The sequence below is a fragment of the Streptomyces anulatus genome, from assembly GCF_000721175.1.
GTDB classification, from domain to species: Bacteria; Actinomycetota; Actinomycetes; order Streptomycetales; family Streptomycetaceae; genus Streptomyces; species Streptomyces anulatus_C.
Genome location: NZ_JOEZ01000005.1, coordinates 57,391 through 112,915 on the forward strand (window position 1 = coordinate 57,391; position 55,525 = coordinate 112,915).

Sequence of the window (55,525 nt, forward strand, 5' to 3'; positions counted from 1 at the left end):
CACCACGGACACCACGGGTCTGGGCGTCGGCTACCGCTGGAGCTCCCTGGCCGCCGCGCGGGCCGGCCCCCCCACCGCCGCCCCGCACGCCGGGGATGGTGCGCCCGACACGCCCGTCGCCGGGGATCGCGCCCCGGACGCTCCCTGTGTCGAGGCCGCCACCGGAGCCCGTACCCGACTGCACCGGATCTTCGCCGGACCCCGCACCACGGTCCTCGGCTTCGGCCCCGGGAGCGCGGCGGTCCTGCGCGAGGCGGCGGCCGTGTACGGCGACGCCGGGGTGCGGACCTGCCGGGTGTACGGGACGCACGAGGACCGGACCGGGGCGGAGCCCGGGGCGGTGGTCGACGACGCGGGCCACGCGGCCGCCGCATACGGAACGGAGGCCTCCGGGGGTACGGGGCCGGGGGCCGTCGTGGTCGTCCGCCCCGACCACCACGTGGGCGTTCTCGCCTCGGCGGACGACGCCCGCTCCGTACGGGAGTATCTGCGCCGGCTCCACGGAGTGGGCCGGTCGACGGAACGGTCTCCCGGCATGGTGGACGCCGTGCGGTAAAGGCTGATTGAGTGCCCGGATGGGGACTGTGCTGGGGGCCATGAGGAACGTGCGGTGGCACGAGCTGCAGCACGCGTACGGCTCCGCTTCCCAGGTTCCGGGTGTGCTGTCGCGGATCGCCTGGGGCGACGCACCGACCGCGGGCGAGGCCCTGAGCGATCTGGAGCGGTGGATCGGCACCCCGCCCGTCTTCGACTCCACGGCGGCGACGGTGCCCTTCCTCTGGGAGCTGGCGGCAACGGACACGGTCCGGGACCGGGCGGGCGTCCTGGACCTGCTCGTCACGATCCTGGCCGCCGGAAGCGTCGAGCACCCGGAGTGGACCCGCGCCGCGCACGACGCGGTGGCGGCGGGCCGCGCCACGGCCGTCCGGCTGGCCGCCGTGCACGACGTGCCCGATGCCGATGCCGGGGGCCCTTCCCCGGCGCGGGCCGTACGCACGGCGGCCACGCGCCTGCTGGCCGCGATCGACGGGCACACCTGTCCCGTCTGCGCCGCCCTGCCCCCGCGCGAGGCGCGGGAGCGCTGAACCGGCGTCGTCGACGCCGGAGATGGAGCCGCCCCTCGAACCGGCCGGACGGGGGTGCATAGGATTGGCCCCATGTCGAAGCCTGACGAACTGCTTGTTGATGTCGCTGCCCTGGTGGAGTCCGGGCACAGCAATCAGATGACTCTGACCGTGGTCGCCGGTGGTGCTGTCATCACGGGGCGGCTGGCTCCCGAAGCGGTCTGGAGGCAGCGGGTGTCGGAGGTCCTGGCCGACTCGGCCCTCCTGAGCGAGTTCTCCGCCGCCTTCACCGCCCCGACGCCTGTGGACGAAGCGCCCACGCATCTGCATTTCCATGTGGCGCGGATTCTGCAGGGCACGGTGGGGATCCCGGAGACGGGTGGGATGTACCGGGTCGCGATCGAGGACGTCAGCGCATGGACGATGGGCGACTTCAGCTACTCCGACAACTGAGAACACACCGCTGCGCGCTGACGGATTCCCGGCGCGCGGTGATGCCCGACCGGCGCCTGCCGATCAGGGCCGGGCGGGGGCGCCACCTCAGCCTTCGGTCGCCGGGTTGTCCGACGCGGCGGCGTTGCGGTATTCGGCGTTGATGCGCTGGGCTTCTTCGAGCTGGTCCTCGAGGATGACGATGCGGCAGGCGGCCTCGATGGGGGTGCCCTGGTCGACGAGCTCCCGGGCGCGCGCCGCCATGCGCAGTTGATAGCGGGAGTAGCGGCGGTGCCCGCCCTCGGAACGCAGCGGGGTGATGAGGCGGGCTTCTCCGATGGCCCGGAGAAAGCCTTGCGTGGTGCCGAGCATCTCAGCGGCCCGGCCCATGGTGTAGGCGGGATAGTCGTCGTCGTCGAGACGGCCGAACGAGTCGTCTGCTGTCATTTGCACCTCTCTGTGGAATGCGCGGAGGGGCCCGAGTGCCGTACGGCACTCGGGCCCCGAAGGAACTGCTACACCATCTGCCGGCCCTGGTTACTGCGCCGGCCTTCTGTTTCCGCCGACCCGGCCTGGAAGCTGCCGGGGTTGCGGGGATCGCGGTTGCTTGACCGGAGACCACCTCACTATCGATGTCCTGCGGTACCCGGGCCCACGTCTTGCACCCGGGCGATCCTGATGGCGCCCTGCTCCTCCGTTCCTCCCTCTGGGACCGATCACTTGCCTACTGCTGGTACTGCGCTCCTGCGTACTGCTCCGTGGCCTGTGAAAGCACCACCCTTCGACAGCCAGCCCCGTCGCCCGTCCTGCGTCTGCTCCGGCTTGGAACCCCGCTGCCGAACCTCCCGGTGCGCGCGCCCGCAGCCGACGCCTTCACCGAGGTGCTGCTCACTTGACTTCACTGCTGGGTACCGCACTTGCGGGTACTGCTGAACCGCGGTACTACGACGGCGGCCCCTGATCACTGCGGGCCACCCGGTGCGGTCGCCAGTCCCGTCGCCGTCCTGCAAAACCCTGGCTTCGAAACTCCACCACCGCACCGTCCTGCGAACGGCAACTGCGTGTACTGCTGCCTGGCAGTTCATCTCTGCCGGGCCCTGCTGTCTCTCTGGGCTACGAGAGAAACCATAGCCACAGGACCATCCAATGTCTACTCCGGCGGGCACAGATTTTCGTGCCCCATGCACAGAGACAGTCGGCGCCCACTGGACGGGCGGGGAGCCCCCTTCAGTCGCCGTCGGCGGCGAGCCGGGCGCGGTGGGCCCGGACCTTGTGGCGGTTGCCGCAGCGTTCCATGGAGCACCAGCGGCGCCTGCCGGGGCGCGACGTGTCGACGAACAGCAGGCGGCAGTCGTGCGCGCCGCAGGTGCGGATCCGGTGGGCGTACGCCCCGGTGAACAGGTCGACCGCATCGCGGGCGACGGTGGCCAGCAGCCCGGTCCCGGTACCCCCCGGAGCCCACGCCCGGTCGCCGCCCGCCGTCAGCCGGGCCGCCAGGGGCGGGCGGGCCGCCGCGTCGTTGAGGACGGCGAGGTCGTCCGGGCCGGGCGGCGTCCCGTGCACCTGCCCCTCGGCCAGCCGCCAGAGCGCATCGCGCAGAGCACGCGCGTCCGCCACCTCCGCCGCGCTCACGACAAGCGCGGGGCCCTGACCCGAATCGGGCCCGTCGCCCGGACCGAGCCCGTCGGGCAACCGGCTCTCCTCCGCCCAGCGCACCAGGTCGGCCGGCTCGCGCAGCACCTCGAAGTACGACAACCGGCCGGGGCCCCCGGTGGGCAGCAGCTCCAGGCACAGGGCGCCCGGATCGAACCGGAACGAACTGCCGTCCGGATGCCGCAGCAACAGCCCGGAGGACTCCCGCCGACCGGGGTCCCACCCCGGCACCTCAGACCGTTCCGGCGTGTCCGTTGCCTTGTCGCTCATGTAACCACTATAAACGGTTTCCATGACACAGACACTGTCCTGGAAGCTCGTGATCGACAGCGCCGACCCGCACGCGCAGGCCGGGTTCTGGGCGGCGGCCCTGGGCTACCTCGTCGAGGACAACAGCCCGCTGGTCGGGCGGTTGCTCGCGGCCGGAGCCGTGCCCGAGGCCATCACCACCCACGCCCACGGCCGCCGAGCCTGGCTCGACCTCGCGGCGGCCCGGCATCCTGACGACCCGTACGACGAGGTCAGCGGAACGGGGCAGGGGCGGCGGCTGCTGTTCCAGCGGGTGCCCGAGCCGAAGACGGTGAAGAACCGCCTGCACATCGATGTGCACTCCGCGCCGGGGCAGCGCGACGCGGAGGCACAGCGGCTGGCGGGGCTGGGCGCGCGGGTGCTGCGTACGGTCGACGAGCAGGGCGGGAGCTGGATCGTCATGGCGGATCCCGAGGACAACGAGTTCTGCCTGAGCTGACCCGACCCCGGTGATCCGCAGCTTCCGCACGCGTCGCGCACGGCCTCGCGGCGTGGGCGCCGCCCTCGACCACGTGAGCCGGCGCACCGGCGTCGGCACGCTCACCGGGAGCCCCCGGAACACGGTCGGCCGCAAGCGGCGCTAAGCGGGGCACCCGCCGTCCCGGTCACGCCGTACGTCCTCCCGGATCCGCTCCGCCATCAGATCGGCGAGCGGATCCGTCACGTCCCAGGAGTGCGCGGCCGGGTGCCGGTCGTACAGCACGCAGGCGTCCCCTTCCCTGACGGACAGCCGGTGGATGACGGCCGGGCACGGCAGCAGTTCCTCGAAGCGGAACTTCCGGCGTCCGTCGGCCTCGGTCCAGAACAGCCACAGGTCCCGCCCGGCAGCAGCCGAGGCCGACCAGAGCTGGGCCGCGTGCTCGGTCCCGTCGTCGTGCTCGCCGAGTTCACAGAGCAGGAATTCGTCCAGCTCGGGCGCCTCCGACGCCCGGCCGGGCCCGTCCGCCGGACTCATGAGCGCGACGCGCGCACCCATCTCGGGGAGTTCGGTGAAGGCGGTGCACTGCAACATGACGCTCATCCTCGCCGGTGAGAAGTGGAAGGGACACGGGCAGCGGCCAGGGGGCGCACGACGAGCCCGTACCAGGACGCGGCGTCCCGGGCGACGAACTCGTACGGCAGCCCGTCCGCGAGTCGTCCCAGCGCATAGTCGTGCTCGCGGAAACTGGCCGCCCAGGAACGGAGTTCGGCCGGTGCGTCGCGTCGGCCGCCCCCGGCGACCGGGTACAGCGCACGGACCGGAACCCAGGGGGCGTACGGGTCCGGGTCGAGCGCGTCCGCGAAGCGCTGGGCCTGCCGGCGCAGCCAGCGGAGGGCCAGCCGTCGCGTCGGGGTGACGATCCCGCCGAGCCGGACGGACCGCGCCGCGTCACCGCCGTGGCTCTCGGCGACGTACCAACGCGCCTGCGCCTGCGCCGCTTTCACAGCACTTCACCCCGGCTGCGGGCGTTGAGCCGTGCGGTCCTGGCCCGGAGCTGCTCCATGAGGAGCGCGGGCCGGACCCGGTGCGGCTCGGCCTCCCACTCGGCCCCGCCACCCACGGGTCGCAACGACCAGTAGGGGCCGGAGACTCCGCGGAACTCGCCCACGCGGTCGCCCCGGCCGGTGTCCACCATGAGCGTGCCGGGGGCCGGGGGGTCGGGAGGCTGTTGCACGTTCGGGCAAACGTTCTCGCCGTACACCTATCGCTCCTCTCTGTAGCCGTTTGACTACCGGGGCGATTCAGCGTGGCCTACGGTCGAGATGTCTTCAACTTACGCAAACTGCCAGGCAAGTTAGGTTTCCCATGGTGAACCGCAAGGAACTGGATCCCGAGCGGTCGGCGAGTGCCGCTTTCGGAGCGCTTCTCCGCAGCTTGCGGGACGAGCGCGGCTGGACGCAGGACGAACTAGCCACACGCATGGGATGCTCCGGGGCGCATATTTCGGCCGTGGAAACTGGTCGGCGATCTCCAACTGGCCCCTTCGCGGCAAAGGCTGACAGGGCGCTCGGCTCCGGCGAACGGTTACATCGCCAGAGTCTGGCCATCAGGCACACAGCCCTCCTGGAGGGGTTTCCGGAGTACATCACCCACGAGGAACGCGCAGCGGAGATCCGGCTGTACGAAGTGGGTGTCATCCCAGGCATCCTCCAGACGCCCGAGTACGCATCCGCCCTCACCGCCCGTGCTGTCGAGCGAGGCGCCATCACTCCCGAGCAGGGCGAAGAGCGGATCTCGCTCGTCTCGGAGCGACAGGCCGCGCTGATCCGCACGCCCCCACCGCTGGTCTTCGTGGTCCTCGACGAGAGCTGTCTTCGACGCCCGGTAGGCGACCCAGCCACCATGGACGTGCAGTTGAAGCGGTTGGTCGAGTTCGCCTCGCTGCCGAACACCGTGCTTCAGGTCGCCCCCTTCGACATGGGTGACCGTCGCCCCCTCAGTCTCCCGCTGTACATCCTGACCATGCAGAACCGCTCGCTCGTCTCCTACGCGGAGTCGGCCCAACGGGGCCGACTCGAACGGGACAGCACCTCTGTCGTGCCCCTGTTGACGGCCTACCATCAGTTGCAGGCCGAAGCCCTCTCCCAGGCGGCATCCGTGGTCATGATCGAGCAGTTACGAAAGGGCACCCCGTGACGACCGAATCTCTCCGTTGGTTCAAGTCCTCCTACAGCGAGAACGGCGGCGCGTGCGTCGAGGTCGCCACCAACCTCGCCACCCCGCACGGCATCGTCCCCGTCCGCGACTCCAAGAACGTGAGCGGCCCGGCCCTCACCGTCCCCGCCGCCGCGTTCAGCGCCTTCGTGGCCGGCGTCCGGGCCGGAGACTTCGGCACCGTCTGAGCCACCTGGGCAACAGCTGCACCCTGCTTGCATGGTGGGGCTTTGCCGTGCGGCTCCGTCGCGGCCGTTCGGGCCCTTCTAGGCTGGGGCCCATGCCCACGCCACCCGCATATTCCCTCGTCGCCACAGACCTGGACGGCACCCTGCTGCGTCCGGACGACACCGTGAGCGCCCGGTCCCGCGCCGCGCTCGCCCTCGCCGCCTCCGCGGGCGCCCGGCACCTGATCGTCACCGGGCGGCCCGTCCCCGGGATACGGGCGCTGCTCGCGGACCTGGCGTACACCGGGCTCGTCGTCTGCGGCCAGGGCACGCAGCTCTACGAGGCCGGGAACGGGCGTCTGCTGCGGTCCGTCACCCTGGACCGCGAGGCCGCCGACACCGCGCTCGGCAAGATCGAGGCCGAGGTCGGGGCCGTGTTCGCCGCGGTGGACCAGGACGGCGTGGACGGGGTGACCCTGATCGAGGCCGGGTACCGGATGCCGAACCCGACGCTTCCCGCCCAACGCGTCGGCTCCCGCGCCGCGTTGTGGGAGCGGCCCGTGATCAAGGTGCTGGTGCGCCATCCGGAGCTGGGCGACGACGCGCTGGCCGCCGCGGCGCGCGGGGCCGTGGGCGATCTGGCGACGGTGACCATGGCGGGGCCCGGCACGGTGGAGCTGGCCCCGCGCGGGGTGGACAAGGGCACGGGGCTCGCCCTGGCCGCCGAGTCGCTGGGGGTCGGGGCCGAGCGGACGGTGGCGTTCGGGGACATGCCCAACGACCTGCCGATGTTCGCCGGTTCGGGCCACCGGGTGGCCATGGGCAACGCGCACCCGGAACTGCGCGCGGCAGCCGACGAGGTGACCCTGTCGAACGCGGAGGACGGGGTGGCGGTGGTCCTGGAGCGGCTGTTCGGTGACACAGCGGTCGCCGCCGGGCACGGCACGGAGGCCACTCCCGGGCGCGGCACAGCGGTCACCCCCGGGCGCGGCACAGGGGTCGCGTCGGGGCACTAGCTTGGTCTAGACCAAGCGCGGTACGCTTCCGTCGCGACCCGTGACAGCCCCACCGCCACGGCGTCACTGCTTGACATGCTCATGCCTATCCCGTCGTCGCGCGGGCAGGCACGGACCCCCACAGAGGAGTTGTCATGAAAAGCAAGAAGCTGTTAGCCGTCGCCATCGGCGCGGGAATCGCCCCGCTCCTGGCCGTCAGCCTGCCGGCCGGCAGCGCGAGCGCGCACGGCTACATATCCTCGCCCCCCAGCCGCCAGGCCCAGTGCGCCTCCGGCGTGGTCTCCTGCGGTGCCATCAAGTACGAGCCGCAGAGCGTCGAGGGCCCCAAGGGACTGACGAGCTGCAGCGGAGGGAACGCCGCCTTCGCCGAGCTCGACAACGACGGCAAGGGCTGGAAGGTCACCCCGGTCGGCCGGACGACCAGCTTCAACTGGCGGCTGACGGCACGTCATGCCACCAGCACCTGGCAGTACTACGCAGGCGGCCGGAAGATCGCGGAGTTCAACGACGGGGGCGCGCGGCCCGGTGAGACCGTCACCCACCAGGTCAACTTCGGTGGCCTGTCCGGCAAGCAGAAGGTGCTGGCCGTGTGGAACATCGCCGACACCGCCAACGCCTTCTACGCCTGCGTGGACGTCAATGTGAGCTGACGCGACGCCGCACCGCCCGGCCACGCCGGGACGAACCGGAGCTGTCCGGGGCGCCGGAGCGCGCCGACCGCGGCCGCGAGGAGGCGAGGACGCCACCCCCACGGCCGCCCGTCCGGCCCCCGGACAGCCATCCCGTCGGCAGGCCGGCCCACCGGCTGCCACCCCATCGAGACGAGGTCCCATGAACCGCCACCAAGTCACCGCCGGCGCAGCCGTCGTGGCCCTGATCGCCGCCGGCCTCACGGCTTCCCCGGCCGTCGCGGCCCCCGCCGCCACTGGGGCGAAGGCCCGCGTCGGCGCCGACTGGGCGAAGCAGTCGATCACCTTCACGGCCGCCCCGGGACAGGCCAACGACCTCCATGTGGTCCCGATGGATCAGGCCGACGGCGTCCGGCGCGTCGGCTTCCGCGACACGGTCCCGCTCCGGCCCGGCGACCACTGCACGTACCTCACTCCCGGGGACGAGACCTACGTCGTCTGCGAACTGCCCACCGACAGCGCCCGGCCGGACCGGATCGACGTCTTCCTCGGCGACGGCGACGACGAGATCGCCACCAGCGACCTCGGGGTGGCCACCGTCAGCGGCGGCCCCGGTGACGACACCCTGCACGCCCACACCGCGCACACGGTACGGGGCGACGCGGGCAACGACATGGTCATGGGGCGCGTCGTCCTGGACGGCGGCGACGGCATGGACCACCTGATGGGCGACGACGGCGACCAGCGGCTGTGGGGTGGCCGGGGCGACGACATGATCGACGCGTACGGCGGTGCGGACATCGTGTTCGCGGGCCAGGGCGACGACCACGTCATGGGCGGGGACGGTGACGACGTCCTGCTCGGCGGCAGCGGCGACGACGTGCTGCACGGCGAGGAGGGCGACGACCTGATCATCGGCGGCTCCGGAAAGGACACGGTCGAGGGCGGCCCGGGCCGGAACATCACGGTCCGCTGAACGTCCCTCAACTCCGGGGCGGGTTGAGCTTGCGGAAGTAGGTCCAGCTGGTCTCGTTGGGCTCGCTCCACTTCTGCGGGGCGTGGGCGAACTCCGGATGGTGGGCGGCGATGTGGGCACGGGTGCGCTCGGGGACCTCGGTGTACGCGCCGAGCTTGCGGCCCCGGCAGTGGAAGGTGAGGCCGCCGGGCCGCTGCCCCCGGGCCATCCAGGGGAGCCACGGGGACATCCGGCTCCACGACAGGGTGGCCGGGACGCCGGGCGCCGGCCCCGCCAGGTCGGCGCGGTCGGCGAAGAACTGGAAGAGCTCCAGGGCCTTGTACGTGTCCCCCGCCGAGTGGACCGGGTACTGGGCCACCGGCAGCGGCGACGGGTAGGCGAGCGGGATCTCCAGGCTGAAGCAGACCTGATCCCCGAGGTCGGTCGTCGGGATCGGGAAGGGTCGCCACTTCTGGTTCGCCGGGTCGTTCCAGACGTGCACCACCGGCAGGTCCTGCCAGGTCTCCAGGATCTCGCGGCTGACGGGATCCAGGTAGAACGCGGCCTCACGGGTGAGTAGTTGGTACGCGTCCGGCCCGGCGTCCGCGTCCTGGACCAGACGGGAGACGTTGAGGCCCTCGAAGCCGAAGACCCGCTGGTAGGGCTCGTCGGGGGCCCAGGAGTACACGTCTCCGTACCACCAGTACGTGACCTCCTCGCCGTCGAGGGAGGCGCGGGTGCGGGCGAAGGAGCGGAGCAGCTCCGCGGGTGTCGTCATACGGAGCACTCTGCGCGATCGGCGCGATCGGCAGGACCGTACCGGTCGGAATCACTCCGGCGGGGGCGGGAACGGCCCGGAAGCGTCGCCCGGCAGTTCCTGCTCGGTCCACAGCACCTTGCCGTCCGGCCCGTGGCGGGCTCCCCAGTGGGAGGCGAGGCGGGAGACGATGAACAGGCCCCGGCCGCCCTCGTCGACGGTCCGGGCGTGCCGCAGGTGCGGGGAGGACGTGGAACCGTCGTGTACCTCGCAGGTCAGCGCGGAGTCCAGCAGGAGCCGCAGCCGCAGCGGCGGCGCGCCGTAGCGGACGGCGTTGGTGACGAGCTCGCTGACGATCAGTTCGGTCGCCTCGACGGTGTCCTCGTCAAGGCCCCAGCCCTGGAGCCGGTCCCGTACGAGCACCCGGGCGGTGGCGGGCGTCGTGCGGTCCTGGGCCAGGTCCCAGGTGGCGAACCGGTGATCGGAGATCGTCCCCGTACGGGCCAGGAGCAGGGCCGCGCCGGCGGAGCGGGTGTCGTCCGGCAGCGCGTAGACGATGTCGTCGCCCAGTTGCTCAAGGCTCCGGCCCGGTCGGGCGAGGGTCTGCGTGATGTGTTCGGCGGAGCCGTCGCCGGAGAGCAGTTCGGCGGTGCAGAACGCGAGGAGGCTGCCCTCCTCCAGGGTGACGGTGGCCGGGGCGAAGAGGGCGCTGTCGGCGGAGAAGAGACCGGGCCCCTCCGGTACGTCGAGGGCGACCGCCCGTCCGTCGGGGCCGACGATCAGCGGTGCGGGGTGCCCGGCGCGGGCGACGGTGCAGGTGCGGTTGAACGGGTCGTAGACCCCGTACACGCAGCCCGCGCTCAGGGATTCGCCCTGGAGGGAGTCGTCGGGGGGCAGGGAGGCCCGCTCGCCGGCGAGGCGGTCGGCGGTGTCCTTGAGCCTGGCGAGGACTTCCTCCGGCTCCAGGTCGAGTCCCGCCAGCGCCTGGATGACCGTACGCAGCTGGCCCATGGCGATGGCCGACTGGAGGCCCTCGCCCGCGACGCCGCCCACGACGAGCGCGGTACGGGCACCGGACAGGGCGATGGTGTCGAACCAGCAGCCGCTGTCCCGGCCGGAAAGCAGAACGTGCGCGGTTTCGACGGCGGCCTGCCGCCGCTCGGCCTGCGGGAGCAGCCGCCGCTGGACGGTCGAGGCGATGACGTGCTCGCGCTCGTAACGGCGGGCGTTGTCGATGCCGAGGGCCGCCCGGGTGCACGCCGAGACGGCGAGGGAGACGTCGTGATCGTCGAAGGGCTCGGCCGCCCCGCAGCGGTAGAGACTGACCAGCCCGAGGACCGCGCCCCGCAGGGTGAGGGGCACGACGATCAGGGAGTGCGCGCCGCTCTCCGCGACGGCGTGCGCCTCGTCCGGGTCGGTGTCCGGCCACGGGCTGTCGGGGCCGAGCGCGACGCGTCGGGCCCGCAGATCGGCGACGGCGAGCGCGTACGGCGTACGGGCGGGGAGGCGGCGGGTCGCCCCGCCCGTGCTCCACCGGACCCCGGCCCCGCTCCCGGCCTCCGCGCCGTCCCGAACCGCGTCGCACCGGCCGCTTGCCGCGCTGCGCAGCGGGGTCTCGGGCGGCAGCGGGCCCACCGGCGGGTCGGCGCCGCGCAGGACCTCGTCCACCACCTCGATGACGGCGAGGTCGGCGAAACCGGGCACCAGGGCGTCGATGAAGGCGCGGCAGGTGGCGGCGACGTCGAGGGAGCCGCCGACCGCGTCCCGCACGGCGGCGAGCGCGGCCTCCCGGGCGCGGCCCCGTTCCCGCTCGGTGACATCGACGACCGCGGCCAACACGCCGAGGGCGGATGCGTCGGGACCGCTGCCGGGGCCGTCGATCCGGTATGCGGAGACCAGGAACTGCCGGTCGCCGGGGATCCGGCGCAGCCTGCCCCGGACCAGGTGGTCGCGCAACGGGCCCTCCCCGGCGAGCACCCGCTTCAAGAGCTGCTCGGAGCCGTCCGGGTCGTCGAGCCGGAAGGCGTCGGTGAACCGGCGGCCGATGTACTCACCGGTCTCCACGCCCTCGACGACGGTATTGGCGCGCACCAGCCGGAGCTGGGGGTCGAGCACGAACAGGCCGACGGCGGACTGGGCGAACAGCGTCGCCAGTACGGCCTCGGCCGGCCTTCCGGGACCGGCCGGGATCTCGGCGTCCGACACGGCTCCACCGCCCTCCGGCTTCGGCGCGCCGGAGCACCGGAGCACCGGAGCCGGCACGCGCAGGACCAGCATCGCCCGGCTCACCGGGCCCGGCCACCGGTGGACGGCGGAGGCGTGACGGCGGACGTCAACGGCCGATACGTGACGGCGGAGGCGTGAACGGCCAAGGCCGGACGGCGAGCGCTGCACGGCGGCCGGTCCGGCGGGACCCCTGCGGCATACTGACCGCCTGAGCACAGGGGGGCGTGCAGCGTATGGAGTACGGGGCGGACGGCAGCCGGGGCCTGCCGGAACAGGTCGGCGCGGGCCTGCCGGAGCGTATCGGCGGGTACGCCGTGGAGCGGGAGCTGGGCGCCGGCGGGATGGGCACCGTCTATCTGGCGCGTTCGCGCGGCGGGCGGGCGGTGGCGGTGAAGGTGGCCCGCCCGGAGCTCGCGGGCGACCCGCATTTCCGGGAGCGGTTCCGGGCCGAGGTCGCGGCCGCGCGCAGCGTGGGCGGCTTCCACACGGCACCCGTGGTGGACGCGGACCCGGAGGCGACGGCGCCCTGGCTGGCCACGGCGTACGTTCCCGGGCCCACGCTCTCCGCGCTGCTGGAGACCGAGGGGCCGATGGGAGAGGTACGGCTGCGGCAGCTCGGCGCGGCGCTGGCCGAGGCGCTGGCGGCGATCCACGGCTGCGGGCTGGTGCACCGCGACCTGAAGCCCGGCAACATCATCATGGCGCCGGACGGCCCCCGGGTTCTGGACTTCGGCATCGCGCGGGCCCTGGAGTCGACCCGCCTGACCGCCACCGGCATGGCGTTCGGGACGCCGGGGTTCCTGGCGCCCGAGCAGGCCCAGGGGCAGGAGGTCGGTGGCGCCGCCGACGTGTTCGCGCTGGGCGCGGTGCTCGTCGCGGCGGCGGGCGGCAGCGCGTTCGGGGCGGGCACCCCGATGGGCATGATGTACCGGTCGGTGCACGAGCCGCCGGATCTGGCCGCCGTGCCGGAGGGCCTGCGGCCGGTCCTGGCGGCGTGCCTGGCCAAGGAACCGGACCGGCGGCCCACACCGGCGGGCCTGTTGGACCTGTTCGTACCGGACGCCCCGGCTCATGCGCCTGCCGTGGCGTACGCCCCCACCGTGGCGGTGCTACCGCCGCCGCCCTCGTACGCCCCGTCCCCTGCCTTGCTGCCGCACCAGGCCCCGACCGAACTCGCCCCGGCGGGCGGCGCACCGGCCGAGGCCGGCCTCGCCGACCTCACGTTCGTGGCGGTCGGCCCGGGGAGTTCCCTCCTGGTCGACGAGACGGGCGTCACGCTGGGCCCGGAGAACGCGGAGGTGCAGTACACCTGGGCCGAGATCAGCACCGTGACGTACGCGGCGGCGGGCCCCAAGCACCTCCAGGTCGTCGTCCACCTGCACCACGGCACGGCCCACCCCTGCCTCCTCGCCGCCCGCAGGCGGGCCCGCCTCCAGGAGTGGCTGGAGGACCTGCCGCTGATCCTGGAGTGCTTCAGGTAGGGGTCGGTCGGTCAGTCTCCACCGGTTCCGGTGACCGGCAGGGGGCGTCGTGGTGGATGTTCAGTTCACCCCTCATGACGGTGTAGGACGTGCCGTGGTCCCGGACGGTGGTCTTCTGGGTGGCTCCGGCGTCGGCATCGGCATCGGCATGCACACGGGGGGTGGCATCGGCTTCGGCCTCGCCGGTTCGGCTGGCATCGGTCCGGTTGCCGTGACCCGCCACGACGGTCCCCGAGACGTCACCCCCGATACGGATCGTGTACTGGTCGCCTGTGGAGGACGGCATGGGAGTTCTCCTTCGGTTTCACTGAGGACTGCTCGGTTCTCATGGCATCAGGACGGACGGGTCCAGGTCCGGGATCCGCAGGTGTAGCACTCCCACTCCACGCCGGCCGGCTCGGTCACGTCGACGTCGGCGGTGGTGCCGTCGGAGGAGACGTCGATCGACAGGACCACTTCCCCGAGGCGCTTACCGCAGGACGACTCGTCCCACACCGGCATCCTGCCCCGGTAGCTTCCCGAGCCTCCGGTGACCTCGTGCGTGCTGGTCTCGCCGCAGGGGCCGATCGATTTGAGGCTGTAGGCCCCGCCCCCGGTCCTGGTGATGTTGAAGAGGGATCCCCCTTCCTCCTGCCACACTCCGGCCAGCTCGTCTGAGGGGCCGTCGGTGGACCCGCCCGAGGAACCGCCCGAGGAACCGCCGGAGGAACCGCCCGAGGAACCGCCGGAGGACTCCGTGACAGAGCCCGAAACCGGTACTATCCGCTTCTCCTCGGCCAGTTCCTGGTAGACGGCCACCCCGATCACGAGCGCGGCGGCGACGCCCAGGACGACTGCGACCACACTCGCCCAGAGGGCCGCTGTCGTGGTGGCCGCCGCCCCGCCCCCCGCTGCCACTCCCCCCGCGCCCGCCGCGCCGGAGGAGTGGGCGGCGATGTGCGTCGTGGGGTCCGCCGCCGGGTTCGGCGCGGTCCAGGGATTCGCTCCCTGCCCCGCCCCGAGGTCCGCCCCTGGCTGCGCGCCGGCGTTGGAGGCCGTTGCCGTCACGGAGTCGGCGGCGGGTGCGGTGCCGGGGTCGGACCACCCCCAGCCGCCGGGGTCGGACCCCGATGGGCCCACCGGGTCGTAGCCGGGGGAGGCGCTCGGGTCGTAGCCGGGATCGGTGCCGGTGCCGGGTCCTGTGGTGCCCGGTTCGGGCCCCGTCATCGTCCCCGGTTCGGTTCCCGGGCCCGCGCCGGGGTCGCTGCCGGGCGGCGCCCCCGGGCCCTCGCCCAGCGGCCCGGTGTCCGGCGCCGGATGGGTCGGCGGGGTCGGCGGGGTCGGCGGGGCGTACTGCTGGGCGTTGAGCGCGGCGTCGACGCCCTCGTGGTCGCCCAGCTGCCGCCACAGCACCACCGCCTCGGCCAGGAGCACTGCTGCCAGCGTCCGCTGGCCGATCATCAGGCACCTGACGGCCTTCTCGTGGGTGAAGTAGGCGGTTGCCGTCGCGTCGCCGGCCTGCCGGGCGGCGTTCTGGCCCTGGTCGAGCAGCCGCCCCCACACACCGAACCGCAGGGACTCCGCGAGGAAGGGCGAGACGGCCCGTGCGACCCGCACGGCGAGGTCGGGCCGGCCCTGCCGCTCGGCCATCCCGGCCACCACTTCCAACGCGCGCGCGTGGTCGGCGACCTGGGCCGGCGTGGTGGTCGCGAGCTCGGCCCAGCGGACGAAGTGGTCGCACAGCCGGTCCACGGCGACGGGCCCCGGGAACCGTCGCCGCACCTCCGGCATCACGTCGGCGGCGCTCCGGTACCCGCGTTCCGTGACCGTCGCCAGACCGAGGCCGGCCAGCCGGGCGCACACCGGCGCCGGATCGGGCACCGCGCACAGGGCGCCGACGTGCTCCGGGGCCACCTCCGCGTCACCCAGCGTCACGAGCAGGTGCAGGGCGTTCACGGCCTCCGTGTCGAGAAGGTCGAGACGGTCGAGCAGCAGCGGCAGGACACCGTCGATCTCGGCCGCCCGGGGCAGCCTGATCTCACCCGACGAGTCGAGCCTGGCCAGTCCGGCCGCGCGCAGCAGGAGCAGGGGCCGGCCCAGCGACACGGTGCACAGCTCCTCGGCCGCTCCCCGTTCGGCGTCGGGGAGGGGATGCCGCAACTCCCTTTCCAGCAGGTCCATCCCGGCCGCGCGGGCCAGCCCCTGAAGCTCCAGCTCCCCGCTCTCCCCGGGCATGGACCGCTCCCGGCTCGCCAGGACGAACTTCGCGTCAGGGGCGGAGTCCGCGAGCACCCGCAGCCGCTCGGGCGCCAGCTCGGCGTCGTCCACGTAAACCGTGACGTGAACGTCGTGCATGAGCCGGCGCAGCTCCCCCTCGGTCGGCGCGTAGCCCGGGGCCTCGTAACAGGCTTCGAAGATTTCCTGGGCGATGTCCTCGGCCTCGCGATGCGCCCCGTTGAGGAACACCACACCGTCCCGGCCGGGGGCGAGGGAGCGGGCCGCATGCCGCAACAGGGCGCTCTTGCCGACACCGGGCGGTCCCCACAGCTGCACCATGCCGTGCCTGCGCAGGGCGTCCTTCAGCTCGTCCAGGTCCGCCTCGCGCCCCACCGGCTCGCGCTGCGTCCGGGGGACGAGCGCGACCCGTTCCCGCCGCTCCGGCCTGGGGCGTTCCCGGGGCGGGAGCACGTTCACGATCGAGCCGTTGGCGTCGATCACCACGTTGTGGTTGCCCGCGATCACCGTTCCCGACGCGTCCCCGGCGATGTCGATGCGGTGGTCGGCGCGCATCGGCTCGCCGTCCGCCTCGGGGACGGGCCCGTGCGGTTCCCCCGCGAAGCCGTCCGTCTCTGCCATGGCCCACCACTCCTCCCGCTCACGGAGTGCGGCCACGCGCCGGGTCGACGCCTCGCCAACAGCGTCGCAGTCACTCCAAGTGCCTTAAAGCGCAGATAAGTTGGGTGCACAGCAGCGCCGCTTTCCTGGCTTCAGGTGGTGAGGCTAGCGAGGGTCGGGGCACACGAACCCGTCGTACGACTGTTTCTTCCAACTTGCTCCACACTCGGCCGGGCGGGTTCCGGCGTCGCCGATCAGCTGCAGGAGTGGATCCGGCACGGAGAGGGGCAGACGCCGGGGAGAGAGCAGGTGCCAGGGAGGGAACAGGTGCCAGGGAGGGAACAGGTGCCAGGGAGGGAACAGGTGCCCGTCGGGCTCAGAGCTGTTCGCGGAAGGCCAGGTCGCTCAGCCGGTCGAGATCCTCGACCCGTACGGTGCGGTAGCCGGTGGAGATCACTCCCGCCTGGCGCAACCGGCGCAGCACCTTCTGCACGGTGGGTTCCGCCGTACCGGACAGGGTCGCGAGCTCGGGCTGGGTGATCGGCCAGCGGATCACCGCCCCCGCACCGGACCGCTCGCCGTGGGTCATCACGATCTGGTGCAGCACCCGGGCGAGCCGGGTGGCGGCGTCGCAGCCGGTGAAGTCGACGCGATGGGTGTTGGCGGCCCGGAGCTTCGCGACCACGGCGGCGTTCACCGCGTGGGCGATACCGGGATCATCGCGGGTGCAGGCGAGAAAGTCCTCCCGGCTGACGGCCCGCGCGACCACGTCCCCGCAGGTCGTGACGGTCGCGGACCGGGGGCCTCCGTCCGCGGCGGCGAACTCGCCGACCAGGTCCCCGCCCATGCGGACGGCGAGGAGCGCGTCCCGGCCGTCGGGGGCCCGCCCGGTCGCCTTGACGACGCCGTGCAGGAGGACGAGGACGAACGCCGTCCGCTCCCCCTCGCGCATCAGCACGTGATCGGCTTCGTAGCGCCGGACCGCGCCCAGCGCGAGGAGGCGTCCCCGGGCCGGTGCGGCGAGTGAGCCCAGCACGCTCGATCGGGGCCAGGTCTCCTCGACTGCGGGTCTCCGGCCAGGCGTCCCCCGGCGCGGTGATGTGCCGTCCATGCGTCCTCGCCTCCTGGCCCCGGCCTTTCGGTCGCCGGCCTTTCGGTCGCCGTCGACGGCTGCTCACGCGCTGTCGAGCCGATCCAGTATTACGACGGGGTCCGCCGGGTTCAATCGGGGCACAGTGGAACCACGGGCAGGACACGGCGCGACAACACGACAGACACGACAACGACTCGGCACGACAGGGCACATCAGCACGGGGCACGGCCAGGAGGGCTGCATGGAAGAAGCGCGTGAATACCGGGCCTTGTTCGCGGTGGACATCGCGGGCTCGTCGGGACGCGGTGACGTGGCGCTCGATCAGATCCGGCAAACACTGTCGACCGCCCTGTGCGCGTCGTTCACACGGAGCGGCGTCGACTGGGAGGCGTGCCTGCGCCACGATCTCGGCGACGGCATGCGGGTCGTGGCCCCGGCCGGAACGCCCGAGACGAGCCTGATCCATCCGCTGGTCCATGAGCTGACGGAGCATCTGCGGGCGCACAACCTGCTGGCCGGGGCTCCCACGCAGATCCGTCTCCGGATGGCCCTGCACGCCGGGTCGGTGCAGGTCGACCGGGACGGCACGGTCACCGGCCGGCCGTTGGAGGTCCTCGCCCGGCTGCTGGACGCCGAGCCGGTCCGCGCCGCCCTGGCAGAGGCCCAGGAGGCGACGACCGCGCTCCTCGTGTCGGAGCACTTCCACGAGACGGCGGTGTGCGAGGGGCGGCCCGGCATCGATCCGGCCTCGTTCCGTCAGGTCGGGGTGCGGGAGAAGGAGTTCACCGGGTCCGCCTGGCTGCATGTGCCCGCGTACGGCGCGCCGCGGGCCACCGGGCCCGCGCCGGTCCGGACGGCCACCGACAGGCCGGCCGGTAACACGAAGATGATCAGCAAGGCCTCGGGGCACGGCGTCATCTACGCGCTGGGGAACGGCACGATCAACATCGACGGGAAGAAGTGAGGGAGCCCACGTGACCGACGAACTGACGTTGCTGGCCGAGGCCGGCGCCGCGGCCGTGGTGGCGGCGATGGCCACGGACCTGTGGCAGGGCGCCAGGGAAGCGGTCCTCGACCTCTTCCGCCGGGACGCCCCGGCCGGCACCGCTCAGGTCGCCGCGCAACTGGACGAGGCGGCGGCCCTGGTGCGGACGACGACGGCCCCCGACGACGTACGGCGGGCCCTGTCCGGAATCTGGGCCCGGGAACTGCGCGAGCTGCTGTGCCGGGAACCGGCCTGCCGTGCGCCGCTGGCGCGGCTGACGGCCGAGGTCGACGGAGCGCTCGGGTACGGCCGCGCCACCGTGGTCCTGGAGCAGAACAACACCGCCCGCGACTCGGCCACGGTCTTCGCCGTCCAGCGCGGGGACATCCGCACGACGCACCAGGCGAGCGACGCCACACGGCGGAACAACCGGCGGACGGGAAGGTGACGCACTGCGTGACTACGACGAACCGCGATCAGGGCGGGTCCTGGTACCCCGGCGCCCGCAGCGAGCGCAGCACGTGGTCCACGAGGGCGGCGATCGTCTCCTCGTCCTGGACGGGCTTGCGCAGCACATGGCGGTAGTAGACGGGGCCGTACAGCATCTCCACGGCCAGCGGGAGGTCCGCGCCGGGCGGGATCTGGCCCTTCTCCTGGGCGCTGCGCAGCCGGCCGATCGCCTCCTCGACGCGCGGGTCGACCAGCTGCTCCCGCAGCTGCTGGGCCAGGAGGTCGTCGTGGTGCAGCTCGGAGAGGATGCCCGCGTAGGCCGGGCCGAGCGGCGGGACCGAGAGCACCTTCACCGCGCCGGCGACATGGGCGCGCAGGTCGGCGCCGATGTCGCCGGTGTCCACGAACGGGGTGGCGTCGACCAGGGCGTCGGTGAACGCCTCCAGGAGAACCGCGCCCTTCGACGGCCACCAGCGGTAGATCGTCTTCTTGCTGACCCCGGCGCCGGCCGCGATGGCCTCTATCGTGACGTGCCCGTACCCCCGCTCGGTACAGAGGTCGAGGGCGGACCGCAGGATCGCGCGCCGTGACCGTTCGCTGCGGCGCACACTGCTCGACGATGTGATCATTCGGTGAGCATAGAGGGGTTCCAGCCAATCTCTTGTTGACATCTCGTCGCCAAAGACCGAACAATATCCAGGCAGAAACGGAACGTACCGTGTCGTGTCGTTCCCGTCTTCCGCACCGTTCGTGCCGTTCGTGCCGCGACGAGCCGATCGGGGGACGGCTCGCCCGGCCGACGGCGCGGACAATCTCCCGCCGATCCGATCCGGCCAGGAGCCACACGTTTTCGCTGGTCGTCCTCTCAGGCCGTGATGTCCTTGGCCGTGAAGCGGGCCCAGGCCGCCGAGCCGAACACCGCGACGTACAGCCCCTGCAGCTGGAAGTTCTTGGTCAGGTCGTCCCAGTGGACGGGTTCGCGCAGGACGTCCGCGAAGGACATCCAGTAGTGCGAGAACAGGTACGGGTGCACGGCGCCCAGCTGCGGAATGCTGTCCAGGATCTGCACCGTGATCAGCAGCCCGACCGTGGCCGCCATCGCCCCGATCCCGCTGCCGGTCAGCGTCGAGACGAACAGCCCGAGCGCGGCGAACCCGGTCAGGGAGACCGCGACGACCAGCGCCGTGAGTGCCGCCCGTACCAGCCCCTCGCCGAAGCCGATCCGGGTCCCGGAGATCGTGGTGACCTCCCCCACCGGGAACAGCAGCGCGCCCACCGCCAGCGCCGACGCCGCCACGACCAGGGTCGCGACCAGACAGAAGGCGAGGACGGAGGCGTACTTCACGAGCAGCAGCCGGGTCCGGCCCGCCGGGGCGACCAGCAGATAGCGCAGGGTGCCGCTGCTCGCCTCGCCCGCGACGGCGTCGCCCGCCACCACCCCGACGGCCATCGGCAGGAAGACCGGCAGCGTCGCGGCGAGGGCGGCGAAGACGAGGAAGAGGCCGTTGGCGGTGACCTGGGCGAGGAACGCCGGGCCCGCCGCGCCGTCCGGGCCGCCCGCCCCGCCACCGCCGCCGCCCGTCTCGATCCGGACCGCGATCCCGATGAGGACGGGTACGGCGGCGAGGACGCCGAGGAGGGCGAAGGTCCGGTGGCGGCGGAGCAGCGTGGTGATCTCGGAGCGCAGGAGTCCCAGCGTCCACAGCGGACTGCGGGGACGCTGCGGCGTGCGGGGGCCCACCGGATGCCGGGGACGCATCGGATATCGGGAACGCACCGGATTGCGCGAACGCGCCGGTTCGGCTTCAGCCTGCGACATCGAATCCCTCTCCCGTGAGTGCGACGAAGGCGTCCTCCAGCGAACCCCGCTCCGCGCCGAAGAACCGCACCCGCACCCCGCCTGCCACCAGCGCCGCGTTGAGGTCGGCGAGGTCCACGGCGGCGGGTGGGGCGTCGGCGGTCAGCCGGTCGCCTTCGGCGCTCAGGCCGGTGAGCCCGTGTTCCCGGAGGATGCGCGCGGCGTCCCCGGGGTCGGGGGTGGTGACGGCGAGCCGGCCCCGGGCGCTCGCGGCGAGATCGGCGACCGGGCCCTGGACGATCAGCCGGCCCCGGGCCATCACCGCGGCGTGCGTGCAGACCTGCTCGATCTCGTCCAGCAGGTGGGAGGAGAGGAACACCGTGGTGCCCTCGGCCGCCAGCTCCCGGACCAGGGAACGGATCTCGCGCATGCCCTGCGGGTCGAGGCCGTTGACCGGCTCGTCCAGGACCAGCAGCCGGCGCGGCCGGAGCAGGGCTGCGGCCAGGCCCAGGCGCTGTTTCATGCCGAGCGAGTACGCCTTGGCCTTCTTGCCGGAGGCGGCGGCGAGCCCGACCCGTTCCAGGGCTTCGCCGACGCGGGCCCGGCGGGTACGCGGGTCGGCGGTGGGGTCGGCCCGGTCGTACCGCAGGAGGTTGTCCCGGCCGTTCAGGAACCCGTACAGCGCGGGCCCCTCGATCAGCGCGCCGACCTCCGGCAGCACCGTACGGGCGGCCGCCGGCATCGGGTGGCCGAGCACCTCGGCGGTACCGGACGTCGGGTCGATGAGGCCCACCAGCATCCGGATCGTGGTGGTCTTCCCGGAGCCGTTCGGGCCGAGGAAGCCGAAGACGCTGCCGGCGGGCACGGTCAGGTCGAGGCCGTCCACGGCGAGCTGGCCGCCCCGGTAGCGCTTGGTCAGGCCACGGGTGCGGATGACCGGCGCGGTGTCCGCCACTCCCGCCGCGCCCGCCGTATCCGCGGCTACTGTGCCCGTCGTCGTCATCCCGGTCGCACCTCTCCCGTCCGCGCGGCTGCCAGGTCCCTGCGGCGTTGCCGCCCCGCCGCACAGTGTGCGACGGGGCGGGTGTCCGGCGCCGGACGCCCGGCACGGCGGGCGCCGGGCGTGTCCTACCTGGCGGCGTCGGCGGCGCGCACCAGCGCGTCCTTCGTCACCGCTCCGACGTACACCGAGCCGTCGTCCGTCAGCAGGGCATTGACCAGGCGCGTCTTGAAGACCGTGCCCGAGCCGAACTTCCCGGTGACCTTGTCGCCCAGCGCGTCGAGGAAGCCCTGCGCCTCGGCGGGGACGTCGCCCGAGCCGGCCGCGGGGAGGCCCTTGCCGCCGGGGGTCCTGATCTCGGCGATCGAGGTCCAGCCCTTGCCGATGACGTTGACGCCCTCGAAGCCGTCCAGCTCGGCCAGCTGCCCGGGGAGCGCCTTCTGCGCCGCACCGTGCTCGTCCCTGCCGGTCTCCAGCTCGTCGGCCTCGGTCACCTTGGCGCCCTTGGGCGGGCTGAAGGCGAACGTGGACGCGGCGGGCTCGGAGAAGTCGACCTTGGTGAACCCGGCGTCGACCACGGCCTTGCCGCCGCTCGCCGCGGACAGGGTGAACTTCAGCGGTACGCCGTTCTCGGCGTCCACGGCGATGCGGACCGAGCCGATCGTCGAACCGGACTGCTTCGGCTTGATCAGCAGCTGGTACGCGTCCCGCCCGGCGACCTGCGCCGTGCCGTCCACGGTGACCGAGGTGGTGTCCCCGGCCGCCGCGAGCGCCTGCTCGGCGAAGTCCTTCGGGGTCGCCGGAGCGCCCTTGGGCGGCTTCGGAGCCTTCTTGGCATCGCCGCCCTCCCGGCCCTTGGGAGCCTCGGCGTGGTAGACCTCGCCGGACTTGCTGTCGTACGCCCAGACCTCGCCCTGGTTGTGGATGAGGCTGTACTCGGACGCGTCCCCGAGGATGGAGAGCTTCTGCCGCTCCGGGCCGTCGGCGGCCACCCGCAGCGTGTGCGTACCGGACGTCAGCTCCATGAGCTTGTCCTGCGGGGCCGCCGCGCCGCCGTCCTTGTCGCCCGTGCCCGCGCCGCCCGGTACGAGCGAACCCGCGAGGCCGTCGAGGGGCAGGCCCAGGTCGGTGCTGATCTTGAACGTGCCGGAGAGCTGCTCCTCGTCGGAAGCGGCGATCTTCTCGATGAGCTCCTGTGCGCTGATCTTCGGCAGGTCCGGGTCGCCGGAGTTCGCGAGCGCCGGGACCAGTCCGATGGTCGCGGCCGCCACCCCCGCGACCGCGACGGGGACGATGTAGCGCGCCGCCTTGCGGCGGCCCGCTCCCGTGCCCGTGGCCTCGCCGGCGGTCTCTGCGCTGTCGTTCGGGTCCATGGTGTGCCCTACCTCCGTGGTCGGCGGCTTCCGTTGGTATCCATCTGACCAAAACGGACGGCCCGAGGCGTCAGCCCGGGGGATCAACTCCGCCTACTGCTCCGGTATGACAACCGGAAGGGGCACCTACGTCATCCAGTAGGGGTAGACCACCACCGGGTGACGCCGCGTCAACGCGCGCCGATGCGGCCTCGGCCCACGCCGTGCACCACGGCATCGGCACGTCCTCAGCCCGCGCGGTGCACCACGGCGTCGCACAGCTCCTCCAGCGCGGACTTCGCGTACCCCTCGGGCAGCGGCGCGAGCGTGGCGCGCGCCTCCTGGGCGTACCGCACGGTGTCCTGGCGGGCCCGCTCCAGCGCCGGGTGGGCGCGCAGCCGGCGCAGCACCTCGGCCAGGGCCTCGTCGCCGCTGAGGTCGCCGTCGAGCAGCTCGACGAGCTCCAGGTCGTCGGGCTTGCCGTCCTGCGCCGCCTGGGCGCGCAGCCGCAGGACCGGGAGCGTCGGGATGCCCTCGCGCAGGTCGGTGCCGGGGGTCTTGCCGGACTCGTGGGAGTCGGACGCGATGTCGAGGACGTCGTCGGCGAGCTGGAAGGCGATGCCGAGCCGCTCCCCGTACTGGGTGAGGACGTCGACGGTCCGCTCGTCGGCCCCGGCCATCATCGCGCCGAACCGGCCGGACACGGCGACCAGCGAGCCGGTCTTGCCGCTGAGCACGTCGAGGTAGTGGTCGACCGGGTCGCGGCCCTCGCGCGGGCCAGCGGTCTCCAGGATCTGGCCGGTGACGAGCCGCTCGAAGGCCTCCGCCTGGATGCGGACGGCCTCGGGGCCGAGGTCGGCCAGGATGTGGGAGGCGCGGGCGAAGAGGAAGTCGCCGGTGAGGACGGCGACGGAGTTGCCCCAGCGGGTGTTGGCGCTGGGCACCCCGCGCCGCACGTCGGCCTCGTCCATCACGTCGTCGTGGTACAGCGTGGCCAGGTGGGTCAGCTCGACGACGACGGCCGAGGGGACGACTCCCGGCGCGTCAGGATCACCGAACTGTGACGCGAGCATGACCAGCAGCGGGCGGAAACGCTTGCCCCCTGCACGCACCAGGTGCTGGGCGGCGTCCGTGATGAAGGGCACGTCGCTCTTGGTGGCTTCGAGCAGCCCCGCCTCGACAGCGGCCAGGCCCGCCTGGACACCGGCCTCAAGAGCCTGGTCCCGCACGTGCAGTCCGAACGGCCCGACGACGGTCACGAGGGCATCTCCTGTCTGCTGACGATCACACGCAATGTCGATGTGTCGCTGTCTCGAATCAACTTCAGCGTATCCGGTCCTCCATGGATCACCGTGGGCGGCTTCCCATCGCCGCCGGTATGTTCGGGATCAGCTCATACGATCAGGAGTATCCGTTTTGTCCCACAGCACCGCCGGCACCGAGCCGGCCCAGCTGCCGCCCGAGGGCGATCACGCCTTCTCCGGGCAGCCACGGGGCCTGATGACCCCGTCCGGCCTGGAGGTCCGGGAGCGGTTCCCGCTCCAGGGCACGCAGGCCGTCCTGGTGCTGTCCTTCGCCGACACGGCGGCTCTCGCTCGCCCCGGCCAACGGCATCCGGGCCCGGATCGTGAAGCTGTACGGCGAGGTCTCCGATCCCGCCTGCTTCGGCGTCGACGGCGCCATCGCGGTGGCGGCGGCGCGGCGATGATCATCGCGACCCCCTGGCTGCGGCGCACGATGCGTCCCGTCCACCGAGCACGCCCCTTCGCACCCCGTCGTCGTACATCGAGGTGACCCATGAACATCACGACCGAGTTCCCGTACGAGACCACCCGCGAGGACGTGTACATCCCGCTGCCCGACGGCACCCGGCTCTACGCCCGGGTCTGGCGCCCGCTGACCGACGAGCCGGTCCCGGCCCTGCTGGAGTACCTGCCCTACCGGCTCGGCGACCGGACCGCGCCCCGCGACTGGCAGCGCCACCCCTGGTACGCGGGCCACGGCTACGCCTCCCTGCGGGTCGACGTCCGGGGCCACGGCAACAGCGAGGGGCTGCCGGGCGACGAGTACGACGCGCAGGAACTGGACGACGGGGTCGCCGTCATCCACTGGCTGGCCCAGCAGGAGTGGTGCTCCGGCCGGGTGGGGATGTTCGGCATCTCCTGGGGCGGCTCCAATTCGCTCCAGATCGCCGCACTCGCCCCCGAGCCGCTGAAGGCGATCGTCACCGTCTGCTCGGCCGACGACCGCTACGACAACGACGCCCACTACATGGGCGGCTCGGTCCTCGCGGTGGACATGCACGCCCGGGCCGCCACCATGCTCGCCCTCGTCTGCCGGCCGCCGGACCCGGCGCAGGCCGGCGACGAGTGGAGGGAGATGTGGCTGCGGCGGCTGGAGGCCGTCGACCCCCTCATCCACACCTGGCTGGCCCACCAGAGCCGCGACGACTACTGGAAGCACGGCAGCGTCCGCGAGGACTACGGCGCGATCAAGGCGAACGTCCTCGCGGTCGGCGGCTGGCACGACCCGTACCGCGACACCGTCCTGCGGCTGGTCGAGCACCTGGATCCGGACAAGGTGCGCGGACTGATCGGCCCCTGGTCGCACCAGTACCCGGACCGCGGGCTGCCGCCGGGACCGCCGATCGGCTTCCTCCAGGAGACGCTGCGCTGGTGGGACCAGCACCTCAAGGGCAAGGAGACGGGCGTGATGCGGGAGCCGCTGCTGCGGTCCTGGATCAGCGGCTCGCACCCGCCCGCCACGGTGTACGAGACGCTGCCCGGCCGCTGGGTCGGGGACGCGAGCTGGCCCTCGGAGAACGTCTCGCCGGTGACGTACGCCCTCCAGGGCGGCGAGCGGATCGTCGCGTCGCCGCAGCAGACCGGGCTGGACGCGGGCCGCTTCCTCCCGTTCGGCAACGACGCGGACCTGCCGCCGGACCAGCGGGACGAGGACGCGAAGTCGGTGTCGTTCGAATTCCCCGTCGCGGACGCGCCGATCGAGATCCTCGGCCGGCCGCGGGTGAAGCTCCGCATCCGGATGGACGTGCCGCGCGGCCAGGCCATCGCCCGCCTCTGCGACGTGGCACCGGACGGCTCCTCCACGCTCGTCACGCGGGGCGTCCTCAACCTCGCCGCCCGGCACGGCCGCGACCGCACCGACGACTGGACGCCCGGCGAGACCGAGGACGTCGTCCTCGACCTCAACGGCATCGGGCACACCTTCCCGCCCGGCCACCGCATCCGGCTCGCCGTCTCCTCCTCGTACTGGCCCTGGATCTGGCCGCAGGCCGGCTCGGCGGGCTTCACCCTCGACGCCGACGGCAGCTTCGTCGAACTCCCGGTGCGCCGCCACACCGAGGACCCGGCGATCACCTTCGGCGAACCGGAACAGTCCGAACCGCTCGGCGTGGTCCACCCGGTCACCCTGGAGGAGCCGCGCCCCGAACGCCTCGTCGTCCGCGATGTCGCCAAGGGCGAATGGCGCCTGGAGGTCGACCCCCGCCACGGCGGTACGCGGGTCTACCCCGACGGCCTCGAATTCACCGAGGACGCATCGGAGACGTACACGATCCAGCAGGACGACCCGCTCTCCGCGCGGACCCGCTCCGACTGGCGGATCCGGCTGCACCGCCCGGAGACGGCCTGGGACGTGCAGATCGAGACCCGCTCCGAGATCGCCGCCGACGACCAGGACTTCATCACTTCCGACGAGGTCGTCTGCAAGGACGGCGAAGAGGTCGTCTTCCACCGCACCTGGGAGAAGCGCATCCCGCGCACGGCGGGCTGAGCGGCCCGCGCGTCCCCTGTTCGGGTCCCCGGATTTCCGGGGACCCAATTGAACTTTCCGGGCAATGCACACAGTTGAGGACAGTCGGGGCACTGCCGCTGGGCAGGGGCACCGACGTAACGTGTCCTCCACGCGACCTGGAAAGCGAGGCAGCACCACATGCCCGAGCAGAGCAGCCCGCTCGATCTGGCCGAGGGCGACCCCTTCGGCCCGCACAACCTTCCGTACGGTGTGTTCTCCACCCCCGACCACCCCGACGACCGCCGGGTCGGCGTCCGCATCGGCAACCACGTCCTGGACGCCGGGGCCGCCGCCCACGCACTGGGCTCCCCCTACGCGGGGCTGCTCGCGCAGCCGAGCCTGACGCCGCTGCTCGCGGCGGGCCGCACCGCCTGGCGGGACGTGCGCCGTGCGCTCACCGCCTGGCTGACGGTCCCCGCCCACCGCGCGGACATCGAGCCGCTGCTGCACCCGGTGGACGCGGTGACCCTGCACCTGCCGTACGAGGTCGCGGACTACGTCGACTTCTACGCCAGCGAGCACCACGCCACCAACGTCGGGCAGATCTTCCGGCCGGACGGCGACGCGCTCACCCCCAACTGGAAGCACCTGCCGATCGGTTACCACGGCCGCTCCGGCACCGTCGTGGTCTCCGGCACCGATGTGGTGCGCCCCAACGGCCAGCGCAAGGCCCCCACCGACCCGGCCCCCGTCTTCGGGCCCTCGGTGAAGCTGGACATCGAGGCCGAGGTCGGCTTCGTCGTCGGCGTCCCCTCCGCGCACGGCACCCCGGTGCCGCTGGCCGACTTCCGCGAGCACGTCTTCGGGCTCTCGCTCCTCAACGACTGGTCCGCGCGCGACCTCCAGGCCTGGGAGTACGTGCCGCTCGGCCCGTTCCTCGGCAAGTCCTTCGCCACCTCCGTATCGGCGTGGGTCACCCCGCTGGAGGCCCTGGACGCCGCCCGCACCGCGCCGCCGGCGCGCGACGTCCCGCTCCTGCCCTACCTCGACGACGCGGAGGACGAGGAGCCGGGCGGCTTCGACATCCGGATCACCGTCGAGATCAACGGCCAGGTCGTCGCCGAGCCGCCGTTCGCCTCGATGTACTGGACGGCCGCCCAGCAGCTCGCCCACATGACGGTGAACGGCGCGTCGCTGCGCACCGGCGACCTGTACGGCTCCGGCACGGTCAGCGGCCCCGAGCCCGCCCAGCGCGGCTCGCTCCTGGAGCTCACCTGGAACGGCCGCGACGCGCTCGAACTCCCCGATGGCAAACGGACGTTCCTGGAGGACGGCGACACGGTCACCCTGACCGCCTGGGCCCCCGGACCGCACGGCACCCGCGTGGGCCTCGGCGACGTGACCGGAAGGATCGTCACCGCGCCATGACGCACGACGCCCCCGCGCTGACGCTGCCCGAGGAACTGATCCTTCTCGCCCTGGACCCGGATCGGGGCAGGCCGGCCTGCAAGGCCCGCGATCTGGCGTACGGGACTGCTGGAGCGGTCCTCGCGGAGCTGGAGATCCAGGGGCGGATACGGGAGGAGCGCGGCCGGATCCAGGTGGTGAACCCGCTGGACCCGGCCGACCCGCTCCTCGCCGTCCTCCTCCGGACCCTGGACCCGCCGGCCAAGGGCCGCCGCTCGGGGATCCGCGCCCGGCGCTGGGTGGGTGAACACGACCGGTACGTACAGGAGAAGTACCTGGACGCCCTGGTCGAGCGCTCCGTCCTGTCCCGGGAGACCCGCCGCTTCCTCGGCGTGTTCCCGTACCACCGCCACTTCCCGGGCGTGCCGGACCTCGCGCGGGGTGTCCTCGACCGGTTCGCGGCGGCCGAGGCGGCGGGGTACCCCGACCACCGCGACCGGGTGCTGGCCGCCCTGGTATCGGCGATCGGCCTCGCCGGTGAGCTGACCCGCCTCGGCCGCACCGGCCGGACGGTCATGAAGGTCATGCGCCGATCCGAGTGGACCGCCGAGGCCGTCCGCCACAACGTGAAGCAGCACGAGTCCGGCGACGGCTGGAGCGGCGACAGCGGGGGCGGCGACGGGGGCGGCTGCGGAGGGGGTGGCGGGGACTAGTCGGTGCCGGAACGCTGCGGTGCAGGTCAGCGGCGCGAGAGGCGTTCACACGTTCGGGTCATCCGGATCCGGTTCCCGGCCGATACGCTGGTCGGGCCCGCGAGACTCCTCCCCATGGGAGCAATGATGAGCATCGAACCCGAGGCCTCCGAGCCGCGGTGGGCGGTCCCGCCCGAGGGCGGCTGGACCGCCGATGACCTGGACACACTCCCGAATCTGCCTCCGCACACGGAGCTGATCGACGGGAGCCTCGTTTTCGTGAGTCCGCAGACCCTGTTCCATTCACGAGCGGTCGACTTCTTCAACTGGCAGCTGCAGTCCCTGGCTCCGCCCGAGCTGGAGGTCGTGCGCGAGTTCACCATCGACATCGACCGCTACAACCGGCCCGAGCCCGACGTGATCGTCATCGACGGTGACATCATCCAGGACCCGAACCAGACCCGGTTCCCCGCCGAGTCGGTGCGCCTGGCCATCGAGGTAGTATCCCCGGAATCCCGGTCCCGCGACCGGGAGACCAAGCCCGTGAAGTACGCCCGCGCCACGATCCCCCACTACTGGCGGGTGGAGAACCACGACGGGCGTGCCGTGGTGTACGTCTTCGAGCGGGAGCCGGCCACCGGTGCGTACACCTCGACGGGGATCTTCCACGACCGTATGAAGGTGTCGGTGCCGTTCCCCGTCGACCTGGACCTCACGGCGATCACGCCCCGCCGCCGGGCGGCGGACCTGGGATAGGTCCGCCACCTCTGCCCTCACCGCCCGGTACGCGACTCACTCGTACTCGGGCGGTTCCTCGTCCCAGGCGAACTCCGGGTCGCTGTGCTGTTGCGGGGCCGGGGCGACCGGGGCCTTGGTGCGCGCCGGGGCGGTGGGCGCGGCCGCCGGACGTGATGCGGGCGCCGCCGCAGGAGCGGCGGAGGCAGCGGGGGCTGGGAGTGCCGGTGTCGCGCCCACCGGGGTCTGGGCCAGGACCTCCAGGACGCCCTCCCCGTACGTCGCAAGCTTCTTCTCGCCCAGGCCGCTCACACCGCCCAGCTCCGCGAGCGAGGCCGGGTGCAGCGTCGCGATCTCCCTCAGCGTCGCGTCGTGGAAGATGACGTACGCCGGGACGCCCTGCTCCTTCGCCGTCGCCCCGCGCCAGGCGCGCAGCGCCTCGAAGACCGGGACGGCGGACTCGGGGAGGTCCGCGGCGGCCGCCTTGCCCTTGGCGCCCTTGGCTCCGCCTGCGGAGGACGACGAGCGGGACGTGGGCTTCTTGGGCTCCTTGCGGAGCAGTACGTCCCGCTCCCGGCCCAGGACCGTCGCGCTCTCCTCTGTGAGGACCAGCGTGCCGTACTCCCCCTCGACCGCGAGCAGGCCCTGGGCCAGCAGCTGGCGCACCACACCGCGCCACTCCGCCTCGGCCAGCTCCTCGCCGATGCCGAAAACGGAGAGCTGGTCGTGGTCGAACTGGATGACCTTGGCGGTCTTGCGGCCGAGCAGGATGTCGATGATCTGGCCCGCGCCGAACTTCTGGTTCCGCTCGCGCTTCAGCCGCACCACCGTGGAGAGCAGCTTCTGGGAGACGACCGTGCCGTCCCAGGTCTCCGGCGGGGCCAGGCAGGTGTCGCAGTTGCCGCAGGCGGGGGCCGTGGGCTCCTGGCCGAAGTAGGTCAGCAGCTGGGCCCGGCGGCACTGGACCGTCTCGCACAGGGCCAGCATCGAGTCCAGATGGGACGCGGCCCGGCGGCGGAACGCCTCGTCGCCCTCGCCCCCCTGGATGAGCTTGCGCTGCTGGACGACGTCCTGGAGGCCGTACGCCATCCAGGCCGTCGACGGCTCCCCGTCACGGCCCGCGCGGCCCGTCTCCTGGTAATACCCCTCGACGGACTTGGGAAGGTCGACGTGGGCGACGAAGCGGACGTCCGGCTTGTCGATGCCCATGCCGAACGCGATCGTCGCGACGACGACGAGCCCCTCCTCGCGGAGGAACCGCGCCTGGTGGGTGGCGCGCGTCCCGGCGTCCAGGCCCGCGTGGTACGGAACGGCCTCGACGCCGTTGCGGCGGAGGTACTCGGCGATCTTCTCGGTGGAGTTGCGCGAGAGGCAGTAGACGATGCCCGCGTCCCCGGGGTGCTCCTCCTTGAGGAAGGAGAGCAGCTGCTTCTTGGGATCGGACTTCGGCACGATCCGGTACTGGATGTTCGGCCGGTCGAAGCTCGCGACGAAGTGCTTCGCGTCCGGCATGCCGAGGCGGCGGGTGATCTCCTCGTGCGTGGCGTGGGTCGCGGTCGCCGTCAGGGCGATGCGCGGAACGTCCGGCCAGCGCTCGCCGAGCACCGACAGGGCCAGGTAGTCGGGGCGGAAGTCGTGGCCCCACTGGGCGACGCAGTGCGCCTCGTCGATCGCGAAGACGGAGATCTCGCCCCGGGCCAGCAGGGAGAGGGTGGAGTCCAGGCGCAGCCGCTCGGGCGCCAGGTAGAGCACGTCCAGCTCGCCCGCGAGGAACTGCGCCTCCATCGAGCGCCGCTCGTCGAAGTCCTGCGTGGAGTTCATGAAGCCGGCCCGGACGCCGAGCGCCCGCAGGGCGTCGACCTGGTCCTGCATGAGGGCGATCAGCGGCGAGACGACGACGCCGGTGCCCCGCCGGACCAGGGACGGGATCTGGTAGCAGAGGGACTTCCCGCCGCCGGTGGGCATGAGCACGACCGCGTCGCCGCCCGCCACCACATGCTCGATGACCGCGCCCTGCTCGCCGCGGAACGACTCGTACCCGAAGACGCGGTGCAGCGTCCGCCGCGCCTCGCTCTCGCTGCCCGCGTCGGTGTCGGTCACCGTCCCGGTCACATCCATGGTCACACCCAATGCTCTGTCCCCCGAGGTCCGCGCGTCCCGGCCCTGTCCGTCCTGCTCCCGTCCCCGTCCACGATAGGCGGAGGCAACGACAACGCCGGACGGTCCTGTGGACAACGGACCGTCCGGCGCTGCTGTGGCTCATACTGCGCGGGCTACCGCACGAAGACTCCCGCCTGGCTCGCCAGGTCCAGGAAGTACTGCGGGGCCAGGCCCAGCACCAGGGTGACGGCGACGCCGACCGCGATCGTCGTCATGGTCAGCGGGGACGGGACGGCGACCGTGGGGCCGTCCGTCTTCGGCTCGCTGAAGAACATCAGGACGATCACGCGGATGTAGAAGAACGCCGCGACGGCCGAGGAGAGCACACCGACGACGACCAGTCCGCCCGCGCCACCCTCGGCGGCCGCCTTGAACACCGCGAACTTCCCGGAGAACCCGGAGGTCAGCGGGATGCCGGCGAAGGCCAGGAGGAACACCGCGAAGACCGCCGCGACCAGCGGCGAGCGGCGGCCGAGTCCGGCCCACTTCGACAGGTGGGTGGCCTCGCCGCCCGCGTCGCGCACCAGCGTGACGACGGCGAACGCGCCGACCGTCACGAAGGAGTAGGCCAGCAGGTAGAAGAGGACCGAGGAGATGCCCTCCGGACTGGCCGCGATGACGCCCGCGAGGATGAAGCCCGCGTGCGCGATCGAGGAGTAGGCCAGCAGCCGCTTGATGTCGGTCTGGGTGATCGCGACGATCGCCCCGCCCAGCATCGTGATGATGGCCACCGCCCACATGACCGGCCGCAGGTCCCAGGTGAGGCCCGGCAGCGCCACGTACAGCAGGCGCAGCATCGCGCCGAACGCGGCGACCTTCGTGGCGGCGGCCATGAAGCCGGTCACCGGGGTCGGGGCGCCCTGGTAGACGTCCGGGGTCCACATGTGGAACGGGATCGCGCCGACCTTGAAGAGCAGGCCGACCAGGACCATCGCGCCACCGATGAGCAGCAGCGCGTCGTTGCCCATGGTGTCGGCGAGGGCCGGGTCGATCTCCAGGACCGAGCCGTCGACGACGTTGGCGATGTCGGCGTACGCGAGGGAGCCCGCGTAGCCGTAGAGGAGGGCGATCCCGAAGAGGAAGAACGCCGAGGAGAACGCGCCGAGCAGGAAGTACTTCACGGCGGCTTCCTGCGACAGCAGCCGCTTGCGGCGGGCCACGGCGCACAGGAGGTAGAGCGGGAGGGAGAAGACCTCCAGCGCGATGAAGAGGGTCAGCAGGTCGTTGGCGGCCGGGAAGACCAGCAGCCCCGCCACCGAGAAGAGGAGGAGCGGGAAGACCTCGGTGGTGGCGAAGCCGGCCCGGACGGCGGCCTTCTCGCCCTCACCGCCCGGTACGGCTCCGGCCTGGGCGGCGAAGGAGTCGACCCGGTTGCCGTGGGCGGTGGGGTCCAGCCGGCGTTCGGCGAAGGTGAACACCGCCACCATGGCGACCAGGAGAACGGTGCCCTGGAGGAACAGGGTGGGGCCGTCGATCGCGATGGCGCCCATGGCCGCGATCTGGGCCTTGGTGGTGCCGTACCCGCCGGCCGCGAGGCCGACGATCGCGGCGAACGCGGCGGCGACCGCCACCACGGTCAGGAAGAGCTGGGCGTGGTAGCGGGCCCGGCGCGGCACGAAGGCCTCCACCAGGATGCCCAGGACGGCGGCGCCCACGATGATCAGGACCGGCATCAGCTGGGTGTACTCGATCTTCGGCGCCGTGAACGAGGTGCCCGGTGCCGCCGATGTCACCCCGCTCGCCGTCGTCCACAGACTGTGGACAGCTGTTGCGCTCACTTGGCGGCCTCCACCTCGGGCTGGGGGTCCTTCTTCTGTACGTCGGACATGGTGTGCTCCACCGCCGGGTTGACGACCTCGGTGAGCGGCTTCGGGAAGACGCCCAGGAAGATCAGCACGGCGATCAGCGGAAGCGCGACCGCCAGCTCCCTGGCCTTGAGGTCCGGCATGGACCGGACCGATTCCTTCACCGGACCGGTCATCGTGCGCTGGTAGAGGACCAGGACGTAGAGCGCGGCGAGCACGATGCCGGAGGTGGCGATGATGCCGGCCACCGGATACGCGCTGAACGTGCCGACCAGGACCAGGAACTCACTGACGAACGGGGCGAGTCCGGGCAGCGACAGGGTGGCGAGCCCGCCGATGAGGAACGTCCCGGCCAGCACGGGGGCGACCTTCTGCACCCCGCCGTAGTCCGCGATGAGCCGGGAGCCGCGCCGGGTGATGAGGAATCCGGCGACCAGCAGCAGCGCGGCCGTCGAGATCCCGTGGTTGACCATGTAGAGCGTGGCGCCCGACTGGCCCTGGCTCGTCATCGCGAAGATGCCCAGGATGATGAAGCCGAAGTGCGAGATCGAGGCGTAGGCGATGAGCCGCTTGATGTCGCGCTGGCCGACCGCGAGCAGCGCCCCGTACACGATGGAGACCAGCGCCAGGGTGATCACCACCGGCGTCGCCCACTTGCTGGCCTCCGGGAAGAGCCCGAGGCAGAAGCGGAGCATCGCGAAGGTGCCGACCTTGTCGACGATCGCGGTGATCAGCACGGCGACCGGGGCGGTCGCCTCGCCCATCGCGTTGGGCAGCCAGGTGTGCAGCGGCCACAACGGGGCCTTGATCGCGAAGGCGAGGAAGAACCCGAGGAAGAGCCACCGCTCGGTGCTGGTCGCCATCTCCAGGGAGCCGTTGGCGCGGGCCTCGGCGATCTCGGAGAGCGAGAAGCTGCCCGCGACCACGTACAGCCCGATGACGGCGGCCAGCATGATCAGGCCGCCGGCCAGGTTGTAGAGGAGGAACTTGACCGCCGCGTAGGACCGCTGGGTCGCGGCGCTCTCGTCGGTGCCCGCGTGGGCCCGGTCGCCGAAGCCGCCGATGAGGAAGTACATCGGGATGAGCATGGCTTCGAACAGGATGTAGAAGAGGAAGACGTCCGTGGCGACGAACGACAGGATCACCATGGCCTCGACCATGAGGATCAGGGCGAAGAAGCCCTGTGTCGGGCGCCAGCGCGAGGACTTCGTCTCCAGGGGGTCCGCGTCGTGCCAGCCCGCGACGATGACGAACGGGATCAGCAGTGCGGTGAGGCCGAGGAGCGCCACCCCGATGCCGTCCACGCCCAGTTCGTAGCGGACGCCGAAGTCGGCGATCCAGGACCGGGACTCGGTGAGCTGGTAGCGGTCGCCGCCCGGTTCGAAGCGGAGGAAGACGACGGCCGCAAGGACGAGCGTGCCGAGCGAGAAGAGCAGCGCGAGCCATTTGGCCGCGGTGCGCCGCGCGGCGGGGACGGCGGCGGTGGCGATGGCGCCGATCGCCGGGAGCGCCGCCGTCGCGGTCAGGAGGGGAAAGGACATGTGATCAGACCGCCCTCATCAGCAGGGTCGCGGCGATGACGACCGCCGTACCGCCGAACATCGAGACCGCGTAGGTGCGGGCGTAGCCGTTCTGCAGCTTGCGCAGGCGGCCGGAGAGCCCGCCGACCGAGGCGGCCGTGCCGTTGACGACTCCGTCGACCAGGGAGTGGTCCACGTAGACCAGCGAGCGGGTGAGGTGCTCGCCGCCGCGGACCAGGACCACGTGGTTGAAGTCGTCCTGGAGGAGATCGCGGCGGGCGGCCCGGGTGAGGACCGAGCCGCGCGGGGCGAGGACCGGGACCGGCTTGCGGCCGTACATCGCCCAGGCGATCCCGACACCGATGACCAGGGCCACCACGGTGGCTCCGGTGACCGTGGCCGCGCTCAGCGGGGCGTGCCCGTGGTCGTAACCGGTCACGGGCTCCAGCCAGTTGATGAACCGGTCGCCGATCGCGAAGAACCCGCCGGCGAACACCGAGCCGAAGGCCAGCACGATCATCGGGATCGTCATCGACTTCGGGGACTCGTGCGGGTGCGGCTCGTGGCCCTCGGCGTCGGGCTGCCAGCGCTTCTCGCCGAAGAACGTCATCAGCATCACGCGGGTCATGTAGAACGCGGTGATCGCGGCGCCCAGCAGGGCCACGGAGCCGAGGATCCAGCCCTCGGTGCCGCCCTTGGCGAAGGCCGCCTCGATGATCTTGTCCTTGGAGAAGAAGCCGGACAGGCCGGGGAAGCCGATGATGGCCAGATAGCCGAGGCCGAAGGTGACGAAGGTGACCGGCATGTACTTCCGCAGGCCGCCGTACTTCCGCATGTCGACCTCGTCGTTCATGCCGTGCATGACCGAGCCCGCACCGAGGAACAGCCCGGCCTTGAAGAAGCCGTGCGTCACCAGGTGCATGATCGCGAAGATGTAGCCGATGGGGCCGAGGCCCGCGGCGAGGATCATGTAGCCGATCTGCGACATCGTGGACCCGGCGAGGGCCTTCTTGATGTCGTCCTTCGCACAACCGACGACCGCACCGAAGATCAGCGTGACCGCGCCGACGATGACGACGACCAGCTGGGCGTCCGGGGCGGCGTTGAAGATCGCGCCGGAGCGGACGATGAGATAGACACCGGCGGTGACCATGGTCGCGGCGTGGATGAGGGCGGAGACCGGGGTCGGGCCCTCCATCGCGTCGCCGAGCCAGGACTGCAGCGGCACCTGGGCCGACTTGCCGCAGGCGGCCAGCAGCAGCATCAGCCCGATGGCGGTCAGCTTGCCCTGGCTCGTCTCGCCCGCCGACTCCAGCACCGGCCCGAAGGCGAAGGTGCCGAAGGTGGTGAACATCAGCATGATGGCGATCGACAGGCCCATGTCGCCGACCCGGTTGACCAGGAAGGCCTTCTTCGCGGCGGTGGCCGCGGTGGGCTTGTGCTGCCAGAAGCCGATGAGCAGGAACGACGCCAGCCCGACGCCCTCCCACCCGACGTACAGCAGCAGGTAGTTGTCGGCGATGACCAGGATGAGCATCGCCGCGAGGAACAGGTTGAGATAGCCGAAGAAGCGGCGCCTGCGCTCGTCGTGCTCCATGTAACCGATGGAGTAGATGTGGATCAGCGTGCCCACACCGGTGATGAGCAGGACGAACGTCATCGACAGCTGGTCGAGCTGGAAGGCGATGTCGGCCTGGAAGCCCTCCACCGGAATCCAGCTGAACAGGTGCTGGTGCAGGGCCCGGTCCTCGGCGCCCTTCCCCAGCATGTCGGTGAACAGAATGAGACCGACGACGAACGAGGCGCCGGCGAGCACGGTGCCGAGCCAGTGGCCGGTCCGGTCCAGCCGGCGTCCGCCGCAGAGCAGCACCGCCGCTCCGAGCAGGGGCGCCGCGACGAGCAGCGCAATCAGGTTCTCCACGTTTCCGACCCCTTACAGCTTCATCAGGCTGGCGTCGTCGACCGAGGCCGAGTGGCGGGAGCGGAACAACGACACGATGATCGCGAGTCCGACGACGACTTCCGCCGCGGCGACGACCATCGTGAAGAACGCGACGATCTGCCCGTCGAGGTTGCCGTGCATCCGGGAGAACGTGACGAGCGCCAGATTGCAGGCGTTGAGCATCAGCTCGACGCACATGAACAGCACGATCGTGTTCCGCCTGATCAGCACCCCGGAGGCGCCGATCGCGAACAGGAGGGCCGCGAGGTAGAGGTAGTTGACCGGGTTCACTGGGCGGCCTCCGAATTCTCCGCCGCGGACGCGGGACGGGCCCCACGTGCCACGGCGTCCGCGTCCTCACGTCCGAGCCGCTCCCCGGAGCGCTGCTCCAGGGCCTTGAGGTCGGCGAGGGACTGCTGCGAGACGTCGCGGATCTGACCGCGCTCGCGCAGGGTCTGCATGACGGTGAGCTCGGACGGCGTGCCGTCGGGGAGCAGACCGGGGATGTCCACGGCGTTGTGCCGGGCGTAGACGCCGGGGGCGGGGAGCGGCGGGAGGTGCTTGCCGCGCACGCGCTCCACGGACATCTCCCGCTGGGTCTTGGCCCGTTCGGTGCGCTCGCGGTGGGTGAGCACCATCGCGCCGACCGTCGCGGTGATCAGCAGGGCGCCGGTGATCTCGAAGGCGAAGACGTACTTGGTGAAGATGAGGTTGGCGATTCCCTCGACGTTGCCGCCGTGCCGGGCGTTGGCCGCGCCGAGCCCGTTGAAGGTGCTCAGGGAGGCGTTGCCGATGCCCGCGATGAGCAGCACGGCGAAGCCGAGGGCGCACCCGAGGGCCAGCCAGCGCTGCCCCTTGAGGGTCTCCTTGAGGGAGTCCGCCGCGGTGACGCCGACGAGCATGACGACGAAGAGGAACAGCATCATGATCGCGCCGGTGTAGACGACGATCTGGACGATGCCGAGGAAATACGCGCCGTTGGCGAGGTAGAAGACCGCGAGGACGATCATGGTCCCGGCGAGCGACAGGGCGCTGTGCACGGACTTCTTCGCCAGCACCGTGGAGAGCGCGCCGATCACGGCGACGGTGCCCAGGATCCAGAACTGGACGGCCTCGCCGGTCGAGGTGGCGGTGGCTGCGGCCAGGGAGTTCACGCTCCCACCCCCTTGTCCTGCCGGGCGTCGGCGGCCCGGGTGGACTCGATGGGGTCCTCGTCCTGCTTGTCGCTCTCCCCCTTGGACACGGCCGTCTGACGGACCGTGCCGGGGGCGGCCTCGGTGACCACTCCCCGGTAGTAGTCCTGCTCGTCCATGCCGGGGAAGATCGCGTGCGGGCTGTCCACCATGCCTTCCTCCAGGCCCGCGAGCAGCTCGTCCTTGGTGTAGATGAGGCTCTCGCGGGTGGTGTTGGCGAGCTCGAACTCGTTCGTCATGGTCAGCGCCCGGGTGGGGCAGGCCTCGATGCAGAGTCCGCACAGGATGCAGCGCGCGTAGTTGATCTGGTAGACGCGGCCGTAGCGCTCTCCCGGGGAGTAGCGCTCCTCCTCGGTGTTGTCCGCACCCTCCACGTAGATCGCGTCCGCCGGACACGCCCAGGCGCACAGCTCGCAGCCGACGCACTTCTCGAGGCCGTCCGGATGACGGTTGAGCTGGTGGCGGCCGTGGAAGCGGGGCGCCGTCACCTTCGGCGTCTCCGGATACTGCTCGGTGAGCCGCTTCTTGAACATGGCCTTGAAGGTCACGCCGAAGCCGGCCACGGGGTTCTGGAACTTGTCCCCGGACTCCCCTGCCCGACCGGACTGCCCCGAGGACCCAGCGGATCCCGATGAGCCCGTGAGCTCTGGTTTCTCAGACACCGCCGGCCTCCTTTCCGTCACTCGCGCTTTCGTCACTCTGAGTATCCGCGCCGCCACTGACAACGAGCTCCCGGTCCCGTCGTGGCCTGCGCCTGGGCACCGGCGGCAGCGTCTGTCCGGGCAGCGGGGGCACCGGGAACCCGCCCGCCATCGGGTCGAAGGCGGGCTCCGGTCCGGCGGCCTCCTCCTCGGCCCGGGACCTGCGGTCGCGGTACATGTCGACGACGAAGGAGATCAGCAGGATCGCGATCACGACCGCGCCCACGTACAGCACGATCCGCGAGAAGTCGTACCCCTCGTTCCGCAGGGCACGGACGGTGGCGACGAGCATCAGCCAGACCACCGAGACCGGGATGAGGACCTTCCAGCCGAGCTTCATCAACTGGTCGTAGCGCACACGGGGAAGAGTGCCGCGCAGCCAGATGAAGAAGAAGATCAGCAACTGGAGCTTCAGGAAGAACCAGAGCATCGGCCACCAGCCGTGGTTCGCACCCTCCCAGAACGCGGAGATCGGGTACGGAGCCCTCCAGCCGCCGAGGAACAGCGTCACCGCGATCATCGACACGGTCACCATGTGGATGTACTCGGCGAGCATGAACATCGCGAACTTGATGGAGCTGTACTCGGTGTTGAACCCGCCGACCAGGTCGCCCTCGGACTCCGGCATGTCGAACGGCGCCCGACTGGCCTCACCGACCATGGTGATCATGTAGATGATGAAGGAGACCGGCAGCAGCATGATGTACCAGCGGTCCGCCTGCGCCTCCACGATCGTCGAGGTGGACATCGACCCGGAGTAGAGGAAGACCGAGGCGAAGGCGGCGCCCATGGCGATCTCGTACGAGATCATCTGGGCGGACGAGCGGATTCCGCCGAGCAGGGGGTATGTCGAGCCCGAGGACCAGCCGCCGAGGACGAAGCCGTACACCCCGACCGCGCCGACGGCGAGGATGTAGAGCGCGGCGATCGGGAGGTCCGTCAGCTGCATCGTGGTGCGCTGTCCGAAGATGGACACCTCGTTGCCCGCCGGGCCGAAGGGGATCACGGCGATCGCCATGAAGGCGGGGATCGCGGCGAGGACCGGCGCGATGACGTAGACCGCCTTGTCCGCGCGCTTGACGATCACGTCTTCCTTCAGCATCAGCTTGACGCCGTCGGCGAGCGACTGGAGCAGCCCCCAGGGGCCGTGCCGGTTGGGGCCGATGCGCAGCTGCATCCAGGCGACGACCTTGCGCTCCCACACGATGGAGAACAGCACGATCAGCATCAGGAACGCGAAGCAGAAGACAGCCTTGATGACGACGAGCCACCAGGGGTCGGTGCCGAACATCGAGAGATCCTCGGCGGCGAGGACGACGCGCTCGGGCGCCGTCGTGAGTGCGGCGAGGCCAGTCACGCTCGTACCTCCGATGGTTCGACGGGCGCACCCGGTGCGGCGGCGGGGCCGATCCGCACCAGGCCGCCGGGGTTCGCGCCGGTGTCGGCGGGGATGCCGCGTCCCACCGAGTTCAGCGGCACCCAGACCACCCGGTCCGGCATGTCGGTGACCACGAGGGGCAGTTCGACGGTGCCGGCGGGTCCGGTGACGGCGAGCAGGTCTCCGTCCTTGACGCCGGACTCGGCGGCGGTGGCCGCCGAGAGCCGGGCGACGGCCGCGTGGCGGGTTCCGGCGAGCGCGGTGTCGCCCTCCTGGAGCCGGCCCAGGTCGAGCAGCATCCGGTGGCCGGCGAGGACCGCCTCGCCGTCGCCGGGCCGGGGCAGCGGCTGCGCGCTCTCGCGCGGGTCGTCCGCGTGGCCGCCCTCCCAGCCGCCGAGCCGGTCCAGCTCGCGGCGGGCGGCGGTCAGGTCCGGCAGGGCGAAGTGCACGTCCATGGCGTCGGCCAGCATGTGCAGCACACGGGAGTCCGTCGGGGCGAGCGTCCGGGACATCTGCTCGGGCTTCAGCGCGGCCTGGAACATCCGGGCCCGGCCCTCCCAGTTGAGGAAGGTGCCGGACTTCTCCGCGACGGCGGCGACCGGGAAGACCACGTCCGCCCGGGCGGTGACCGCGCTCGGCCGCAGCTCCAGCGAGACCAGGAAGCCGACCTCGTCCAGCGCCTGAAGGGCACGGTTCGGGTCGGGCAGGTCCTCGGCGCCGACCCCGGCGACGAGCAGCGCGCCCAGTTCGCCGGTGGCCGCGGCCTCGACGATCTGGCCGGTGTCGCGTCCGTACCGGGTGGGCAGTTCCGCCACCCGCCACAGCTCGGCGACCTCGTCGCGGGCCCGCGGGTCGGTGGCCGGGCGGCCGCCGGGCAGCAGGGAGGGGAGCGCGCCCGCCTCCACCGCGCCCCGGTCGCCGGCCCGGCGCGGGATCCACACCAGGCGTGCGCCGGTGGCGGTGGCGGCGCGGACGGCGGCGCTCAGCGCGCCGGGCACTCCGGCGAGCCGTTCCCCGACGATGATCAGGGAGTGCTCGGCGCGGAGCGCGTCGGCGGCGGCGGCCCCTTCGGCCTCCAGGCCGACGCCGCCCGCGAGCGCGTCCAGCCACTCGGTCTCGGTGCCGGGGGCGGCGGGCAGCAGGGTGCCGCCCGCCTTCACCAGGCCCCGGGTGGCGTGCGAGGCGAGCGCGAAGGTCCGCTGGCCGCTCTTGCGGTGGGCCTTGCGCAGCCGCAGGAAGACGCCGGGCGCCTCCTCCTCGGACTCGAACCCGACGAGCAGGACCGCGGGGGCCTTCTCCAGCGCGGTGTACGTGACGCCCTCGCCGTCGAGGTCCCGGCCGCGTCCGGCGACCCGGGCGGCCAGGAAGTCGGCCTCCTCGGCGCTGTGGACCCGGGAGCGGAAGTCGATGTCGTTGGTGTCGAGGGCGACCCGGGCGAACTTGCTGTAGGCGTAGGCGTCCTCGACGGTCAGCCGGCCGCCGGTCAGGACGCCGGTACGGCCGCGGGCGGCGAGGAGTCCGGCCGCCGCGGCCTGCAGCGCCTCGGGCCAGCTCGCCGGTTCCAGGACGCCTTCGGCGTTGCGCACCAGCGGGGTGGTGAGCCGGTCGCGCTGCTGGGCGTAACGGAAGCCGAACCGCCCCTTGTCGCAGAGCCACTCCTCGTTGACCTCGGGCTCGTTGGCCGCGAGGCGTCGCATGACCTTGCCGCGCCGGTGGTCGGTCCGGGTCGAGCAGCCGCCCGCGCACTGCTCGCACACCGAGGGGGTGGAGACCAGGTCGAAGGGGCGGGAGCGGAACCGGTACGCCGCCGAGGTCAGCGCGCCGACCGGGCAGATCTGGATGGTGTTGCCGGAGAAGTACGACTCGAAGGGGTCGCCCTCGCCGGTGCCGACCTGCTGGAGGGCGCCGCGCTCGATCAGCTCGATCATCGGGTCGCCCGCCACCTGGTTGGAGAACCGGGTGCAGCGCGCGCAGAGCACGCACCGCTCGCGGTCCAGCAGCACCTGGGTGGAGATCGGGACGGGCTTCTCGAAGGTCCGCTTCTTGCCGTCGAAGCGGGAGTCGGCGGCGCCGTGCGACATCGCCTGGTTCTGGAGGGGGCACTCGCCGCCCTTGTCGCAGACGGGGCAGTCCAGCGGGTGGTTGATCAGCAGCAGCTCCATCACGCCCTTCTGCGCCTTCTCGGCGACAGGAGAGGTGATCTGCGACTTGACGACCATGCCGTCGGTGCAGGTGATGGTGCAGGAGGCCATCGGCTTGCGCTGGCCCTCGACCTCGACAATGCACTGGCGGCAGGCGCCGACGGGGTCGAGGAGCGGGTGGTCGCAGAAGCGCGGGATCTCGATGCCGAGGAGTTCGGCGGCCCGGATGACCAGGGTCCCCTTGGGGACGCTGATCTCGATGCCGTCGATGGTCAGCGTGACCAGGTCCTCGGGCGGGATGGCCGCCTCGCCGCCCCCGGAGGGCGCACTCGTGGTGACTGTCATGCGTTCACCCCCCGGTGAGCGTTCTTGCCGTCGGTGTTCTTGTCGTCGGCCCAGACCGTGGACCGGGCGGGGTCGAAGGGGCAGCCCTTGCCCGTGATGTGCTGCTCGTACTCCTCGCGGAAGTACTTGAGCGAGGAGAAGATCGGCGAGGCCGCGCCGTCGCCGAGCGCGCAGAACGACTTGCCGTTGACGTTGTCGGCGATGTCGTTGAGCTTGTCGAGGTCCGCCATCTCGCCCTTGCCCGCCTCGATGTCGCGGAGCAACTGGACCAGCCAGTACGTCCCTTCGCGACAGGGTGTGCACTTGCCGCAGGACTCGTGGGCGTAGAACTCGGTCCAGCGGGTGACGGCACGCACGACGCAGGTCGTCTCGTCGAAGCACTGGAGCGCCTTGGTGCCGAGCATGGACCCGGCGGCGCCGACGCCCTCGTAGTCGAGGGGGACGTCGAGGTGTTCCTCGGTGAACATCGGGGTGGAGGAGCCGCCCGGCGTCCAGAACTTCAACCGGTGACCGGCCCGGATGCCGCCGCTCATGTCGAGGAGCTGGCGCAGCGTGATGCCGAGCGGGGCCTCGTACTGGCCGGGGCTGGTGACATGGCCGCTGAGCGAGTAGAGCGTGAAGCCCGGGGACTTCTCGCTGCCCATCGACTTGAACCAGTCCTTGCCCCTGTTCAGAATCGCGGGAACCGAGGCGATCGACTCGACGTTGTTCACCACAGTGGGGCAGGCGTACAGACCGGCGACCGCAGGGAAGGGGGGCCGCAGCCGGGGCTGGCCACGCCGTCCTTCGAGAGAGTCGAGCAGCGCGGTTTCCTCACCACAGATGTACGCACCGGCGCCCGCGTGCACCGTGAGTTCCAGATCGAGTCCTGAACCCAGGATGTCCGTCCCCAGATAACCCGCCTCGTACGCCTCTCGTACGGCCTCGTGCAGTCGTCGCAGCACGGGGACGACCTCACCGCGCAGGTAGATGAACGCGTGCGACGAGCGGATCGCGTAGCAGGCGATCACGATGCCCTCGATGAGGCTGTGCGGGTTCGCGAAGAGGAGCGGGATGTCCTTGCAGGTCCCCGGTTCCGACTCGTCGGCGTTGACGACGAGATAGTGCGGTTTGCCGTCGCCCTGCGGGATGAACTGCCACTTCATCCCGGTGGGGAAGCCCGCGCCGCCGCGTCCGCGCAGACCGGAGTCCTTGACGTACGCGATGAGGTCGTCGGGGTCCATGGCGAGGGCCTTGCGCAGCCCTTCGTACCCCTCGTGGCGGCGGTAGGTGTCCAGGGTCCAGGATTCGGGCTGGTCCCAGAAGGCGGAGAGGACGGGGGCGAGCAGCTTCTCGGGGCTCGTCCCGTTGTGGTCGATCTCGGCGGCCAAGGTCATCACTCCCCCTCCTCGGCTGCGGGCCCGGCCGGGTGCTCCGGGTCGGAGGCCGAGGTCTGCTGCGGTGCGTCGTGCGAGCTGAGGTGCTCGGACGGCGAAGGTTCGTGCGGCTGCGCGCCCTGGGGCTGCCCGGCGCGCGGGGAGACCACGCGCGCCTTCTGGAGCGCCTCGCCCTTGGCGAGCTTCAGCCCGACGAGGGAGGCGGGGCCCGCGCCGCCGGTGGCCTCGACGGCGCCGGGACGCTCGTCGGGGAAGCCGGCCAGGATGCGGGCGGTCTCCTTGTACGAGCAGATCGGCGCGCCCCGGGTGGGCTCGACGGTCCGGCCGGCGATCAGGTCGTCGACGAGTTGCGTGGCGCTCTGGGGCGTCTGGTTGTCGAAGAACTCCCAGTTGACCATCACGACGGGCGCGAAGTCGCAGGCGGCGTTGCACTCGATGTGTTCGAGGGTGACCTTGCCGTCGTCGGTGGTCTCGTTGTTGCCGACGCCGAGGTGCTCCTTGAGCGTGTCGAAGATGGCGTCGCCGCCCATGACCGCGCACAGGGTGTTGGTGCAGACGCCGACCTGGTAGTCGCCGCCGGCCCTGCGCCGGTACATGGAGTAGAAGGTCGCGACGGCGGTGACCTCCGCGGTGGTGAGGTCGAGCGTCTCGGCGCAGAAGGCCATACCCGTGCGGGAGACGTATCCCTCCTCGGACTGCACGAGGTGCAGCAGCGGCAGGAGGGCGGAGCGGCTGCCGGGGTAGCGGGCGAGCACCTCCTTCGCGTCCGCGTCGAGCCGGGCGCGCACCTCGGCCGGGTAGGGGGTGGCGGGGAGCTGCGGCATCCCCAGACTGACGTCTTGGCGTGATGTGGTCACCGGTCGACGCCTCCCATCACGGGGTCGATGGACGCGACGGCGACGATGACGTCGGCGACCTGGCCGCCTTCGCACATCGCCGCCATGGCCTGCAGGTTGGTGAAGGACGGGTCGCGGAAGTGGACCCGGTAGGGGCGGGTGCCGCCGTCGGAGACGACGTGCACGCCGAGTTCGCCCTTGGGGGACTCGACGGCGGTGTACGTCTGTCCGGCGGGGACCCGGAAGCCCTCGGTCACCAGCTTGAAGTGGTGGATCAGGGCTTCCATGGAGGTGCCCATGATGTTCCTGATGTGGTCGAGCGAGTTGCCGAGACCGTCGGGGCCCAGGGCGAGCTGGGCGGGCCAGGCGATCTTCTTGTCGGCGACCATGACCGGCCCCGGCTCCAGGCGGTCGATGCACTGCTCGATGATGCGCAGGGACTGGCGCATCTCCTCCAGGCGGATGAGGAAGCGTCCGTAGGAGTCACAGGTGTCGGCGGTCGGGACGTCGAAGTCGTAGGTCTCGTAGCCGCAGTACGGGTCGCTCTTGCGCAGGTCGTGCGGGAGTCCGGCGGAGCGCAGCACCGGGCCGGTGGCGCCGAGCGCCATGCAGCCGGTGAGGTCGAGGTAGCCGACGTCCTTCATACGGGCCTTGAAGATGGGGTTGCCGGTGGCGAGCTTGTCGTACTCCGGCAGGTTCTTCTTCATGGTCTTGATGAACTCGCGCAGCTGGTCGACCGCGCCCGGGGGCAGGTCCTGGGCGAGGCCGCCGGGGCGGACGAACGCGTGGTTCATCCGGAGGCCGGTGAAGAGCTCGAAGAGGTCGAGAACCAGTTCACGATCGCGGAAGCCGTAGATCATGATCGTGGTCGCGCCGAGCTCCATGCCGCCGGTGGCGATGCACACCAGGTGCGAGGCGAGCCGGTTGAGCTCCATCAGCAGCACGCGCAGGACGGTGGCCCGGTCGGGGATCTGGTCCTCGATGCCGAGGAGCTTCTCGACGCCCAGGCAGTACGCCGTCTCGTTGAAGAACGGCGTCAGGTAGTCCATCCGCGTGACGAAGGTGGTGCCCTGCGTCCAGTTGCGGAATTCGAGGTTCTTCTCGATGCCGGTGTGGAGGTAGCCGATGCCGCAGCGGGCCTCGGTGACGGTCTCGCCGTCGATCTCCAGGATGAGGCGCAGCACGCCGTGCGTGGAGGGGTGCTGGGGGCCCATGTTGACGATGATGCGCTCGTCGTCGGACTTCACCGCGGATTCGACGACCTCGTCCCAGTCGCCGCCGGTGACTGTATATACAGTCCCCTCGGTCGTGGCACGGGGTGTTGCGTGGGGAGTGGTCATCAGGAGTACGACCTCCGCTGGTCCGGAGCCGGGATCTGGGCGCCCTTGTACTCGACGGCGATGCCGCCGAGCGGGTAGTCCTTGCGCTGCGGGAAGCCCTGCCAGTCGTCCGGCATCATGATCCGGGTCAGGGCCGGGTGCCCGTCGAAGACGAGCCCGAAGAAGTCGTACGCCTCGCGCTCGTGCCAGTCGTTGGTCGGGTAGATCTCGACGAGCGACGGGATGTGCGGGTCGCTGTCCGGGGCGGACACCTCCAGCCGGATGAGCCGGCCGTGGGTGAGCGAGCGCAGGTGGTAGACGGCGTGCAGCTCGCGGCCCTTGTCGCCCGGGAAGTGGACGCCGCTCACGCCCGTGCAGAGTTCGAAACGCAGGGCGGGGTCGTCGCGCAGGGTGCGGGCGACCTGGACCAGGTGTTCGCGGGCGATGTGGAAGGTCAGCTCGTCGCGGTCGACGACCGTCTTCTCGATGGCGTTCCCGGGAAGCAGGTCCTGTTCCTCCAGGGCCCCTTCGAGCTCGTCGGCCACCTCGTCGAACCAGCCGCCGTACGGCCGGGAGGCGGCTCCCGGCAGGGTGATGGTGCGGACGAGGCCGCCGTAGCCGGAGGTGTCGCCGCCGTTGTTCGCGCCGAACATGCCCTTGCGGACGCGGATGACCTCGCCGCCGGTGCCGCGCGGGGCGGGTACGGCGTCGCCGTTCTGCTCGTCGCCGTTCGCCTTGGGGTTCTCGGTCACCGCAGCAGCCCCTTCATCTCGATCAGGGGCAGTGCCTTGAGGGCCGCTTCCTCCGCCTCGCGGGCGGCCTCCTCCGCGTTGACCCCGAGCTTGCCGTCCTGGATCTTCTGGTGGAGCTTGAGGATGGCGTCCAGCAGCATCTCGGGGCGCGGCGGACAGCCCGGCAAATAGATATCGACCGGGACAATATGATCAACACCCTGCACAATGGCGTAGTTATTGAACATTCCGCCCGATGACGCACAAACCCCCATGGAAATGACCCACTTGGGATTCGGCATCTGGTCGTAGACCTGCCGCAGGACGGGCGCCATCTTCTGGCTCACCCGTCCGGCGACGATCATCAGGTCCGCCTGTCGCGGCGATCCGCGGAAGACCTCCATCCCGAACCGGGCCAGGTCGTAGCGGCCCGCTCCGGTCGTCATCATCTCGATGGCGCAGCAGGCGAGTCCGAACGTGGCCGGGAAGACGGAGGACTTCCGCACCCAGCCCGCGGCCTGCTCGACCGTGGTCAGAACGAAGCCGCTCGGCAGTTTCTCTTCGAGTCCCATGGTGTGCCCCTCAGCCCCTCAGTCCCATTCCAGGCCGCCGCGACGCCACACATACGCGTAGGCGACGAAGACGGTGAGCACGAAGAGCAGCATCTCCACGAGCCCGAAGATCCCCAGGGCGTCGAAGGAGACCGCCCAGGGATAGAGGAAGACGATCTCGATGTCGAAGACGATGAAAAGCATCGCCGTCAGGTAGTACTTGATGGGAAAGCGGCCGCCTCCGACCGGAGTCGGGGTGGGTTCGATACCGCACTCGTACGCTTCGAGCTTTGCCCGGTTGTAGCGCTTGGGGCCGATAAGCGTGGCCATGACCACGGAGAAGATCGCAAACCCTGCCCCGAGGGCGCCGAGCACGAGGATGGGCGCGTAGGCATTCACGCTCCTCGCTCCTTCCAGTCGTCCTTGACCTTTGGACCGCATCGGGCGACCGGCTCGCCACCTCACCAAGATCGTGCACATGTGAGGCAGTTCACAAGCCCGACTGCCCCGCATCCTATGCCCGGTCCCCTGTGATCTGCGACACGGGGTGCAACAACGGCTTTGTGATCTCCACCACCTGACGAACGATCATGAAGTCGTATGAGCGGTGATCTTCGTACGCGAAGCGGCCGAGCGATCACGAGACGTGACATTCGATGGCGTCACCGCTGGTCAAAGGCGTGCGCCGCTATCAATCGACGGCCTCTACAAGCAAATTGGCGGTGGACCGGCCAGGGGTGATAAGAGCCCCGGCCGACCGGGAGGGCCACCCGGATGGGGGCGGCGGGAATCGATGGGGACATGTGCACGCATTCACGATCTTCCGGATCGAGCCCCGGCACGCGAGCGGAGCCGTCGCCTCCGCCGACGGGGGCGACCGCGGAAGGTCGCGGACGCCCACGCGGATCGCGGCCGCGGGGGTTGCCCGTCCCGGCGGACTCGCGCTGTGACCTGCACCACTCGACCCCGCACCCCGGAAAGCCGGGCTTGGCCATCGGTGTGAACGGATGGTAAGTGACGGGCAATTCGGGCGTATTACCGAAACGCAGTGATCACGGGCCTGATTGCGTACGTCCGATTTGCCCGTTACGGCGTCAATAAGGGTGTCCAGGAAGCGGATTCACAGATTCCGAACGTAACTGTGTCGCAACACACGTTTCTTGATGGGACCCCTACAGCCCTGATAGCGCTAGTACCCATGTCCCACACCGCTCACATACCCAGCCACCGGAAGCCCCGCCAGCGCGCCTCGACGTCGGCACTGCGAGCCGGAGTTGCCGGTGGCGTCCTCAGCACCATCGCGGTCGCCGGTGCCGCCGGTCCGGCCCAGGCCGAGCCGGTCGCCCAGACGATCGAGATGCCCACCATCACGTCCGGCTTCTCCACCGCCGTGGCCGCCTCCGCTCAGGCCACCCAGCAGGTCGCCCTGGACCTGGCGACGCAGGCCGAGGAGGACGCCGCGGCCGAGAAGGCCGCGAAGACGGCCAAGAAGGCCCACGCCGAGGCCGTCCGCAAGGCCGAGGCCGAGAAGAAGGCCGAAGCCGCCGCGAAGGCCCGGGCGGAGGCCGAGGCCGAGGCCGAGGAGCGCGCCGAGCGCGCCTCCCGGACCGCCGAGCGCACGACGCTCAGCGCCTCCTCCGGCTCCTCCGGCTCCTCGGGCAGCTCCGCCTCCGCCCCCTCCAACTCCTCCTCGAACGTGAGCGGCTCCGCCGGCGCCATCGTCGCGTTCGCCAAGGCGCAGGTCGGCGACGCGTACGTGTCGGGCGGCACCGGCCCCAACGCGTGGGACTGCTCGGGTCTGGTCCAGGCCGCGTACCGCACGGTGGGCGTCGACCTCCCCCGCGTCTCGCAGGCCCAGTCGACCGCCGGCACCCAGGTCTCCCTGGACAACCTCCAGCCCGGCGACATCCTGTACTGGGGTGGCGCGGGCAGCGCGTACCACGTCGCGATCTACGTCGGCGGCGGCGAGTTCGTCGGTGCGCAGAACTCCGGCACCGGCACGGTGCAGCGCTCCCTGGACTACGACCGGCCGACCGGCGCGGTCCGCGTTCTCTGATTCACAAGCGCCCGCGGGCGCTCCGGTGCACGGCTGAGAGCCTGTCGGGTGGCCTTCGACCGGAAAGCGGACGCGGTCCGGTGCGTGCGGTTCCCAGGCGCCGAGATGCCCTCGTAGCGGAGCTACCAGGGCATCTCGGCAACGCCCGGGAGCGTGCGTGCCGGGGCGTGGCCGCCCGGTCAGAGGTCACCCGACAGGCGCTGAGGGCCGCCGCTCCCCCGCTCGGGGGCGGCGGCCCTTCGCCGTGGTGGCGGCGACGAGCAGGGCCAGGACCATCAGCAGGGCGCTCACCCAGGCCGGCGCCCGGTAGCCGAGCCCGGCGTCCAGGGCCAGCCCGCCCGCCCACGGGCCCAGCGTCGCCCCCAGGTTGAACGCGGTCGTCGAGAAGGCTCCGGCCAGCGTCGGGGCGCCGGGGGCGAGTCCCAGGACCCGGGTGATCAGAGCGGTGCCCGTACCGAAGGCGAGCATGCCGAGGAGCGGGATCAGCGCGAGGGCGAGCACCGGGCTCCCCGCCGTCAGGGCGAGCGCCGCCCACCCGAGGGTGAGAGCGGCCATGCCCGTGGCTACGAGGGCGACCGGGCGGGCGTCGGCGAACCGGCCCGCAACCGTGACCCCTACGAACGAGCCCGCCCCGAAGAGCGCCAGGGACACCGGCACCCACCCCCCGCCCAGGCCCGTCTCCCGGGTGAGGAGTGGCTCCAGATAGGAGAACGTGCAGAAGGTCGCGCCCTGCACCAGGGCCATCATGAGCAGGACCGGCCGCAGCCGGGGGCCGGTCAGCGCGCGCAGTTCGTCCCGTACGGGTACGGGAGCGGCGCCCGCGTCCGTACCCCGGCCGCCCGGGATGGTGCGCAGGATCGCGAGGACGGCGGGCAGCGAGACGACCGCGACCGCCCAGAAGGCCGAGCGCCACCCCCAGCGCTCCCCCAGCACCGCCCCGGCCGGTACGCCCACCACGCAGGCGATCGTCACCCCGCCGACCACGACAGCGGTGGCCCGGCCCTTGAGCCGGTCGGGGACCATCGCGACGGCCGTCGTGAGGGCCACGGCCCAGAAGCCCGCGTTGGCGAGCGCCCCGACGAAGCGGCTCGCGAGGAGCACGCCGTAACTCGGGGTGAGAGCGCCGACGACATGGACGGCGACGAACACCGCGAGGAAGAGGAGCAGGGCGCGGCGGCGGGGCCAGGAGCGGCTGGAGAGCGCCGTCAGGGGTGCGCCGACGACCATCCCGACGGCGAAGGCGGAGGTTAGGAGGCCGGCGGCGGAGAGGGAGACGTCGAGGTCGGCGGCGATGCCCGAGAGCAGCCCGGACAGCATGAACTCGGAGGTGCCCTGGGCGAAGACCGCGAGCCCGAGGACGTAGACGGCGAATGGCATGGGTGAGTAGCCCCTTGGACGGAACCGTCGGGTGGACAGACAGACCGGAACGCGGGGATACGGGTCGCGACGCGGACGCCCGCCGGAGGCCGGCGGGGCGGCGCGGAGAAGTGCCCGGTGGTGATCGGCCGGTGGCACGAACCCCGCGTACGGCGGTGCTTCAGCGCGTACGCGAGGGGGAGACGGCCCGCACCCGCGGTGGTCCGGCGGGCGTGGAACCGTACGAGAGGGGGCCGGTGACCCGAGAGGTCAGCCGGCGACGCTCAGCACGAACACGGCCACCGGCGCACCGGTGGCCGGAGTCTGTCGGACTCGGGACTGGCCATGAGAAGGGAGGCTACCGGCCGGGCGGCGGGGCCTCCAGCGGTTTTCCCGGCCGGAAGGCCGGAGAGCCGGAGGGCCGCCGTCCGGATCAGCGGCGGCGGGGGCGACGGTTCGTCCGCTCCGGCTCCTTGGCCGAGCTGGTGGGCGCGGGCGGCGCGTCGTACGGGGCGTCGAAGTCCTCGTCGTCGTCCGGCGCGGTCGGGTCCACGGCGAAGCGGGGCTCCAGGAAGAGCCCGTGGTGCTGGGGCAGGGATGCGGTGGTCATGGCTGTCTGTCCTTGGGGTCGAGCAGCGCTGTATCGGCTTGTTCCGTACCCCGCTGGCCTGCGTTCGATGTGAGCGTGCGTCACGAAGAGTGGCACGCACCGCGTGCCGCCACTGCGGGCGGGGGCGGGCGGGCGCCGTCCGGTCCGGGACTGCCGACGACCGGGGGCGCGCAAATCATCGCACACGATCACCTGGGGGATGAGAATTAACGCCGGGGGTGAGCGGAGCTCCGGGTCCGGGCCCGCGTCGAAGGACGACGCGGAAGTAGGCGGTCGGCCGCCGGTCCTCGCCCAGGACGTGGAACGCCAGGCCCGGCGGCTGGTCCCGGTCCGCCGCCCGGTCGCCCTCCCAGGGCGTGCGCGGGGTCCAGGTGACGGCTGGGCCGGCGATGAGGGGGCGGCCGCCGAGGGCCGAGGCTGCGGCCGTGCGGGCGTGCCCGGTGAGGACCGCCCGCGGGCGGGCGGCCCGACGCGGCACCGCACGCGGCAGCCCGCGCGACGCCGCGCATGAGGCCCCGCGCGACGGGCCCCGGTCGGCCTCAGGCCTTCGGGGCCACCTTCGACAGGCCGTTGATGATGCGGTCCATCGCGTCGCCGCCCTGCGGGTCGGTCAGGTTGGCCAGCATCTTCAGGGTGAACTTCATCAGCAGCGGGTGGGTCAGACCGCGTTGGGTCGCGACCTTCATGATCTTCGGGTTGCCGATCAGCTTCACGAAGGCGCGGCCCATCGTGTAGTAGCCGCCGTAGGTCTCCTTGAGTACCTTCGGGTAGCTGTTCAGGGCCAGTTCGCGCTGGGCGGGGGTGGCGCGGGCGTGGGCCTGGACGATGACGTCGGCCGCGATCTGGCCCGACTCCATGGCGTACGCGATGCCCTCGCCGTTGAAGGGGTTGACCATGCCGCCCGCGTCGCCGACGAGGAGGAGGCCCTTGGTGTAGTGCGGCTGGCGGTTGAAGGCCATCGGGAGGGCCGCGCCCCGGATCGGCATCGTCATGTTCTCCGGGGTGTAACCCCAGTCCTCCGGCATCGAGGCGCACCAGGCCTTGAGGACCTCGCGCCAGTCCAGCTCCTTGAAGGCGGAGGAGGAGTTGAGAATGCCGAGGCCCACGTTGGAGGTGCCGTCGCCCATGCCGAAGATCCAGCCGTAGCCGGGCAGCAGCCGGTCCTCGGCGCCGCGCTTGTCCCACAGCTCCAGCCAGGACTCCAGGTAGTCGTCGTCGTGGCGGGGCGAGGTGAAGTAGGTGCGCACGGCGACGCCCATCGGGCGGTCCTCGCGGCGGTGCAGGCCCATCGCCAGGGAGAGCCGGGTGGAGTTGCCGTCGGCGGCGACGACGAGCGGGGCGTGGAAGGTGACCGGGGTCTTCTCCTCGCCGATCTTCGCCTCGACGCCGGTGATACGGCCGGTGCGCTCGTCCTTGATCGGCGCGCCGACGTTGCAGCGCTCGTACAGCCGGGCGCCGGCCTTCTGCGCCTGCCGGGCCAGCTGCTCGTCGAAGTCGTCGCGCTTGCGGACCAGACCGTAGTCCGGGTAGGAGGCGAGGTCCGGCCAGTCCAGCTGGAGCCGTACGCCACCGCCGATGATGCGCAGGCCCTTGTTGCGCAGCCAGCCCGCCTCCTCGGAGATGTCGATCCCCATGGAGACGAGCTGTTTCGTGGCGCGGGGCGTGAGTCCGTCGCCGCAGACCTTCTCCCGGGGGAAGGCGGTCTTCTCCAGGAGCAGGACGTCGAGTCCGGCCTTGGCGAGGTAGTACGCGGTCGTGGAGCCGGCTGGGCCCGCTCCGACGACGATCACGTCCGCGCTGTGCTCGGAGAGGGGCTCGGTCACGGTCGGATCTCCCGAAGACTCGAATTCGCGTGCCGCGCGGCACATGTCCCGTGCAGTCTATGGGGGCCTGCAGATCAACCCTCCGAAGGGCTCCCTCATGTCGACAGCGCCTGCCACGCCCCATGCTCCGGTCCCCGCCGTACGCCTCCGCGTTCCGACGGACGAGGACGCCCTGACCTGGCACCGGGTCTTCGACGACCCGCAGGTGATGGAGTTCTTCGGCGGGCGGAGCGCGGAGTTCTCCGTGTACGAGGAGCTCACCGCGCGCCAGCGGCGGCACGACGCGGAGCTGGGCTACTGCCTGTGGACCGTCACGGACGAGGAGGGTGCCGTCCTCGGCTTCACCGGCGCACAACCGTGGCCGCACACGCATTACGGGCCGGTCGGCGCGACCGAGATCGGCTGGCGGCTGGGGCGCGAGGCGTGGGGACGCGGGTACGCCACCGCCGCCGCCCGCACCACGCTGGAGCGGCTGCGGGCGGCGGGGGTGGGCGAGGTGGTCGCGATGGTCCACTCAGGCAACACCCGGTCGATGGCGGTCGCGGAACGGCTCGGGATGCGGCGGGCCGAGTCGTACGCGACCCCGCGCGGCCAGGAGGCCGTCTGCTTCCGCCTGGAGCTCTGAGAGCCGCCCGGGCTCCCGGCTGCCGGCTCCCGCCCGGAGCTGTGAGCCCGGGGCCCGGGGCCCGGGGCCCGTTACGGGAACGTCAGGCGCGGGTGGCCCGGTGCAGGGCCACCACGCCGCCGGTCAGGTTGCGCCAGGCGACCTTCGACCAGCCGGCCTTCTGGAGCAGTGCGGCGAGGGCGCTCTGGTCGGGCCAGTCCCGGATCGACTCGGCGAGATAGACGTACGCGTCCGGGTTGGAGGACACCGCGCGGGCGGCCGGCGGGATCGCCCGCATCAGGTACTCCGTGTAGACCGTGCGGAACGGGGTCCAGGTCGGCTGGGAGAACTCGCAGATCACGACCCGGCCGCCGGGCTTCGTCACCCGGTACAGCTCGCGCAGCGCGACGTCGGTGTCCTGGATGTTGCGCAGTCCGAAGGAGATCGTGACGGTGTCGAACGTCTCGTCCTTGAACGGCAGCTTCATGCCGTCGCCCGCGGTGAACGGCATCCACGGGTGGCGCTCCTTGCCGACCTTCAGCATGCCGAGCGAGAAGTCGCACGGCACGACGTAGGCGCCCGCCTTCACGAAGGGCTGCGAGGAGGTCGCCGTACCGGCCGCCAGGTCCAGGATCTTCTGCGCGGGGCGGGCGTCGACCGCCTGGGCGACCGCCTTGCGCCACAGCCGGGCCTGGCCGAGCGAGATCACGTCGTTGGTCAGGTCGTAGTTGGCCGCCACACCGTCGAACATCGAGGCGACTTCGTGCGGCTGCTTTTCCAGGGAGGCTCGGGTCACCCTTCCATTCAAGCAGCCCGGCCCCCTGGACCGGTGAGGGCGGTCTCCGGCGATGGCGGCGCGTTCGGCGACCCGGCGGTGCGGGGCGTAGTCGTTGACCGCGTGGTGCCGGGTGGCCCGGTCGTGCCGGCCGGAAAGCCCTCGACCGTCGCGAGCGCGCTGTCCCCACACAGCGGTGCGCGCGGGCACCGGGTTCCGCCGGGGAGTGGGAGGGCCCCGGACCGGTGTGTGGACCGGTACCGCGATGCGGTGCGTGAACCGGCCCGCACACCGCATCGAACTGATCTTCACTTCTCTTCAACCTTTCCGGCACACGGGTGCTCTGTAAGGGGTGGGGGTCGAGGAGAGGGGACGGCGGATGCCGGCAGGGGCGGAGCCCGCCATGGCGGACGGCGAGGGCGCCGCGTTCGAGGCGTACGCCCGGACCGGGCAGCGCCGGCTGTACCGGACGGCCTACCTGCTGTGCGGAGACGTCGAGGGCGCGCAGGACCTGACGCAGACGACGCTCGCCAAGCTGTTCCAGCACTGGCGCAGGGCGAGCCGGGCGGACAACCTCGACGCCTACGCCAAGACCGTGCTCGTCCGCACCTTCGTGGCCGAACGCCGCCGCACCGTCACCGATCTGCTCGCCCACAACCGCAACGCGCCCCGCCCGCACCCCAACCCCGCCCCCGGCGCCGACCTCCGGGTCACCCTTCTCGCCCTGCTCGCCGAACTCCCGCCCCGGGCGCGGGCGATGGTCGTCCTCCGCTACTGGGACGACCTGAGCGTGGAGACCGTGGCCTCGCTGCTGCGGTGCAGCGAGTCCACGGTGAAGAGCCAGTGCTCGCGTTCGCTCGTCCGACTGCGCGCCCGGATGGGCGACGTCCAGCTCTACTC

The 55,525-nt window shown here is 71.6% G+C and carries 53 protein-coding genes and 2 pseudogenes (2 of these 55 running past the window's edge); 20 read left to right on the forward strand and 35 right to left on the reverse strand.

Annotated features, from left to right (window positions below):
- From IG90_RS0106755 to IG90_RS0106765, 3 genes are all read left to right on the forward strand, one after another.
- Positions 1-556, forward strand: the 3' end of a protein-coding gene (locus tag IG90_RS0106755; RefSeq protein ID WP_209443551.1) for an FAD-dependent oxidoreductase. 1,142 nt of this gene lie to the left of the window's left edge; the window shows 556 of its 1,698 coding nt (coding positions 1,143-1,698); its start codon lies off the left edge, out of view; it ends in the stop codon at positions 554-556.
- 19 nt (positions 557-575) lie between these two features.
- Positions 576-1,085, forward strand: coding sequence for a hypothetical protein (locus IG90_RS0106760; protein ID WP_030579025.1), 510 nt, complete (start codon positions 576-578; stop codon positions 1,083-1,085).
- A gap of 72 nt (positions 1,086-1,157) precedes the next feature.
- Positions 1,158-1,517: a hypothetical protein gene (locus tag IG90_RS0106765; protein WP_030579027.1), complete on the forward strand. Its 360-nt coding sequence runs from the start codon at positions 1,158-1,160 to the stop codon at positions 1,515-1,517.
- An 87-nt stretch (positions 1,518-1,604) separates the two neighbouring features.
- On the opposite strand, the gene IG90_RS0106770 is transcribed toward IG90_RS0106765, so the two are convergent.
- Both IG90_RS0106770 and IG90_RS0106775 read right to left on the reverse strand, forming a co-directional pair.
- The gene (locus tag IG90_RS0106770) at positions 1,605-1,943 is read right to left on the reverse strand and encodes a MerR family transcriptional regulator (protein WP_030579029.1); all 339 of its coding nucleotides are present in this window, start codon (positions 1,941-1,943) and stop codon (positions 1,605-1,607) included.
- 780 nt (positions 1,944-2,723) lie between these two features.
- Positions 2,724-3,419 (reverse strand): CGNR zinc finger domain-containing protein, encoded by a 696-nt coding sequence (locus tag IG90_RS0106775; protein WP_411572615.1) that lies wholly within the window; start codon positions 3,417-3,419, stop codon positions 2,724-2,726.
- Positions 3,420-3,441: 22 nt separating this feature from the next.
- Between IG90_RS0106775 and IG90_RS0106780 the strand changes: the two genes are divergently transcribed.
- Positions 3,442-3,897, forward strand: coding sequence for a VOC family protein (locus tag IG90_RS0106780; protein WP_030579033.1), 456 nt, complete (start codon positions 3,442-3,444; stop codon positions 3,895-3,897).
- A 141-nt stretch (positions 3,898-4,038) separates the two neighbouring features.
- Here the strand turns inward: IG90_RS0106780 and IG90_RS0106790 are convergent, their stop codons facing one another.
- Genes IG90_RS0106790 through IG90_RS0106800 form a run of 3 tightly spaced genes read right to left on the reverse strand, consistent with a single transcriptional unit; the run spans position 4,039 to position 5,140 of the window.
- Complete coding sequence (locus IG90_RS0106790) at positions 4,039-4,470, reverse strand: hypothetical protein (RefSeq protein WP_030579036.1); 432 nt, start codon at positions 4,468-4,470, stop codon at positions 4,039-4,041.
- Between the two features lie 5 nt (positions 4,471-4,475).
- Entirely contained in the window at positions 4,476-4,883 is a 408-nt protein-coding gene (locus IG90_RS0106795; RefSeq protein ID WP_030579039.1) for a hypothetical protein, read from the reverse strand.
- Positions 4,880-5,140 carry a hypothetical protein gene (locus IG90_RS0106800; protein WP_030579042.1) on the reverse strand — a complete coding sequence of 87 codons (261 nt, stop codon included), beginning with the start codon at positions 5,138-5,140 and terminating at the stop codon, positions 4,880-4,882. Before IG90_RS0106800 ends, IG90_RS0106795 begins: the two co-directional genes overlap by 4 nt.
- 104 nt (positions 5,141-5,244) lie before the next feature.
- Between IG90_RS0106800 and IG90_RS0106805 the strand changes: the two genes are divergently transcribed.
- The 5 genes from IG90_RS0106805 to IG90_RS0106825 all read left to right on the forward strand — a co-directional run bounded on the left by IG90_RS0106805 (position 5,245) and on the right by IG90_RS0106825 (position 8,881).
- Positions 5,245-6,075, forward strand: coding sequence for a helix-turn-helix domain-containing protein (locus tag IG90_RS0106805; RefSeq protein WP_030579045.1), 831 nt, complete (start codon positions 5,245-5,247; stop codon positions 6,073-6,075).
- The gene (locus IG90_RS0106810) at positions 6,072-6,281 is read left to right on the forward strand and encodes a DUF397 domain-containing protein (protein WP_030579048.1); all 210 of its coding nucleotides are present in this window, start codon (positions 6,072-6,074) and stop codon (positions 6,279-6,281) included. Before IG90_RS0106805 ends, IG90_RS0106810 begins: the two co-directional genes overlap by 4 nt.
- Positions 6,282-6,373: 92 nt before the next feature.
- Positions 6,374-7,276, forward strand: a complete 903-nt coding sequence (locus IG90_RS0106815; RefSeq protein WP_051860040.1) for an HAD family hydrolase — start codon at positions 6,374-6,376, stop codon at positions 7,274-7,276.
- A 134-nt stretch (positions 7,277-7,410) separates the two neighbouring features.
- Positions 7,411-7,926, forward strand: coding sequence for a lytic polysaccharide monooxygenase auxiliary activity family 9 protein (locus tag IG90_RS0106820; protein WP_030579056.1), 516 nt, complete (start codon positions 7,411-7,413; stop codon positions 7,924-7,926).
- 181 nt (positions 7,927-8,107) lie between these two features.
- The gene (locus tag IG90_RS0106825; RefSeq protein ID WP_030579059.1) at positions 8,108-8,881 is read left to right on the forward strand and encodes a calcium-binding protein; all 774 of its coding nucleotides are present in this window, start codon (positions 8,108-8,110) and stop codon (positions 8,879-8,881) included.
- A 7-nt stretch (positions 8,882-8,888) separates the two neighbouring features.
- On the opposite strand, the gene IG90_RS0106830 is transcribed toward IG90_RS0106825, so the two are convergent.
- Positions 8,889-9,638 carry a DUF1838 family protein gene (locus tag IG90_RS0106830; RefSeq protein ID WP_030579063.1) on the reverse strand — a complete coding sequence of 250 codons (750 nt, stop codon included), beginning with the start codon at positions 9,636-9,638 and terminating at the stop codon, positions 8,889-8,891.
- A gap of 51 nt (positions 9,639-9,689) precedes the next feature.
- Positions 9,690-11,822 carry an ATP-binding SpoIIE family protein phosphatase gene (locus tag IG90_RS0106835; RefSeq protein WP_051860041.1) on the reverse strand — a complete coding sequence of 711 codons (2,133 nt, stop codon included), beginning with the start codon at positions 11,820-11,822 and terminating at the stop codon, positions 9,690-9,692.
- 254 nt (positions 11,823-12,076) lie between these two features.
- On the opposite strand from IG90_RS0106835, the gene IG90_RS0106840 reads away from it, so the two are divergent.
- Positions 12,077-13,324, forward strand: a complete 1,248-nt coding sequence (locus IG90_RS0106840; protein ID WP_051860039.1) for a serine/threonine-protein kinase — start codon at positions 12,077-12,079, stop codon at positions 13,322-13,324.
- Here IG90_RS0106840 and IG90_RS0106845 read toward each other — a convergent pair.
- The 3 genes from IG90_RS0106845 to IG90_RS0106855 all read right to left on the reverse strand — a co-directional run bounded on the left by IG90_RS0106845 (position 13,317) and on the right by IG90_RS0106855 (position 17,249).
- Complete coding sequence (locus IG90_RS0106845; RefSeq protein WP_030579072.1) at positions 13,317-13,610, reverse strand: hypothetical protein; 294 nt, start codon at positions 13,608-13,610, stop codon at positions 13,317-13,319. The two genes, IG90_RS0106840 and IG90_RS0106845, sit on opposite strands and share 8 nt — an antisense overlap.
- 47 nt (positions 13,611-13,657) lie before the next feature.
- Positions 13,658-16,159: an ATP-binding protein gene (locus IG90_RS0106850; protein ID WP_030579075.1), complete on the reverse strand. Its 2,502-nt coding sequence runs from the start codon at positions 16,157-16,159 to the stop codon at positions 13,658-13,660.
- 355 nt (positions 16,160-16,514) lie between these two features.
- On the reverse strand, positions 16,515-17,249 hold the full coding sequence (locus IG90_RS0106855) for a Crp/Fnr family transcriptional regulator (protein ID WP_030579077.1): 735 nt from the start codon (positions 17,247-17,249) through the stop codon (positions 16,515-16,517).
- A 223-nt stretch (positions 17,250-17,472) separates the two neighbouring features.
- On the opposite strand from IG90_RS0106855, the gene IG90_RS0106860 reads away from it, so the two are divergent.
- A complete protein-coding gene (locus tag IG90_RS0106860; protein ID WP_030579080.1) occupies positions 17,473-18,195 on the forward strand; it encodes a hypothetical protein in 723 nt (240 codons plus the stop codon).
- Positions 18,196-18,205: 10 nt separating this feature from the next.
- Entirely contained in the window at positions 18,206-18,664 is a 459-nt protein-coding gene (locus tag IG90_RS0106865) for a hypothetical protein (protein WP_030579083.1), read from the forward strand.
- A gap of 28 nt (positions 18,665-18,692) precedes the next feature.
- Here the strand turns inward: IG90_RS0106865 and IG90_RS0106870 are convergent, their stop codons facing one another.
- The 5 genes from IG90_RS0106870 to IG90_RS0106890 all read right to left on the reverse strand — a co-directional run bounded on the left by IG90_RS0106870 (position 18,693) and on the right by IG90_RS0106890 (position 24,075).
- Entirely contained in the window at positions 18,693-19,295 is a 603-nt protein-coding gene (locus IG90_RS0106870) for a TetR/AcrR family transcriptional regulator (protein WP_030579086.1), read from the reverse strand.
- 236 nt (positions 19,296-19,531) lie between these two features.
- Entirely contained in the window at positions 19,532-20,425 is an 894-nt protein-coding gene (locus IG90_RS0106875) for an ABC transporter permease (RefSeq protein WP_030579089.1), read from the reverse strand.
- Between the two features lie 46 nt (positions 20,426-20,471).
- The gene (locus IG90_RS0106880) at positions 20,472-21,467 is read right to left on the reverse strand and encodes an ABC transporter ATP-binding protein (RefSeq protein ID WP_030579092.1); all 996 of its coding nucleotides are present in this window, start codon (positions 21,465-21,467) and stop codon (positions 20,472-20,474) included.
- A 125-nt stretch (positions 21,468-21,592) separates the two neighbouring features.
- Positions 21,593-22,837, reverse strand: a complete 1,245-nt coding sequence (locus tag IG90_RS0106885) for a LolA family protein (RefSeq protein WP_030579096.1) — start codon at positions 22,835-22,837, stop codon at positions 21,593-21,595.
- A 227-nt stretch (positions 22,838-23,064) separates the two neighbouring features.
- A complete protein-coding gene (locus IG90_RS0106890; protein WP_030579099.1) occupies positions 23,065-24,075 on the reverse strand; it encodes a polyprenyl synthetase family protein in 1,011 nt (336 codons plus the stop codon).
- A gap of 157 nt (positions 24,076-24,232) precedes the next feature.
- Between IG90_RS0106890 and IG90_RS47275 the strand changes: the two are divergent.
- From IG90_RS47275 to IG90_RS0106915, 5 genes and pseudogenes are all read left to right on the forward strand, one after another.
- Positions 24,233-24,406 (forward strand): annotated as a pseudogene (locus IG90_RS47275) (peptide MFS transporter); the annotation flags it as partial.
- 207 nt (positions 24,407-24,613) lie between these two features.
- Positions 24,614-26,608, forward strand: a complete 1,995-nt coding sequence (locus IG90_RS0106900; protein ID WP_030579105.1) for a CocE/NonD family hydrolase — start codon at positions 24,614-24,616, stop codon at positions 26,606-26,608.
- A gap of 159 nt (positions 26,609-26,767) precedes the next feature.
- The gene (fahA, locus tag IG90_RS0106905; RefSeq protein ID WP_030579108.1) at positions 26,768-27,997 is read left to right on the forward strand and encodes a fumarylacetoacetase; all 1,230 of its coding nucleotides are present in this window, start codon (positions 26,768-26,770) and stop codon (positions 27,995-27,997) included.
- Entirely contained in the window at positions 27,994-28,689 is a 696-nt protein-coding gene (locus IG90_RS0106910) for a GOLPH3/VPS74 family protein (protein WP_030579112.1), read from the forward strand. The genes fahA and IG90_RS0106910 overlap by 4 nt, the downstream gene beginning before the upstream one ends.
- Before the next feature lie 126 nt (positions 28,690-28,815).
- The gene (locus IG90_RS0106915; RefSeq protein ID WP_030579114.1) at positions 28,816-29,424 is read left to right on the forward strand and encodes a Uma2 family endonuclease; all 609 of its coding nucleotides are present in this window, start codon (positions 28,816-28,818) and stop codon (positions 29,422-29,424) included.
- Between the two features lie 36 nt (positions 29,425-29,460).
- Here IG90_RS0106915 and recQ read toward each other — a convergent pair whose 3' ends face one another.
- The 15 genes from recQ to IG90_RS0106990 all read right to left on the reverse strand — a co-directional run bounded on the left by recQ (position 29,461) and on the right by IG90_RS0106990 (position 47,800).
- Positions 29,461-31,521 (reverse strand): DNA helicase RecQ, encoded by a 2,061-nt coding sequence (gene recQ / locus IG90_RS0106920; RefSeq protein WP_030579117.1) that lies wholly within the window; start codon positions 31,519-31,521, stop codon positions 29,461-29,463.
- A gap of 155 nt (positions 31,522-31,676) precedes the next feature.
- Positions 31,677-33,341: an NADH-quinone oxidoreductase subunit NuoN gene (gene nuoN, locus IG90_RS0106925; protein ID WP_078585227.1), complete on the reverse strand. Its 1,665-nt coding sequence runs from the start codon at positions 33,339-33,341 to the stop codon at positions 31,677-31,679.
- Complete coding sequence (locus tag IG90_RS0106930; RefSeq protein WP_030579122.1) at positions 33,338-34,909, reverse strand: NADH-quinone oxidoreductase subunit M; 1,572 nt, start codon at positions 34,907-34,909, stop codon at positions 33,338-33,340. The genes nuoN and IG90_RS0106930 overlap by 4 nt, the downstream gene beginning before the upstream one ends.
- Before the next feature lie 4 nt (positions 34,910-34,913).
- Positions 34,914-36,809 (reverse strand): NADH-quinone oxidoreductase subunit L, encoded by a 1,896-nt coding sequence (gene nuoL / locus IG90_RS0106935; protein WP_030579124.1) that lies wholly within the window; start codon positions 36,807-36,809, stop codon positions 34,914-34,916.
- 12 nt (positions 36,810-36,821) lie between these two features.
- On the reverse strand, positions 36,822-37,121 hold the full coding sequence (gene nuoK, locus IG90_RS0106940) for an NADH-quinone oxidoreductase subunit NuoK (protein WP_018960446.1): 300 nt from the start codon (positions 37,119-37,121) through the stop codon (positions 36,822-36,824).
- Positions 37,118-37,984, reverse strand: a complete 867-nt coding sequence (locus IG90_RS0106945) for an NADH-quinone oxidoreductase subunit J (protein WP_030579126.1) — start codon at positions 37,982-37,984, stop codon at positions 37,118-37,120. Before IG90_RS0106945 ends, nuoK begins: the two co-directional genes overlap by 4 nt.
- The gene (gene nuoI / locus IG90_RS0106950; RefSeq protein WP_078585226.1) at positions 37,981-38,685 is read right to left on the reverse strand and encodes an NADH-quinone oxidoreductase subunit NuoI; all 705 of its coding nucleotides are present in this window, start codon (positions 38,683-38,685) and stop codon (positions 37,981-37,983) included. Before nuoI ends, IG90_RS0106945 begins: the two co-directional genes overlap by 4 nt.
- Positions 38,678-40,081 carry an NADH-quinone oxidoreductase subunit NuoH gene (gene nuoH, locus IG90_RS0106955; RefSeq protein ID WP_030579131.1) on the reverse strand — a complete coding sequence of 468 codons (1,404 nt, stop codon included), beginning with the start codon at positions 40,079-40,081 and terminating at the stop codon, positions 38,678-38,680. Before nuoH ends, nuoI begins: the two co-directional genes overlap by 8 nt.
- A complete protein-coding gene (locus tag IG90_RS0106960) occupies positions 40,078-42,588 on the reverse strand; it encodes an NADH-quinone oxidoreductase subunit G (protein ID WP_030579134.1) in 2,511 nt (836 codons plus the stop codon). The genes nuoH and IG90_RS0106960 overlap by 4 nt, the downstream gene beginning before the upstream one ends.
- Complete coding sequence (nuoF, locus tag IG90_RS0106965; RefSeq protein WP_030579137.1) at positions 42,585-43,964, reverse strand: NADH-quinone oxidoreductase subunit NuoF; 1,380 nt, start codon at positions 43,962-43,964, stop codon at positions 42,585-42,587. The genes IG90_RS0106960 and nuoF overlap by 4 nt, the downstream gene beginning before the upstream one ends.
- Complete coding sequence (gene nuoE, locus IG90_RS0106970; RefSeq protein ID WP_030579140.1) at positions 43,964-44,788, reverse strand: NADH-quinone oxidoreductase subunit NuoE; 825 nt, start codon at positions 44,786-44,788, stop codon at positions 43,964-43,966. Before nuoE ends, nuoF begins: the two co-directional genes overlap by 1 nt.
- Before the next feature lie 29 nt (positions 44,789-44,817).
- Entirely contained in the window at positions 44,818-46,140 is a 1,323-nt protein-coding gene (locus tag IG90_RS0106975; protein ID WP_030579144.1) for an NADH-quinone oxidoreductase subunit D, read from the reverse strand.
- A complete protein-coding gene (locus IG90_RS0106980; RefSeq protein WP_030579147.1) occupies positions 46,140-46,871 on the reverse strand; it encodes an NADH-quinone oxidoreductase subunit C in 732 nt (243 codons plus the stop codon). Before IG90_RS0106980 ends, IG90_RS0106975 begins: the two co-directional genes overlap by 1 nt.
- Positions 46,868-47,422 (reverse strand): NuoB/complex I 20 kDa subunit family protein, encoded by a 555-nt coding sequence (locus tag IG90_RS0106985; RefSeq protein WP_018490715.1) that lies wholly within the window; start codon positions 47,420-47,422, stop codon positions 46,868-46,870. Before IG90_RS0106985 ends, IG90_RS0106980 begins: the two co-directional genes overlap by 4 nt.
- Before the next feature lie 18 nt (positions 47,423-47,440).
- Positions 47,441-47,800, reverse strand: coding sequence for an NADH-quinone oxidoreductase subunit A (locus IG90_RS0106990; RefSeq protein ID WP_030579150.1), 360 nt, complete (start codon positions 47,798-47,800; stop codon positions 47,441-47,443).
- 799 nt (positions 47,801-48,599) lie between these two features.
- On the opposite strand from IG90_RS0106990, the gene IG90_RS0107000 reads away from it, so the two are divergent.
- On the forward strand, positions 48,600-49,457 hold the full coding sequence (locus IG90_RS0107000) for a C40 family peptidase (protein ID WP_030579152.1): 858 nt from the start codon (positions 48,600-48,602) through the stop codon (positions 49,455-49,457).
- Positions 49,458-49,643: 186 nt separating this feature from the next.
- On the opposite strand, the gene IG90_RS0107005 is transcribed toward IG90_RS0107000, so the two are convergent.
- From IG90_RS0107005 to IG90_RS0107015, 4 genes and pseudogenes are all read right to left on the reverse strand, one after another.
- Complete coding sequence (locus IG90_RS0107005; protein WP_030579155.1) at positions 49,644-50,834, reverse strand: Cmx/CmrA family chloramphenicol efflux MFS transporter; 1,191 nt, start codon at positions 50,832-50,834, stop codon at positions 49,644-49,646.
- Between the two features lie 412 nt (positions 50,835-51,246).
- Entirely contained in the window at positions 51,247-51,423 is a 177-nt protein-coding gene (locus tag IG90_RS44695) for a hypothetical protein (protein WP_164493875.1), read from the reverse strand.
- A gap of 250 nt (positions 51,424-51,673) precedes the next feature.
- A pseudogene (locus IG90_RS45615) lies at positions 51,674-51,886 on the reverse strand (phosphodiesterase); the annotation flags it as partial.
- Between the two features lie 76 nt (positions 51,887-51,962).
- A complete protein-coding gene (locus IG90_RS0107015) occupies positions 51,963-53,246 on the reverse strand; it encodes a geranylgeranyl reductase family protein (RefSeq protein ID WP_030579160.1) in 1,284 nt (427 codons plus the stop codon).
- A 97-nt stretch (positions 53,247-53,343) separates the two neighbouring features.
- On the opposite strand from IG90_RS0107015, the gene IG90_RS0107020 reads away from it, so the two are divergent.
- Complete coding sequence (locus IG90_RS0107020) at positions 53,344-53,871, forward strand: GNAT family N-acetyltransferase (protein ID WP_030579164.1); 528 nt, start codon at positions 53,344-53,346, stop codon at positions 53,869-53,871.
- Between the two features lie 82 nt (positions 53,872-53,953).
- Here IG90_RS0107020 and IG90_RS0107025 read toward each other — a convergent pair whose 3' ends face one another.
- Positions 53,954-54,646 carry a demethylmenaquinone methyltransferase gene (locus tag IG90_RS0107025; RefSeq protein WP_030579168.1) on the reverse strand — a complete coding sequence of 231 codons (693 nt, stop codon included), beginning with the start codon at positions 54,644-54,646 and terminating at the stop codon, positions 53,954-53,956.
- 382 nt (positions 54,647-55,028) lie between these two features.
- On the opposite strand from IG90_RS0107025, the gene IG90_RS0107030 reads away from it, so the two are divergent.
- Positions 55,029-55,525: the 5' portion of a SigE family RNA polymerase sigma factor gene (locus tag IG90_RS0107030; protein ID WP_030579170.1), read on the forward strand. The gene runs 13 nt beyond the window's last position; only the first 497 of its 510 coding nucleotides appear in the window; it begins with the start codon at positions 55,029-55,031; the stop codon falls past the right edge of the window.

What these genes read in the sequence shown, in the direction of transcription:
- IG90_RS0106930 (WP_030579122.1), bottom strand. Translation starts at nt 34,909, where the DNA reads ATGTCCTTTCCCCTCCTGACCGCGACGGCGGCGCTCCCGGCGATCGGC.
- IG90_RS0106985 (WP_018490715.1), bottom strand. Translation starts at nt 47,422, where the DNA reads ATGGGACTCGAAGAGAAACTGCCGAGCGGCTTCGTTCTGACCACGGTC.
- IG90_RS0107020 (WP_030579164.1), top strand. Translation starts at nt 53,344, where the DNA reads ATGTCGACAGCGCCTGCCACGCCCCATGCTCCGGTCCCCGCCGTACGC.
- IG90_RS0106915 (WP_030579114.1), top strand. Translation starts at nt 28,816, where the DNA reads ATGAGCATCGAACCCGAGGCCTCCGAGCCGCGGTGGGCGGTCCCGCCC.
- IG90_RS0106910 (WP_030579112.1), top strand. Translation starts at nt 27,994, where the DNA reads ATGACGCACGACGCCCCCGCGCTGACGCTGCCCGAGGAACTGATCCTT.
- IG90_RS0106960 (WP_030579134.1), bottom strand. Translation starts at nt 42,588, where the DNA reads ATGACAGTCACCACGAGTGCGCCCTCCGGGGGCGGCGAGGCGGCCATC.
- fahA (WP_030579108.1), top strand. Translation starts at nt 26,768, where the DNA reads ATGCCCGAGCAGAGCAGCCCGCTCGATCTGGCCGAGGGCGACCCCTTC.
- IG90_RS0106805 (WP_030579045.1), top strand. Translation starts at nt 5,245, where the DNA reads ATGGTGAACCGCAAGGAACTGGATCCCGAGCGGTCGGCGAGTGCCGCT.
- IG90_RS0106825 (WP_030579059.1), top strand. Translation starts at nt 8,108, where the DNA reads ATGAACCGCCACCAAGTCACCGCCGGCGCAGCCGTCGTGGCCCTGATC.
- IG90_RS0107005 (WP_030579155.1), bottom strand. Translation starts at nt 50,834, where the DNA reads ATGCCATTCGCCGTCTACGTCCTCGGGCTCGCGGTCTTCGCCCAGGGC.
- IG90_RS0106850 (WP_030579075.1), bottom strand. Translation starts at nt 16,159, where the DNA reads ATGGCAGAGACGGACGGCTTCGCGGGGGAACCGCACGGGCCCGTCCCC.
- IG90_RS0106855 (WP_030579077.1), bottom strand. Translation starts at nt 17,249, where the DNA reads ATGGACGGCACATCACCGCGCCGGGGGACGCCTGGCCGGAGACCCGCA.
- IG90_RS0106820 (WP_030579056.1), top strand. Translation starts at nt 7,411, where the DNA reads ATGAAAAGCAAGAAGCTGTTAGCCGTCGCCATCGGCGCGGGAATCGCC.
- IG90_RS0106775 (WP_411572615.1), bottom strand. Translation starts at nt 3,419, where the DNA reads ATGAGCGACAAGGCAACGGACACGCCGGAACGGTCTGAGGTGCCGGGG.
- IG90_RS0106815 (WP_051860040.1), top strand. Translation starts at nt 6,374, where the DNA reads ATGCCCACGCCACCCGCATATTCCCTCGTCGCCACAGACCTGGACGGC.
- IG90_RS0106880 (WP_030579092.1), bottom strand. Translation starts at nt 21,467, where the DNA reads ATGACGACGACGGGCACAGTAGCCGCGGATACGGCGGGCGCGGCGGGA.
- IG90_RS0106875 (WP_030579089.1), bottom strand. Translation starts at nt 20,425, where the DNA reads ATGCGTCCCCGGCATCCGGTGGGCCCCCGCACGCCGCAGCGTCCCCGC.
- IG90_RS0106975 (WP_030579144.1), bottom strand. Translation starts at nt 46,140, where the DNA reads ATGACCACTCCCCACGCAACACCCCGTGCCACGACCGAGGGGACTGTA.
- IG90_RS0106830 (WP_030579063.1), bottom strand. Translation starts at nt 9,638, where the DNA reads ATGACGACACCCGCGGAGCTGCTCCGCTCCTTCGCCCGCACCCGCGCC.
- IG90_RS0106765 (WP_030579027.1), top strand. Translation starts at nt 1,158, where the DNA reads ATGTCGAAGCCTGACGAACTGCTTGTTGATGTCGCTGCCCTGGTGGAG.
- IG90_RS0106860 (WP_030579080.1), top strand. Translation starts at nt 17,473, where the DNA reads ATGGAAGAAGCGCGTGAATACCGGGCCTTGTTCGCGGTGGACATCGCG.
- nuoE (WP_030579140.1), bottom strand. Translation starts at nt 44,788, where the DNA reads ATGCCGCAGCTCCCCGCCACCCCCTACCCGGCCGAGGTGCGCGCCCGG.
- IG90_RS0106900 (WP_030579105.1), top strand. Translation starts at nt 24,614, where the DNA reads ATGAACATCACGACCGAGTTCCCGTACGAGACCACCCGCGAGGACGTG.
- IG90_RS44695 (WP_164493875.1), bottom strand. Translation starts at nt 51,423, where the DNA reads ATGACCACCGCATCCCTGCCCCAGCACCACGGGCTCTTCCTGGAGCCC.
- nuoF (WP_030579137.1), bottom strand. Translation starts at nt 43,964, where the DNA reads ATGACCTTGGCCGCCGAGATCGACCACAACGGGACGAGCCCCGAGAAG.
- IG90_RS0106780 (WP_030579033.1), top strand. Translation starts at nt 3,442, where the DNA reads ATGACACAGACACTGTCCTGGAAGCTCGTGATCGACAGCGCCGACCCG.
- IG90_RS0106870 (WP_030579086.1), bottom strand. Translation starts at nt 19,295, where the DNA reads ATGATCACATCGTCGAGCAGTGTGCGCCGCAGCGAACGGTCACGGCGC.
- IG90_RS0107000 (WP_030579152.1), top strand. Translation starts at nt 48,600, where the DNA reads ATGTCCCACACCGCTCACATACCCAGCCACCGGAAGCCCCGCCAGCGC.
- recQ (WP_030579117.1), bottom strand. Translation starts at nt 31,521, where the DNA reads ATGGATGTGACCGGGACGGTGACCGACACCGACGCGGGCAGCGAGAGC.
- IG90_RS0106840 (WP_051860039.1), top strand. Translation starts at nt 12,077, where the DNA reads ATGGAGTACGGGGCGGACGGCAGCCGGGGCCTGCCGGAACAGGTCGGC.
- IG90_RS0106885 (WP_030579096.1), bottom strand. Translation starts at nt 22,837, where the DNA reads ATGGACCCGAACGACAGCGCAGAGACCGCCGGCGAGGCCACGGGCACG.
- IG90_RS0106770 (WP_030579029.1), bottom strand. Translation starts at nt 1,943, where the DNA reads ATGACAGCAGACGACTCGTTCGGCCGTCTCGACGACGACGACTATCCC.
- IG90_RS0106790 (WP_030579036.1), bottom strand. Translation starts at nt 4,470, where the DNA reads ATGTTGCAGTGCACCGCCTTCACCGAACTCCCCGAGATGGGTGCGCGC.
- IG90_RS0106845 (WP_030579072.1), bottom strand. Translation starts at nt 13,610, where the DNA reads ATGCCGTCCTCCACAGGCGACCAGTACACGATCCGTATCGGGGGTGAC.
- IG90_RS0106760 (WP_030579025.1), top strand. Translation starts at nt 576, where the DNA reads ATGGGGACTGTGCTGGGGGCCATGAGGAACGTGCGGTGGCACGAGCTG.